General features: G+C 72.8%; 49 protein-coding genes. 27 read left to right on the top strand and 22 right to left on the bottom strand.

Annotation, left to right across the window (positions count from 1 at the left end):
• Nucleotides 1-153: 153 nt before the first annotated feature.
• On the bottom strand, nucleotides 154-1620 hold the full coding sequence (locus AB0I41_RS16595; RefSeq protein WP_357107672.1) for an NAD-dependent malic enzyme: 1467 nt from the start codon (nucleotides 1618-1620) through the stop codon (nucleotides 154-156).
• 177 nt (nucleotides 1621-1797) lie between these two features.
• Here AB0I41_RS16595 and hflX point away from each other — a divergent pair, with 177 nt between their 5' ends.
• Nucleotides 1798-3243 carry a GTPase HflX gene (gene hflX / locus AB0I41_RS16590; RefSeq protein WP_357107670.1) on the top strand — a complete coding sequence of 482 codons (1446 nt, stop codon included), beginning with the start codon at nucleotides 1798-1800 and terminating at the stop codon, nucleotides 3241-3243.
• Nucleotides 3244-3293: 50 nt separating this feature from the next.
• Nucleotides 3294-5036: a hypothetical protein gene (locus AB0I41_RS16585; RefSeq protein ID WP_357107667.1), complete on the top strand. Its 1743-nt coding sequence runs from the start codon at nucleotides 3294-3296 to the stop codon at nucleotides 5034-5036.
• A 107-nt stretch (nucleotides 5037-5143) separates the two neighbouring features.
• Here AB0I41_RS16585 and lexA read toward each other — a convergent pair whose 3' ends face one another.
• Complete coding sequence (gene lexA, locus AB0I41_RS16580; protein ID WP_357107664.1) at nucleotides 5144-5929, bottom strand: transcriptional repressor LexA; 786 nt, start codon at nucleotides 5927-5929, stop codon at nucleotides 5144-5146.
• Between the two features lie 583 nt (nucleotides 5930-6512).
• Here lexA and nrdR point away from each other — a divergent pair.
• From nrdR to AB0I41_RS16545, 7 genes are all read left to right on the top strand, one after another.
• Nucleotides 6513-7001, top strand: a complete 489-nt coding sequence (gene nrdR / locus AB0I41_RS16575) for a transcriptional regulator NrdR (protein ID WP_357107661.1) — start codon at nucleotides 6513-6515, stop codon at nucleotides 6999-7001.
• A 65-nt stretch (nucleotides 7002-7066) separates the two neighbouring features.
• Nucleotides 7067-9952 (top strand): vitamin B12-dependent ribonucleotide reductase, encoded by a 2886-nt coding sequence (locus AB0I41_RS16570; protein WP_357107697.1) that lies wholly within the window; start codon nucleotides 7067-7069, stop codon nucleotides 9950-9952.
• A gap of 158 nt (nucleotides 9953-10110) precedes the next feature.
• Nucleotides 10111-10380 (top strand): hypothetical protein, encoded by a 270-nt coding sequence (locus AB0I41_RS16565; RefSeq protein ID WP_357107659.1) that lies wholly within the window; start codon nucleotides 10111-10113, stop codon nucleotides 10378-10380.
• Entirely contained in the window at nucleotides 10377-10754 is a 378-nt protein-coding gene (locus tag AB0I41_RS16560; protein WP_357107657.1) for a hypothetical protein, read from the top strand. The genes AB0I41_RS16565 and AB0I41_RS16560 overlap by 4 nt, the downstream gene beginning before the upstream one ends.
• A 99-nt stretch (nucleotides 10755-10853) precedes the next feature.
• Nucleotides 10854-11126 (top strand): hypothetical protein, encoded by a 273-nt coding sequence (locus tag AB0I41_RS16555; protein ID WP_357107654.1) that lies wholly within the window; start codon nucleotides 10854-10856, stop codon nucleotides 11124-11126.
• Nucleotides 11116-11490 carry a hypothetical protein gene (locus AB0I41_RS16550; protein WP_357107651.1) on the top strand — a complete coding sequence of 125 codons (375 nt, stop codon included), beginning with the start codon at nucleotides 11116-11118 and terminating at the stop codon, nucleotides 11488-11490. The genes AB0I41_RS16555 and AB0I41_RS16550 overlap by 11 nt, the downstream gene beginning before the upstream one ends.
• Nucleotides 11491-11665: 175 nt before the next feature.
• Nucleotides 11666-11983, top strand: a complete 318-nt coding sequence (locus AB0I41_RS16545; RefSeq protein WP_357107650.1) for a barstar family protein — start codon at nucleotides 11666-11668, stop codon at nucleotides 11981-11983.
• 211 nt (nucleotides 11984-12194) lie between these two features.
• On the opposite strand, the gene AB0I41_RS16540 is transcribed toward AB0I41_RS16545, so the two are convergent.
• The gene (locus AB0I41_RS16540) at nucleotides 12195-12371 is read right to left on the bottom strand and encodes a DNA-binding protein (RefSeq protein ID WP_357107647.1); all 177 of its coding nucleotides are present in this window, start codon (nucleotides 12369-12371) and stop codon (nucleotides 12195-12197) included.
• A gap of 133 nt (nucleotides 12372-12504) precedes the next feature.
• On the opposite strand from AB0I41_RS16540, the gene AB0I41_RS16535 reads away from it, so the two are divergent.
• From AB0I41_RS16535 to AB0I41_RS16520, 4 genes are read left to right on the top strand one after another with little or no spacing between them, the layout of a single operon-like run.
• A complete protein-coding gene (locus tag AB0I41_RS16535; protein WP_357107644.1) occupies nucleotides 12505-12693 on the top strand; it encodes a hypothetical protein in 189 nt (62 codons plus the stop codon).
• Nucleotides 12690-12869 carry a hypothetical protein gene (locus tag AB0I41_RS16530; protein ID WP_357107642.1) on the top strand — a complete coding sequence of 60 codons (180 nt, stop codon included), beginning with the start codon at nucleotides 12690-12692 and terminating at the stop codon, nucleotides 12867-12869. The genes AB0I41_RS16535 and AB0I41_RS16530 overlap by 4 nt, the downstream gene beginning before the upstream one ends.
• On the top strand, nucleotides 12866-13084 hold the full coding sequence (locus AB0I41_RS16525; RefSeq protein WP_357107639.1) for a hypothetical protein: 219 nt from the start codon (nucleotides 12866-12868) through the stop codon (nucleotides 13082-13084). Before AB0I41_RS16530 ends, AB0I41_RS16525 begins: the two co-directional genes overlap by 4 nt.
• A 60-nt stretch (nucleotides 13085-13144) precedes the next feature.
• Nucleotides 13145-14086, top strand: a complete 942-nt coding sequence (locus tag AB0I41_RS16520; protein WP_357107636.1) for a DUF2332 domain-containing protein — start codon at nucleotides 13145-13147, stop codon at nucleotides 14084-14086.
• 1 nt (nucleotide 14087) lies between these two features.
• Here the strand turns inward: AB0I41_RS16520 and AB0I41_RS16515 are convergent, their stop codons facing one another.
• The 4 genes from AB0I41_RS16515 to AB0I41_RS16500 form a co-directional block, all read right to left on the bottom strand.
• Entirely contained in the window at nucleotides 14088-15173 is a 1086-nt protein-coding gene (locus tag AB0I41_RS16515) for a class I SAM-dependent methyltransferase (protein WP_357107634.1), read from the bottom strand.
• Between the two features lie 114 nt (nucleotides 15174-15287).
• Nucleotides 15288-15608: a TraR/DksA C4-type zinc finger protein gene (locus tag AB0I41_RS16510; RefSeq protein ID WP_357107632.1), complete on the bottom strand. Its 321-nt coding sequence runs from the start codon at nucleotides 15606-15608 to the stop codon at nucleotides 15288-15290.
• A 63-nt stretch (nucleotides 15609-15671) separates the two neighbouring features.
• Nucleotides 15672-15869 carry a hypothetical protein gene (locus AB0I41_RS16505; protein ID WP_357107630.1) on the bottom strand — a complete coding sequence of 66 codons (198 nt, stop codon included), beginning with the start codon at nucleotides 15867-15869 and terminating at the stop codon, nucleotides 15672-15674.
• A gap of 98 nt (nucleotides 15870-15967) precedes the next feature.
• Nucleotides 15968-16534, bottom strand: a complete 567-nt coding sequence (locus tag AB0I41_RS16500; protein WP_357107627.1) for a dihydrofolate reductase family protein — start codon at nucleotides 16532-16534, stop codon at nucleotides 15968-15970.
• A 231-nt stretch (nucleotides 16535-16765) separates the two neighbouring features.
• Here AB0I41_RS16500 and AB0I41_RS16495 point away from each other — a divergent pair, with 231 nt between their 5' ends.
• The 3 genes from AB0I41_RS16495 to AB0I41_RS16485 all read left to right on the top strand — a co-directional run bounded on the left by AB0I41_RS16495 (nucleotide 16766) and on the right by AB0I41_RS16485 (nucleotide 19139).
• Nucleotides 16766-17008, top strand: coding sequence for a DUF5522 domain-containing protein (locus tag AB0I41_RS16495; protein ID WP_357107624.1), 243 nt, complete (start codon nucleotides 16766-16768; stop codon nucleotides 17006-17008).
• A gap of 123 nt (nucleotides 17009-17131) precedes the next feature.
• Nucleotides 17132-18394, top strand: coding sequence for an MFS transporter (locus tag AB0I41_RS16490; protein ID WP_357107621.1), 1263 nt, complete (start codon nucleotides 17132-17134; stop codon nucleotides 18392-18394).
• 196 nt (nucleotides 18395-18590) lie between these two features.
• Nucleotides 18591-19139: a hypothetical protein gene (locus tag AB0I41_RS16485; RefSeq protein ID WP_357107619.1), complete on the top strand. Its 549-nt coding sequence runs from the start codon at nucleotides 18591-18593 to the stop codon at nucleotides 19137-19139.
• Nucleotides 19140-19152: 13 nt separating this feature from the next.
• On the opposite strand, the gene AB0I41_RS16480 is transcribed toward AB0I41_RS16485, so the two are convergent.
• Complete coding sequence (locus AB0I41_RS16480; protein WP_357107617.1) at nucleotides 19153-19839, bottom strand: metal-dependent transcriptional regulator; 687 nt, start codon at nucleotides 19837-19839, stop codon at nucleotides 19153-19155.
• Nucleotides 19840-19937: 98 nt separating this feature from the next.
• Here AB0I41_RS16480 and AB0I41_RS16475 point away from each other — a divergent pair, with 98 nt between their 5' ends.
• From AB0I41_RS16475 to AB0I41_RS16465, 3 genes are read left to right on the top strand one after another with little or no spacing between them, the layout of a single operon-like run.
• The gene (locus AB0I41_RS16475; protein ID WP_357107615.1) at nucleotides 19938-20795 is read left to right on the top strand and encodes a sulfurtransferase; all 858 of its coding nucleotides are present in this window, start codon (nucleotides 19938-19940) and stop codon (nucleotides 20793-20795) included.
• Between the two features lie 48 nt (nucleotides 20796-20843).
• Nucleotides 20844-22025, top strand: a complete 1182-nt coding sequence (locus AB0I41_RS16470) for an acetoin utilization protein AcuC (RefSeq protein WP_357107612.1) — start codon at nucleotides 20844-20846, stop codon at nucleotides 22023-22025.
• Nucleotides 22026-22053: 28 nt separating this feature from the next.
• Nucleotides 22054-24609: a GNAT family N-acetyltransferase gene (locus AB0I41_RS16465; RefSeq protein WP_357107609.1), complete on the top strand. Its 2556-nt coding sequence runs from the start codon at nucleotides 22054-22056 to the stop codon at nucleotides 24607-24609.
• A gap of 105 nt (nucleotides 24610-24714) precedes the next feature.
• Here AB0I41_RS16465 and sigB read toward each other — a convergent pair whose 3' ends face one another.
• Entirely contained in the window at nucleotides 24715-25719 is a 1005-nt protein-coding gene (gene sigB, locus AB0I41_RS16460; protein ID WP_357107694.1) for an RNA polymerase sigma factor SigB, read from the bottom strand.
• A gap of 234 nt (nucleotides 25720-25953) precedes the next feature.
• On the opposite strand from sigB, the gene AB0I41_RS16455 reads away from it, so the two are divergent.
• Nucleotides 25954-26742, top strand: a complete 789-nt coding sequence (locus AB0I41_RS16455) for a sporulation protein (RefSeq protein ID WP_357107606.1) — start codon at nucleotides 25954-25956, stop codon at nucleotides 26740-26742.
• Nucleotides 26743-26869: 127 nt separating this feature from the next.
• Here AB0I41_RS16455 and AB0I41_RS16450 read toward each other — a convergent pair whose 3' ends face one another.
• From AB0I41_RS16450 to AB0I41_RS16435, 4 genes are all read right to left on the bottom strand, one after another.
• Nucleotides 26870-27859, bottom strand: coding sequence for a helix-turn-helix domain-containing protein (locus AB0I41_RS16450; protein ID WP_357107603.1), 990 nt, complete (start codon nucleotides 27857-27859; stop codon nucleotides 26870-26872).
• A 137-nt stretch (nucleotides 27860-27996) separates the two neighbouring features.
• Complete coding sequence (locus tag AB0I41_RS16445) at nucleotides 27997-31719, bottom strand: S8 family serine peptidase (RefSeq protein ID WP_357107600.1); 3723 nt, start codon at nucleotides 31717-31719, stop codon at nucleotides 27997-27999.
• Between the two features lie 108 nt (nucleotides 31720-31827).
• Nucleotides 31828-32250, bottom strand: a complete 423-nt coding sequence (gene dtd, locus AB0I41_RS16440; protein WP_357107597.1) for a D-aminoacyl-tRNA deacylase — start codon at nucleotides 32248-32250, stop codon at nucleotides 31828-31830.
• Nucleotides 32250-33734, bottom strand: a complete 1485-nt coding sequence (locus tag AB0I41_RS16435) for a methyltransferase (protein WP_357107594.1) — start codon at nucleotides 33732-33734, stop codon at nucleotides 32250-32252. The genes dtd and AB0I41_RS16435 overlap by 1 nt, the downstream gene beginning before the upstream one ends.
• 187 nt (nucleotides 33735-33921) lie before the next feature.
• On the opposite strand from AB0I41_RS16435, the gene AB0I41_RS16430 reads away from it, so the two are divergent.
• Nucleotides 33922-35142 carry a S8 family peptidase gene (locus AB0I41_RS16430; protein ID WP_357107591.1) on the top strand — a complete coding sequence of 407 codons (1221 nt, stop codon included), beginning with the start codon at nucleotides 33922-33924 and terminating at the stop codon, nucleotides 35140-35142.
• Nucleotides 35143-35423: 281 nt separating this feature from the next.
• Here the strand turns inward: AB0I41_RS16430 and AB0I41_RS16425 are convergent, their stop codons facing one another.
• The 3 genes from AB0I41_RS16425 to AB0I41_RS16415 form a co-directional block, all read right to left on the bottom strand.
• Nucleotides 35424-36500 (bottom strand): ABC transporter ATP-binding protein, encoded by a 1077-nt coding sequence (locus AB0I41_RS16425; protein WP_357107588.1) that lies wholly within the window; start codon nucleotides 36498-36500, stop codon nucleotides 35424-35426.
• Nucleotides 36497-38029: an iron ABC transporter permease gene (locus AB0I41_RS16420; RefSeq protein WP_357107691.1), complete on the bottom strand. Its 1533-nt coding sequence runs from the start codon at nucleotides 38027-38029 to the stop codon at nucleotides 36497-36499. Before AB0I41_RS16420 ends, AB0I41_RS16425 begins: the two co-directional genes overlap by 4 nt.
• A gap of 71 nt (nucleotides 38030-38100) precedes the next feature.
• Entirely contained in the window at nucleotides 38101-39159 is a 1059-nt protein-coding gene (locus AB0I41_RS16415; protein ID WP_357107585.1) for an iron ABC transporter substrate-binding protein, read from the bottom strand.
• A gap of 143 nt (nucleotides 39160-39302) precedes the next feature.
• Between AB0I41_RS16415 and AB0I41_RS16410 the strand changes: the two genes are divergently transcribed.
• Nucleotides 39303-39878, top strand: coding sequence for an HhH-GPD-type base excision DNA repair protein (locus tag AB0I41_RS16410; protein WP_357107582.1), 576 nt, complete (start codon nucleotides 39303-39305; stop codon nucleotides 39876-39878).
• Nucleotides 39879-39911: 33 nt separating this feature from the next.
• On the opposite strand, the gene AB0I41_RS16405 is transcribed toward AB0I41_RS16410, so the two are convergent.
• Together AB0I41_RS16405 and AB0I41_RS16400 are read right to left on the bottom strand one after the other, a co-directional pair.
• Entirely contained in the window at nucleotides 39912-40223 is a 312-nt protein-coding gene (locus tag AB0I41_RS16405; protein ID WP_357107580.1) for a hypothetical protein, read from the bottom strand.
• Nucleotides 40213-40524, bottom strand: a complete 312-nt coding sequence (locus AB0I41_RS16400) for a hypothetical protein (RefSeq protein ID WP_357107577.1) — start codon at nucleotides 40522-40524, stop codon at nucleotides 40213-40215. The genes AB0I41_RS16405 and AB0I41_RS16400 overlap by 11 nt, the downstream gene beginning before the upstream one ends.
• A 106-nt stretch (nucleotides 40525-40630) precedes the next feature.
• Here AB0I41_RS16400 and AB0I41_RS16395 point away from each other — a divergent pair, with 106 nt between their 5' ends.
• Nucleotides 40631-40987, top strand: coding sequence for a DUF3099 domain-containing protein (locus AB0I41_RS16395; protein ID WP_357107574.1), 357 nt, complete (start codon nucleotides 40631-40633; stop codon nucleotides 40985-40987).
• Between the two features lie 40 nt (nucleotides 40988-41027).
• Here the strand turns inward: AB0I41_RS16395 and AB0I41_RS16390 are convergent, their stop codons facing one another.
• Together AB0I41_RS16390 and AB0I41_RS16385 are read right to left on the bottom strand one after the other, a co-directional pair.
• The gene (locus AB0I41_RS16390; RefSeq protein ID WP_357107571.1) at nucleotides 41028-41927 is read right to left on the bottom strand and encodes a PfkB family carbohydrate kinase; all 900 of its coding nucleotides are present in this window, start codon (nucleotides 41925-41927) and stop codon (nucleotides 41028-41030) included.
• Nucleotides 41924-42859, bottom strand: coding sequence for a pseudouridine-5'-phosphate glycosidase (locus tag AB0I41_RS16385; protein ID WP_357107568.1), 936 nt, complete (start codon nucleotides 42857-42859; stop codon nucleotides 41924-41926). Before AB0I41_RS16385 ends, AB0I41_RS16390 begins: the two co-directional genes overlap by 4 nt.
• An 89-nt stretch (nucleotides 42860-42948) precedes the next feature.
• Here AB0I41_RS16385 and AB0I41_RS16380 point away from each other — a divergent pair, with 89 nt between their 5' ends.
• From AB0I41_RS16380 to AB0I41_RS16370, 3 genes are all read left to right on the top strand, one after another.
• On the top strand, nucleotides 42949-43167 hold the full coding sequence (locus tag AB0I41_RS16380) for a DUF3039 domain-containing protein (RefSeq protein WP_357107566.1): 219 nt from the start codon (nucleotides 42949-42951) through the stop codon (nucleotides 43165-43167).
• 42 nt (nucleotides 43168-43209) lie between these two features.
• Entirely contained in the window at nucleotides 43210-43860 is a 651-nt protein-coding gene (locus AB0I41_RS16375; protein WP_357107563.1) for a TRIC cation channel family protein, read from the top strand.
• 333 nt (nucleotides 43861-44193) lie between these two features.
• The gene (locus tag AB0I41_RS16370) at nucleotides 44194-45927 is read left to right on the top strand and encodes a DEAD/DEAH box helicase (RefSeq protein ID WP_357107561.1); all 1734 of its coding nucleotides are present in this window, start codon (nucleotides 44194-44196) and stop codon (nucleotides 45925-45927) included.
• 275 nt (nucleotides 45928-46202) lie between these two features.
• Here the strand turns inward: AB0I41_RS16370 and AB0I41_RS16365 are convergent, their stop codons facing one another.
• Both AB0I41_RS16365 and AB0I41_RS16360 read right to left on the bottom strand, forming a co-directional pair.
• The gene (locus tag AB0I41_RS16365; protein ID WP_357107687.1) at nucleotides 46203-46436 is read right to left on the bottom strand and encodes a hypothetical protein; all 234 of its coding nucleotides are present in this window, start codon (nucleotides 46434-46436) and stop codon (nucleotides 46203-46205) included.
• A 247-nt stretch (nucleotides 46437-46683) separates the two neighbouring features.
• The gene (locus tag AB0I41_RS16360; RefSeq protein WP_357107558.1) at nucleotides 46684-48276 is read right to left on the bottom strand and encodes an RNA polymerase sigma factor; all 1593 of its coding nucleotides are present in this window, start codon (nucleotides 48274-48276) and stop codon (nucleotides 46684-46686) included.
• 287 nt (nucleotides 48277-48563) lie between these two features.
• Between AB0I41_RS16360 and AB0I41_RS16355 the strand changes: the two genes are divergently transcribed.
• Nucleotides 48564-49382, top strand: a complete 819-nt coding sequence (locus AB0I41_RS16355; protein ID WP_357107556.1) for an inositol monophosphatase family protein — start codon at nucleotides 48564-48566, stop codon at nucleotides 49380-49382.
• Nucleotides 49383-49475 lie beyond the last annotated feature (93 nt).

Below are 49475 nucleotides of genomic sequence, written 5' to 3'. Positions count from 1 at the left end.
CCCCGGGGGGCCCCCCCCTTTTTCTCTTGATGTCGGGGGGGTTCCGGGGGAACAACCCCCCCCAAAAAGTCCTTTAGCCCGGGGGGGGTGGGGGGGGGGGGGGGGGGGGTGCGTTCCGGTCGCGAGAGCGACCAGAACGCACCCGGAACGGGGTCAGGGGGTGGCGGAGGCGTTCGCGGCGATCTCGGGGAGGTCCGTCGGGCCGGGGTCGGCCGCCGGGGGCGGGGTGGGGGCGGTGGCGGCGGCGCGTACGGCGGCGGCGACCGCCGGGGCGACCCGGGAGTCGAAGACGCTCGGCACGATCACCGTCGGGTTGATCTTGTCCTCGCCGACCACGTCCGCGATCGCCCGGGCCGCGGCGATCGCCATCTCCTCGGTGAACTCCTCGGCGTGCGCGTCGAGCATGCCGCGGAACACACCCGGGAAGGCGAGCACGTTGTTGATCTGGTTCGGCTGGTCCGAACGGCCGGTGGCGACCACCGCGGCGTGCTTGCGCGCCTCCCGTGGGTCGACCTCCGGGTCCGGGTTGGCCAGCGCGAAGACGATCGCGCCCTTCGCCATGGTGGCGATGTCGTCGCCGGTGAGCAGGTTCGGCGCGCTCACCCCGATGAAGACGTCCGCGCCGCGTACCGCCCCGGGCAGGTCGCCGGAGTAGTTCTCCTTGTTGGTGTTCTCCGCCAGCCACTGCCAGGCCGGGTTGAGCCCGGTCAGGCCGCGGTGCAGGGCGCCCTGCCGGTCGTACGCGATGATGTCGCCCACACCCTGGCGCAGCAGCAGCTTCATGATCGCGGTGCCGGCCGCGCCGGCCCCGGAGACGACCACCCGGACGTCCGCGAGCTGCTTGCCCACGACCCGCAGCGCGTTGGTCAGCGCGGCCAGCACGCAGATCGCGGTGCCGTGCTGGTCGTCGTGGAAGACCGGGATGTCCAGCGCCTCGCGCAGCCGGGCCTCGATCTCGAAGCAGCGCGGCGCGGCGATGTCCTCCAGGTTGATCCCGCCGTACGCGGGCGCGATCGCCTTGACGATCGACACGATCTCGTCGGTGTCCTGGGTGTCCAGCACCACCGGCCAGGCGTCCACCCCGCCGAAGCGCTTGAACAGCGCCGCCTTGCCCTCCATCACCGGCAGCGACGCCGCCGGTCCGAGGTTGCCCAGGCCCAGCACGGCCGAGCCGTCACTGACCACCGCGACGGTGTTGCGCTTGATGGTCAGCCGGCGGGCGTCCGCCGGGTTCTCCGCGATCGCCATGCAGACCCGGGCCACGCCCGGGGTGTACGCCCGGGACAGCTCGTCGCGGGTGCGCAGCGCCACCTTCGAGCTGACCTCGATCTTGCCGCCGAGGTGCAGCAGGAAGGTGCGGTCGGAGACCTTGCGCACGTCCACGCCGTCGAGCGCGGTCAGCGCGTCGACCACCTGGTCGGCGTGGCTGGCGTCGGCGGTGTCACAGGTGAGGTCGACGATGACGCTGGTCGGGTCGGAGTCGACCACGTCGAGGGCGGTCACGATCGCGCCGGCCTCACCGACCGCGGTGGTCAGGCGCCCGATCGAGGAGGCGTCCGCAGGTACCGCGATCCGGATCGTGATCGAGAATCCGGCACTCGGTAGTCGGGTGATTGCCACGGGGTCCCTCCGTCGACGCTGAGCGGCTCGCCAGGCATTTCTACCCGCCCGCCGACGCCGCCCGGCATCCGCCCCCGGTTTTTGCGGCTTTTCCCGGCGGGCATATAGCAGGTGCGTTCGGCGTTGACACGTGTCAGGATTGCTCGGTACATGCACAGAACGGACAGGAGAGACAGCTTGCTAGACCAGGAGACCTTCGTACCCTTCTCAGACGATCAGCTCGACGCCACCACCGGCGAGTACGAGCTGTCGGAGCGGCAGGCGCTGCGGCGGGTCCCCGGCCTCTCCACCGAGCTCACCGACATCACCGAGGTCGAGTACCGCCAGCTGCGGCTGGAGCGGGTCGTCCTGGTGGGTGTCTGGACCGAGGGCACGCAGAGCGACGCCGAGAACTCGCTCACCGAACTGGCGGCGCTGGCCGAGACGGCCGGGTCGCAGGTCCTCGAAGGGCTGATCCAGCGGCGTACCCGCCCGGACCCGGCCACCTACGTCGGCCGGGGCAAGGTCGACGACCTCGGCGCGGTGGTCCTCTCCACCGGCGCCGACACCGTCATCTGCGACGGTGAGCTGTCGCCGTCCCAGCTGCGCAACCTGGAGCAGCGCACCAAGGTCAAGGTCGTCGACCGGACCGCGCTGATCCTCGACATCTTCGCCCAGCACGCCAAGAGCAAGGAAGGTAAGGCGCAGGTCGAGCTGGCCCAGCTCGAATACCTGCTGCCGCGCCTGCGTGGTTGGGGTGAGACGCTGTCCCGGCAGACCGGTGGTTCCGGTCGCGGCGGCGGCGCCGGCGGCGGCGTGGGTCTGCGCGGTCCCGGTGAGACCAAGCTGGAGACCGACCGGCGGCGGATTCGCCACCGGATCGCCCGGCTGCGCCGGGAGATCAAGGGCATGCGGACGGTACGCCAGACCAAGCGCGCCCGCCGTTCCCGCAACGCCGTTCCCGCGGTGGCGATCGCCGGCTACACCAACGCCGGCAAGTCCAGCCTGCTCAATCGGCTGACCGGCGCCGGGGTGCTGGTGGAGAACGCGCTCTTCGCGACCCTGGACCCGACCACCCGCAAGGCCACCACCTCCGACGGCCGGCTCTACACCCTCTCCGACACCGTCGGTTTCGTCCGGCACCTGCCGCACCAGATCGTCGAGGCGTTCCGCTCGACCCTCGAGGAGGTCGCCGAGGCCGACCTGGTGGTGCACGTCGTCGACGGCACCCACCCCGATCCGGAGGAGCAGGTCCGCGCGGTCCGCGAGGTGCTCGCCGAGGTCGGCGCCGACCGGCTGCCCGAGCTGCTGGTGGTCAACAAGACCGACGCGGCCGACGAGGACACGCTGCTGCGGCTCAAGCGGCTCTGGCCGGACGCGGTCTTCGTCTCCGCGCACAGCGGGCGCGGTATCGACGGGCTGCGACAGACCGTCGAGGAGCGGCTGCCCCGCCCGGCGGTGGAGGCCCGCGTGGTGCTGCCGTACGACCGGGGTGACCTGGTGGCCCGGGTGCACCGCCAGGGTGAGGTGCTGAGCACCTCCCACCTGCCGGAGGGCACCCTGCTGCACGTACGCGTCGGCGTGGCACTCGCCGCCGAGCTGGCGCCGTTCACCGCGGCGGAGGCGGTCGCCGGGGCGCGGTAGCGGCTCCCGGCGTGACACGCCCGTTCACCGCGGCATGCGACACTGGCGCAATGCGCCGCGCTGTTTCCTCGGTCACGGTTGCCCTCGGCCTGCTCGGGGCGATCGTGGCCTCCGCCGGTGCCGCTGCGGCGGCACCGGCGACCTCCGCTCCCGCCCCGAAGAAGCGCTGCACCGTCGAGGACCCGCGGCTTCGCGAGCTGTCCGGGCTGGTGGCGACGAAGACCGGCTACATCGTGGTCAACGACAGCTCGCTGAAGGACAGCCACAAGCGGGTCTTCTACCTCGACACGAAGTGCCGGATCGATCGGGAGGTCCGCTACACCGGCGACGGCCCCTTCGACACCGAGGACCTGGCCGTCTCGCCGGACGGCAAGACGCTCTGGATCGCCGACATCGGCGACAACCCGGGCAAGGACCGGCGCAGCCGGATCGCGGTGTGGACCATGCCGATCGGCGGCGGCAAGCAGCCGGTGCTGCGCCGGTTGTCGTACCCGGAGAAGAAGCCGCACGACGCCGAGGCGCTGCTCGTCGGCGCCGACAACCTGCCGCTGGTGATCACCAAGGTGCCCAGCGGCAAGGCGGAGATCTACACCCCGACGGGGAAGCTGCCCAGCGGCGACACCGAGCCGGTGCCGATGAAGAAGGTCGGCGAGATCGCGCTCCCGGAGACGACCACCGACAACCCGATGAACATCTTCGGCCGGGTGGCGATCACCGGGGCGGCCCGCTCGCCCGACGGCTCGAAGGTTGTGCTGCGCACCTACGCGGACGCCTTCGAGTACGACGTGACCGGCGACGACATCGTGGCGGCGCTGACCACGGTCAAGCCACGGGTGACCCCGCTGGCCGACCCGTTCGGCGAGGCGATCTCCTACAGCCCCGACGGGAAGACCTTCCTCACCGTCTCCGACGCCGGCACCCTCAACGCCGACGACCCGATCGACATCCTCGCGTACACCCCGTCGACCACCGGGGCGGAGGCGCTCGCCGGCGGCGCCGGCGCCAACAAGCCGGTGGCCGAGAAGTCCTGGTTCGACACGATCAGCCTGGACCAGATCACCTACCTGATCGCGGCGGTCGGCGTGCTCGGCCTGCTCCTCGTCGGCGCGGGCATCTTCGGCATCCTGCGGTCCCGGCGTCGGCCCGCCTCGGCCGACGACAGCCGGGACGGCCGTGACGGCGACGATCCGTTCTCCTCCGGAGCGATCGACCGGGGTCCGGGCGACGCCGGCGGGGACGCTCCCCGCGGTGGCGTCTACGGCGGTGCTCCCGCCGGTGTCGGCGTCTACGGCGGCCCGGCGGCAGCCGGTGGCGCCCCGGGTCGGGCACCCGCGGGCGGTGCCGTCTACGGCGGTGGGCGCCCCGGCTCGGCCCCCGGTGGTGGTCGTCCCGACGGACCCGGCGCGCCCGCGGGAGGGCGTCCCGCCGGTCCGGGTGGCGGTCGCCCCGGTGGCGGCGTCTACGGCGGTGGTCGGCCGGCGGGCGGCGGCGTCTACGGTGGCGGCCCGGCTGGCGCCCCCCAGGGCGGCGGCCCGCGTGGCGGCGGCCCGGGTGGCCCGCCCGGCGGCGGCGGCCCGCGCGGCGGCGGTCCGGGTGGCGCGCCGAGCGGCGGCGGCCCGCGTGGCGGTGGCGACCCGCGTGGTGGCGGCGCCTACGGCGGTGGCGGTCGGGCGGAACCCCCGCGGCACCCCCGCGATCCGCGCTCCGGTCCGCGCCACGACGACGGATACGACGACCGGCGCGGCGGCCAGTACGGGTACGGGCAGCCACCCGGCCGGGGCGAACGCTACTGAGACAGCGCCGCTTTCCGTGACGTGACCGGCTGGCCACGTCACCGCAGCGGCCCGACACGACGACGGGTGGCCGCCCCAGGGGGTGGCCACCCGTCGTGTGCGTGGGGTCAGATGCGGCGCAGCACCGCGACGACCCGGCCCATGATGGTGGCGTCGTCGCCGGGGATCGGGTCGAAGGCCGGGTTCTGCGGCATCAGCCAGACGTGCCCGTCCCGCCGCCGGTAGGTCTTGACGGTCGCCTCGCCGTCGAGCATGGCGGCCACGATCTCGCCGGAATCGGCGGTCGGCTGCTGCCGGACCACCACCCAGTCGCCGTCGCAGATCGCCGCGTCGAGCATCGAGTCGCCCTTGACCTGGAGCATGAAGACCTCGCCCTCGCCGACCAGCTCGCGGGGGAGAGGGAAGATGTCCTCCACCGCCTGCTCGGCCAGGATCGGCCCACCGGCGGCGATCCGGCCCAGCATCGGCACGTACGCCGGGGTGGGTCGCTGGGATCGGCTCAGCTCGTCGTCGACGACGTCGTTGGGGGCCCGGACATCCACCGCGCGCGGCCGGTTGGGGTCGCGGCGCAGGAAGCCCTTCTTCTCCAGCTCCTTGAGCTGGTAGGCGACGCTCGACGGGGAGACCAGGCCGACCGCCTCGCCGATCTCACGCACGCTCGGCGGGTAGCCCTGCCGCTCGACCCAGCTGCGGATGAACTCCAGGATCCGGCGCTGCCGGGCGGTGAGGTCGACCGTCGTCGGGTCGGGGAAGCTGCTGACGACCGGGGTGACCGGGCGCACAGCCGGCTGCCCCGTCCGGTTGCGGGCGGGGCGGGGGCGCCGAGTGGCCGGCGGACCCGCCTCGGCGATCTGCTGCGGGTTCTTCTGCCGGCTGGCCCGGTCCTCGGTCACGTCCGTCCTCCCTGGTCGGCGCTGGGTGCCTTGGCGGCTCGTGGTGCGTGCGTGGGTGTGGCGGGGTCGGGCCCGACGTCGTGCGACGCGCCCGGTCGTTCATGACCGTATAGGTGGGATCGGTCATTTTCAAACATCTGTACGACCTGCCATCGGCGTGTCGGCGCGGTGTTCCTGGAAATTCGAACGCCCGTTCTGGTAAATGGTACGTCGTGGTCGAACTCCTGTTCGACGCCGGCGGAGCTTTCGTGATGGCCGTCCGTTTCTCGCGTCTTGGCCGGACGGGCGGTAACCTCCCGCGGGCCGCGCCGTTGGGGATGTCGGCGGTCGGCGTCCAAGGGGGTTTTCCGGGTGACGCGCCGGACACGCCGGCCAACTTGACCGCGCTCGGTCGGCGGCATACGGTCGACCCCTAGATGTAGTAGTCACATGGGCGTAAGTCGCCTACAGGTTGGGTTCGACTACCGACCGCACTCCCGTACCGTCGACGACGGCGACGGCCACCGACGGTGGCCCCGCCGGGTCGACGCGTGCCCGGAGGGCGATCGGCGGGCAACCCACGGTCGATCAAGGAGGTCAGGCTATGCGGTGTCCGTACTGCCGACACGCCGACTCCCGGGTGGTCGACTCGCGGGAGGCCGACGATGGGCAGCTCATCCGTCGCCGCCGCTCCTGCCCGGAGTGCGGCAAGCGGTTCACCACGGTCGAGGAGGCCGTGCTCGCGGTGGTCAAGCGCAGCGGGGTGACCGAGCCGTTCAGCCGGACGAAGATCATCGGCGGGGTGCGCAAGGCGTGCCAGGGCCGGCCGGTCGACGAGGACTCGATCGCGCTGCTGGCGCAGAAGGTCGAGGAGACCGTGCGGGCGAAGGGGGCCGCCGAGCTTCCGAGTCACGAGGTGGGGTTGGCGATCCTGGGCCCGCTGCGGGACCTGGACGAGGTGGCCTACCTCCGCTTCGCCAGCGTCTACCGGTCCTTCGACTCGCTCGCCGACTTCGAGCGCGAGATCGAGACGCTGCGGGCCGCCGCGCGTGCCCGCGCCGGCGCGGTCGAGGCCGCCGGCCGGACCAGTTGATTTTTCGAGTTTCTGACAGATGACGACGCGCGGTGGGTGACCGCGCAGACGAGGGGGCGGATGAGATGGCGGGGGACGGCGTGACAACCAGTCGGTCGCGGACGAAGGCCGGCGCGGTGTCGGGGCTCAAGGTCCAGCGGGTCTGGACGACCGAGGGCGTGCACCCCTACGACGAGGTGGCGTGGGAGCGCCGCGACGTCGTGATGACGAACTGGCGGGACGGCTCGATCAACTTTGAGCAGCGCGGGGTGGAGTTCCCCGAGTCCTGGAGCGTCAACGCGGCCAACATCGTGACCACCAAGTACTTCCGGGGCGCGGTGGGGACCCCGGAGCGCGAGTGGTCGCTCAAGCAGCTGATCGACCGGGTGGTCACCACCTACCGCAAGGCCGGTGAGGAGCACGGCTACTTCGCCGCCCCCGCCGACGCCGAGATCTTCGCCCACGAACTGACCTGGATGCTGCTGCACCAGGTGTTCAGCTTCAACTCGCCGGTCTGGTTCAACGTGGGTACGCCGTCGCCCGCGCAGGTATCAGCGTGTTTCATCCTATCTGTGGATGATTCGATGGATTCCATCCTGGATTGGTACAAAGAGGAAGGGCTGATCTTCAAGGGCGGCTCCGGCTCCGGGGTCAACCTGTCCCGGATCCGCTCCTCCCGCGAGCTGCTCTCCTCCGGTGGCACCGCCTCCGGCCCGGTCAGCTTCATGCGCGGCGCCGACGCCTCCGCCGGGACCATAAAGTCCGGCGGCGCCACCCGGCGCGCGGCCAAGATGGTCATCCTCGACGTGGACCACCCGGACATCGAGGAGTTCGTGGTCACCAAGGCGCGCGAGGAGGACAAGATCCGCGCGCTGCGGGACGCCGGCTTCGACATGGACCTGGGCGGCGCCGACATCGTCAGCGTGCAGTACCAGAACGCCAACAACTCGGTCCGGGTCTCCGACGAGTTCATGACCGCGGTGGAGAACGGCGGCGGCTTCGACCTGCGCGGCCGGCTCGACGGGCAGACCATCGAGACGATCGATGCGAAGAAGCTGTTCCGGACCATCTCCCACGCCGCCTGGGAGTGCGCCGACCCGGGCCTGCAGTACGACGACACCATCAATGACTGGCACACCTGCCCGGAGACCGGGCGGATCACCGCGTCGAACCCGTGCTCGGAGTACCTGCACCTGGACAACTCCTCGTGCAACCTGGCCTCGCTGAACCTGATGAAGTTCCTCCGCACCGACGGCGGCTTCGAGGTGGAGAAGTTCGTCCGCTCGGTCGAGTTCGTCATCACCGCGATGGACATCTCGATCTGCTTCGCCGACTTCCCGACCGAGAAGATCGGGGAGACCACCCGCGCCTACCGGCAGCTCGGCATCGGCTACGCCAACCTGGGCGCACTGCTGATGGCGTCAGGTCTGCCGTACGACTCGGAGCAGGGGCGCTCGGTCGCTGCGGCGATCACCTCGCTGATGACCGGCACGGCGTACCGCCGCTCGGCTGAGCTGGCCGGCATCGTCGGCGCGTACGACGGCTACGCCCGCAACGCCGAGCCGCACAAGCGGGTCATGCGCAAGCACGCCGCCGCCAACGACGCGATCAAGCCGGCCGGCACGGTCGCCACCGCGATCCAGCGCGAGGCCACCAAGCAGTGGACCGAGGGCAACAAGGTCGGTGACAAGAACGGCTGGCGGAACTCGCAGGCCGCAGTACTCGCGCCGACCGGAACCATCGGTTTGATGATGGATTGTGACACTACGGGCGTTGAGCCCGATTTGGCGCTGGTCAAGTTCAAGAAGCTGGTCGGCGGCGGCTCGATGCAGATCGTCAACCAGACCGTGCCGCGCGCCCTGCGCAGCATCGGGTACCCCGAGGAGCAGGTCGAGGCGATCGTCGAGCACATCGCCGACCACGGCCACGTGGTGGACGCCCCCGGTCTCAAGCCGGAGCACTACCCGGTCTTCGACTGCGCGATGGGCGAGCGCTCCATCGCCCCGATGGGCCACGTGCGGATGATGGCGGCGGTCCAGCCGTTCATCTCCGGCGCCATCTCCAAGACGGTCAACATGCCGGAGCAGGCCACCGTCGAGGACGTCGAGAAGATCTACTTCGAGGGCTGGAAGCTCGGCCTCAAGGCCCTGGCCATCTACCGGGACAACTGCAAGGTCGGCCAGCCGCTGTCGGTCGCCAAGCCGAACAAGGCGGTGGCGGAGGCACCGGTGGCGGTCGAGAAGACCGTCGAGAGGGTCGTCGAGTACCGGCCGGTGCGCAAGCGGCTGCCGAAGAAGCGTCCGTCGGAGACGGTCTCCTTCTCGGTGGGCGGGGCCGAGGGCTACCTCACCGCGTCGTCCTACCCGGACGACGGCCTCGGTGAGGTCTTCCTCAAGATGTCGAAGCAGGGCTCGACCCTGGCCGGCGTGATGGACGCCTTCTCGGTGGCCATCTCGATCGGTCTCCAGTACGGCGTGCCGCTGGAGACGTTCGTCAGCAAGTTCACCAACATGCGCTTCGAGCCGGCCGGCATGACCGACGACCCGGACGTGCGGATGGCCGCCTCGGTGATGGACTACATCTTCCGTCGCCTGGCCCTGGACTTCCTGCCGTACGAGCGCCGCGCTGAGCTGGGCATCTTCACCGCCCAGGAGCGGGCCGCCCAGCTGCGGGCCGAGGCGGAGGCGGAGAGCGCGTCGGTCAGCGGCGCGGAACTCACCGCGATGGCGTCCTCGGCCCCGGTCGAGGCCCCGACGGAGCCGAAGTCGGCGGTGGCCCAGCCGGCGCAGGAGATGGCGGACGTCGCCGCCGCCAAGCCGGCGCCCTCGGTGGGATCCTCCACCGAGCTGCTGGAGGCCGTGATCGGCAAGGCCGCCGACGCGCCGCTCTGCTTCACCTGCGGCACCAAGATGCGGCCAGCCGGCAGCTGCTACGTCTGCGAGGGCTGCGGCTCCACCAGCGGCTGCAGCTGAACCGGGAAGTTCATGTATGTCTCCCGTGAGTAACTCCTAAGAGGAATCACTGGTTGACATCGTCCCTGGTGAAGCTCTACAACAGATGCCTCCCACCCGAGTTCGGGTGGGAGGCATCTTGTTGTTGGGCGTACGGGTGAGCCGGGGGAGGGGTAGACGTGTCGGTGAATGTCGTCCTGCCGCGTCCCGTCGATCACGAACTGCTCGAGCGGATGCTCGGCGCCGGGCCGCCCAGAACCCCGATGACCTCCGCGGCAAGGGCGTTACGCGAACTCAAGGCCGCCAGCCGTGAGCGCAATGCCGCACTCGCCTACGCCCGCGACCTGCACGAACGACTACGTCCGGAGTTCGAGGCGATCGCCCGCGAGAAGCAGGAGAAGGTCCGCCACCTCAGGCCTCTTCCCGATCCGGCGAAGGATGGCGAATGATCCACGCGGAGGATCCGTCGCAGTGGCAGACCGACAAGCTGACCGCTCTGCGTCTCGGCCGCCGGCTGGTTACCGAGGTGACTCCGTCCGGGCCGAGCAGAAGGTGCTTCGTCGACATTCGCCCTGTTTCCACTGATGCCGATCATGACGCTAGCCGGGAGGGCTGGGTCCGACCCGACCGTGATCGCAGTTTCAAGCTGGAGCATTGGGAGTACGACGCCAACCAGCTGGATGGCTTCGACTACGACATCGGCGCGGTACTCGTGCGCACCGCAACCGTCACAGGGGAGGTGGAACTCGCCGCCGTCCTCCGAACCTGGAACCTTCGACCCGAGCAGTTTCTCCACCCCTGGCAGACCGACGACCCGAAGTAGCCGGCCGCCTTATCGACGAACGAGTCGATCTACGGGTCCCGACAATGCGGGAAACCTGGCGGGAGGAGCGATCTCATCGCGATGCGGCACACTCAGGCCATGAACGAGCTCTCACTTTCGGTCCCACCGTACGATCCGGCGGTCGGCGTTGTCGCTCCCGCCGAAGGCGGCTCGGTCACCGTCGAGATCGTCGATGGCGCAGTCGAAATCTTCGGCGATGCTGCCGGTCTTCGTGATCTCGCCCGGATGTGCCTCGCGTTGTCGGACGCGCGGGCACCGAGGGGCGCCCACATCCATCTTGATGCCGGCATCAACCCACTGGACATCGGCTCGGCCTCGCTCATGCTGGCAAGGGATCCACGTGGCCGATGATGAGAAGAGCCCGCAGGACTTGCGATGGCGTTGGGACGAGCCCGTGCCGCTTCGCTGGCTGCTGGTCGATGAATACACCATGGGAGAACCGGACTCCGCGATCGCCGTGTGCGCCGATATCGAGGGGCTGTTCGTCGATTCGCCGCCTACAGTGCGCGGGACGACGCTCCTCGGCTGCCTGCCCCACCCGCCGCTGCGCCGTGCTTTGGACGCGCTGGCCAAGGGGGCGGGCAACCCCGGTGGTGCTCTACATCGCCGCTGGATCAACGCTTCCGTCTACAGCGTGGACCAGAACGGCGTGGTCAACCGCGTGATCGGTTCCCACCTTCGAGCATCAGTGACCGGCGTCCGCCCTGTCCGCTGACCTCCTCGATGTCACCCTCGACACCGCGATCGCCGAGTCGATGCCGAGCGGTGCACGGCGGATCTGGGATCTATGGCACGCGGGTGGCCCGCCCGAACCTGGCCTGTGGGCGAGCTACGGCCGGGAGCTTCGACATCACTGGTCCGGAGCCGCATTGGCTCACCATCGGGCCGATGTGCCCGACAAGCCGACCGGCAGCATCTACCACCTCGACGGACGCAACGTCACTGACATCGAAGGCTTTTACTGCGCCATCGGCGAGGCCATCAACGGTCCCGGCGGCTACTTCGGCTGGAACGGCGATGCGCTCCACGATTGTGTGACGGGAGGGTGGGGCACCGAGTGGCCGTTCCGTCTGGTCTGGCATGACGCCGGGGTGGCCCGTACCCACCTGACTGCAGCGGCCGGTTCCGGAAAGTCGGCCTCGCACACCGGCTTTGATCAGATTCTTCAATGGTTCGCCGAGGATCAGATCGAGGTCGAGTTGCGGTGATCGGCGGCCATAGCCGAGGAGCCTCTCCGGGGCTCCCCACCTTTGCGTATCTGTAAGTCGATTCAGAAATTGAATGAGAGAGCAACGTTTCGGTAGAACGATGCACGTTCGCCGAGATGCTCGACCCTGGGCTATTCCTAGTTCTTCAGGTTGTCAAGGCGCGGCCGTATCCCTCGTGCTGTTGACGATCATCGGGACGAATTAGGTCCGGTCAGCGATCTTCGTCGCCCTCGGTCGGCCGGGGTGGGCGGTTGTGGCGTGCCCACTCGTCCACCTCGTCGGCGTCCCAGACCGTCATCCCGATCAGGCGGGCGACGGGCTCGGGAAAGCCGGGCCTGCGGGTGATCTGTAGAACCCGCTGACGCGAAACGCCGAACAGAGCGGCCAACTCGCCGGGTCCGTATAAGCGCGGTCGCCTCACGGCCTGAAGGTAGGCGCGTCTCGTACTGTACAATCGTCACTTACAGATTGACAACCTATCCGAGGCGGCTTGTAGTGGACCGGATGGCTGGGAGGGCCGAGTGCGGAGGCGCGTGTCGTACGACGACTACCTGCTGGCGGTCGCGCTGACCCTCGCCCGTCGGCACCGTCCGGTGTGGTCGTGGCGGCGCTGGCGCCGGGTCTGCCGGTGCGGCTCGGACCTGCCGTGCCGCGCCCGGCACCGCATCCCGATCCGTCGCGGCCACTGGCCGGGGGAGGAGCACCGATGACCGAGCACCAGGTCGGGCAGATCCTGGCGGTGCACCTGCCCGGCGTCGACGGCCTGTGCGTCGGCTGCCGGTGGTGGTGGGCGCGGCTGGCTCCGTACCCCTGCTATCAGGCGGAATGGGCCGCCCGCTGGCATGCTCGCGTCGCTACCCGGCGCTTCCTGGACGGCCTGCCGTGACGACCCACGGCCCGGTCCTGCCGGTCTGGAGTTGCGGCGGTTGCGGTGGGCCCTGGCCCTGTGAGACCAGGCGCAGCGAGTTGCGCGCCGAGTTCGACGGCGCGTCGGTGTCGCTGGGGTTGTACATGGGGTCCTACCTGGTGTGGGCCGCCGAGGACCTGACCTGGGTGCCGGCCGGTCTGCTGCACCGGCGGTTCCTGGGGTGGATCCGGTGAGCCTGGTCCGGGTGGTGCGACCGGACGGCGGTGGGCGAGCGCGGCTGCCACCATCGGGGCATGACGATCGCTGAGACCTACACGGAGTTCGCCGTCCGCGAGGCGCGAGGCGTGTCGTCCACCTACGAGCGGCTGGCTCTCGCGGTCGCCCGCGACGACGAGGTGCGCGCGCTGCTCGGCACCCTCCCGCCGGCCAAGCGCCAACCGAACCTGCTGTTCGGCGTCGTACGGTGGCTCGGCGGCCCCGTCGACGACCCGGACGCGTTCCACGACTTCACGGTGGCGAACTGGCCGGCGGTGGCGGCGGAGATGGGCGCCCGTGCCACCCAGACGAACGAGGCCGGGCGGTGCGCCGTACTGCTGCCGGTGCTCGCCGCGCTGCCGCAGCCGCTCGCGTTGCTGGAGGTGGGCGCGTCCGCCGGGCTCTGCCTCTACCCCGACCGGTACGCCTACCGCTACGGCGACCACCTCGTCGGTGCCGGCGAACCGGTCCTGGAGTGCGAGGTCGGCGGGGTGGCGCCGCCGTCCCGCCGGCCCGAGGTGGTGTGGCGGGCCGGTCTGGACCTGAACCCGCTGGACGTGACCGACCCGGCCGACGTCGCCTGGCTGGACGCCCTCATCTGGCCCGAGCACGCGCATCGCCGTGCCCGGCTCCGGGCCGCCGCCGACATCGCGGCGGCCGACCCGCCGCTGCTCGTGCGGGGCGATCTGGTGGACGACCTGCCGGCGCTGGCCGCGCGGGCGCCGGCCGGCGCGACGCTGGTGGTGTTCCACACCTCCGTGCTGTACCAGGTGCCCGCGCCACGCCGGGAGGCGTTCGCCACGGTGGTGCGCGAGCTACCCGGACACTGGATCGCGAACGAGGCCGCGGACGTGCTGCCGTACGACGCGCTGCCGGAGCCGCCCGACGAGGTGCGGCACAACGTGCTCGCGCTCGACGGGAGGCCGCTCGCCTGGACCCGGTCGCACGGGCAGGCGATGGTCTGGTTCGCCGGCGCCTGACTCAGCCGTCCAGCCAGGCCGTGCTGCCGCTCCGGCCGTCGACGGCCGCCGCGCTCGACCCTTCCACCCGGAAGCCCAGCCGGCGCAGGTGCTCCGCCGCGCTGAGGTCGGTGCCGCCGGCTGCCTGGTAGTGGCTGACCAGCAGCCGGCCGCCCGGCGTCACCAGCTCCCGCGCGTGCCGGACCAGGTCGCCCCGGCGGGCCGGCGGCACCAGGTCGAGCAGCACGTGCACGTGGTCGAACCGGCGATCGTCGGCCGGCCGCCAGTCGACGGCGTTGCCCACCTCGATCCGGTCGGCCCAGTGCGGCAGCCGCCGCCGGGCCAGCGCGACCAGCCCGGGCGCCAGGTCCACCCCGTACGGATCCAGCCGGTGGCCGCGCTCGGCCGCCCAGGCGACCACGGACTCCATCAGCAGCCCGTTGGCGCAGCCCAGGTCGAGGAAGCTGCCGTCGCCGCGTACCCCGTCCACGATCATCTCGCGGACGGCCCGCCACTCGGCGGTGTCCCCACCGAAGCCCGACCCGGCCTGCGGGGTGTCGCCGCGCAGGTAGGCCGGCTCCAGTAGGCGGACCGCGTCGGCGTACCAGCTGGCATCGTCCTGGCCGCGCAGCGACCGGACGCCGTCCCGGACCGCGCGGGCCTGCCCGGGGCGACCGGCGGCGTCCAGCCGTTCGGCGAGGACATCGGCCGATGCGGTGAGCAGGGCGACCCGGGCATGCGGCTTGCGGCCCGCGTACCGGTCGCCGTCCAGCCAGGCGTACAGGTGGTCGCCGTCGACCGCGAACGGGTGCACCCGCTGGGCCTTGAATCCAGCCGTTTCGAGGGGGATCCGCCGGGCCGCGTCGAGCAGCCAGTGCTCGCCGGGCCGCACCGGACCGCCGGGCAGCCGGGGGTCACCCCGCCCGTCGGGTACGGCCGCGCAGGAGCCGTCGGGCAGGAACGGGACGAGGGTGAGCCGGCGTACGGCGTCCGGCGGGTCGGTCTCGCACAGTCGGTAGCCCATCCGGCCAGCCTCGCCGGCGGTCGCCGGGTAGGCGACCCGTTTCCCGCCGCCGACCGGTCGGGGTCGGCGGATGGCCAACCGCATCGGGCTGGCGGTCAGGGTCGCAGGACCCCGACCGCCAGCCCGTTTCGCTGTTTCTGGTCCCGGTCCGCCGGCGAGCAAGGCGTACGACCGGCCGGGCCGCCGGACCGGCGTACGTCAGCGGGGCTGCTTCTGCTGGCAGGGCACGCAGAAGCGGGCGTGCGGCAGCACCTCCAGGCGTTCCCGGGGGATCGGCGCGGCGCACCGCTCGCAGATCCCGTAGCGGCCCTCGGCGATGCGCCGCAGCGCCCCGGTGATGTGCTCCAGGCTCTGCCGGGTGGTGGCGATCAGCGCGCCCCGGGTGTGTGCCTCGCCCGGGTCGCCGGTGTCCGCGGTCAGTTGCGTCAGCCTGGCGGTCTGCATCTCGAAATCGGACGTCAGCGTCGATCGCAGCTTGTCGAGCCAGTCCTGCTCGCTCCGCTGAGTGTGCGTGGTCATGGCGTAGCTCCTCCGGAAAAAGAAAAAGGGCCGAAGCTGTGAAAGCTTCGCCCTGGTGGCCGTTCACGAGGTGTGTACGGGCCACGGAGGGCTACGTCCGGCGGGGCTCGGCAGTCCGGGGGCGACCGAGCCGGCGCGCGACGGCGCGGCGGCGACTCGCACCACCCGGGTCGCCACGGCCACCCGCAGGTCACGCCGGCGGACAGCAGCGGGTGCCGCCGTCGCGACGACGGCGTTCTCCTGCTGCCCGGCCAGATGCATGTGGCAACCATAGGCCGGGCCGTCCGGAAAGCCAACGTCCTTACGCCCGCCGCGAAACCACCTCCCGGCCGGGGCGGCCCGGTGTTGTCGGGCCGCCGTCAGTCCCGGGCGCGCTCGTGACGCAGCAGGACGACGCCGTTGCCGAAGGCCCGCGTCCCGGCCAGGCGCAGCGGATGCCGGTCGCCCGACGCGGGGAAGAGCGGACGGCCACCACCGAGGACGACCGGGTGGACATAGGTGCGGTACTCGTCGATCAGGTCGTGCCGCAGGAACGTGGCGATGAGGTCCGCCCCACCGAGCGCCAGGTCCCCGCCCGGCTCGGCCTTGAGTCGCCGGACCTCGTCGGGCACGACGTCCCGGACGACGGTGGCGTTCCAGTCGGCCCGCTCCAGGGTCCGCGAGTAGACGATCTTCGGCATGTCCCGCCAGATGCCGGCGAACTCCACCATCGGCGGCGTGCCGGACGGGTCCCGGTCGGCGGTCGGCCAGAAGTCGGCCATCAGCTCGTAGGCGCGCCGCCCGTTGAGGAACGCGCCCATGGTGCGCAGCTCGGCGTTGAAGTGCCGGTGCAGCTCGTCGTCGACCAGATGCCAACCGAGGTCGCCGCCCGGGCCCTCGAAGAACCCGTCCAGCGACACGCTCATATGCACGACGATCTTCCTCATCCTCGTCCTCCGACGGCCGGTTCCTGTCGGCGTCCAGCATCCCGGAGACCTGTGACACGACCGGTCAGGCCGGCGGGCATGTCCCTTGTTGCTCTTTCAACGGCCGGCCCGTTCACCGACCTGCTCACCCAGGGTGTTCACCGAGACCCCGTCCCCGCGCGTCTGACCCGTCCCGGACGTCGGACGGTGACGGGCGGCCGGAGGTGACGGAGGGCTCCGTAGACTGCGCCGGTGGGTGGAGAACGGCGACCGTTGGCGGACCGGCCGTTGACCGAGCCGCACCTGTCGCGGCTGCCGCCGGAGCATCCCGACCGGGAGCGGATCCTCGCCGCCCACGCCGCCGCGCTCGCCGCCGGTGAGGCCGGCTACCTCGACCCGGCCAGCGGGCTCTTCGTGCTCAGCGCCGGCTTCCTGGCCCGCCGTGGCACCTGCTGTGGCCGTGGCTGCCGGCACTGCCCGTACGTCGACGACTGACCGTCGACGCTGCCCGCGTTAATCGGGTGCCCCGACCGGTGGCGCCGCCTAGGTTGGGGCGGCCGAGCCGCCGGCCCGGTGGCGGCCGAGTCGGCCCGTCCTTCCGTGCGACAGGTGTGATCCGTGACCCAGCAACTGGAGGCCGTCGATCGGCCCGGCTCCCGGCCGCTCTGGCGCAGCCGCGACTTCGCCCTGCTCTGGGGTGGTCAGACGGTCAGCGAGGTGGGCACCCGGATCTCCGGGGTGGCCGTACCGCTGCTCGCCGCCGAGACCCTCGACGCCAGCGTCTTCCAGGTCTCGCTGCTGACCTTCCTGGCCTGGCTGCCGTACCTGCTCTTCTCGCTCCCCGCCGGCCTGCTCGCCGACCGGGTCGACCAGCGGCGGCTGATGGTCGCCTGCGACCTCGGCCGCGCCGCGCTGCTGCTGTCGGTGCCGGTGGTCGCCCTGGTCGGGCGCCTCACCCTGCCCTTCCTGTACGTCGTCGTCGGACTCGCCGGCGTGCTGACGGTGTTCTTCACCGTGGCCTACAAGAGCATCCTGCCCCGGCTGGTGCCGGCGGACCGGCTCGTCGAGGGCAACGCCCGGCTCACCGTCAGCCAGGACACCGCCCAGCTGGTCGGGCCGACCGTCGGCGGGACGCTGACCGGGCTCGTCGGCGCGGCGTGGACCTTCCTCGGCACCGCGCTCGCCTTCGTGGCCAGCGCGGTGACGCTGCTGCTGATCCGGCCGCCGGCCGCCGCCCGGCCCGCCACCGGCCCTCGGGTGCCGGTGCGGGCCGCCCTCACCGAGGGGCTGGGATTCATCCGCCGGCAGCCCATCCTGCTCTCCATCCTGGCCTGCGTCACCACGTCCAACTTCTTCGCCATCGCGACCAGCTCGCTGGAGGTCACCTACCTGGTGCGGGAGCTGCACGCCGCCCCGGCGGTGGTCGGCGTGGTCTTCTCCCTCGGCGCGGTCGGTGGGCTGGTCACCGGCGCGTTGGCCGATCGGCTATCCCGGTGGATCGGCTCGGCGCGAGTGATCTGGGTCGCGATGGCCGCCCCCGGGCCGCTCTACCTGCTCGTGCCGCTGGCCCGGCCCGGCTGGGGGCTGGTGCTGTACGTCGTCGGCCTCGCCGCGTTCTCCGCCAACGCCGTGCTGTTCAACGTCGCCATCCTGTCCTACCGGCAGCGCGTCACCCCGCCGGAGCTCCTCGGCCGGGTCACCGCCTCGTTCCTGTGGATCTGCTTCGGGGTGGTCCCGCTCGGCGCGCTCTTCGGCGGGACGCTCGGCAGCCAGTGGGGGCTGCGGCCGGCGCTGGTGGTCTGCGCGCTGGGCACGTGGAGCGCGGCGCTCTTCGTCGTCTTCTCGCCACTGCGGCGGATGCGCGACCTGCCGGCGGACTGATCTCCACTTCGGGACCCGCGGACGCCCCGTTGACCCGGCAGTCGCGGAGTGCGACCGCCACCGCGGGAAGCGGCCGCGTCGGCGAGGGACCCGCCCCGGCGGGCGCGCCGGTGGACTTCCGTGCCGGCACGGGTTGCCCGTACGGTGTCCGACGGACATCCGGCGGGCACGCCGCCGACGACCGCGGAGGTTCCCCGTGCAAACCCGGATCTGGCTCGTCGCCTCGGCCGTACTGCTGACCGCCGGCTGCGGCGGCGAGCCCGAGCCGGTGGCCGTGCCCCCGGTGGAGCCGCCGACGGTCGAGGTGGCCGCCGCCTCCTCGGGCGGCGCCTGCCGGCTGCTGGACTTCGCGGTCATCGAGGAGCACGCCGGCGTCCGCTTCGACGTGGCCGCCGCCAGCGACAAGGGCGACACCCACACCTGCGTGGTACGCGCCGCCGGCGCCACGCTGCCCGAGCTGACCCTGACGGTCACCGACACCTCGATCGACGTGTCGACCTTCACCGCCGACGTGCTGCCGAAGGGGGCGACCAAGGTGTCGAAGCTGGGCCAGGTCGCCTACCGCCGCACGCTCGCGAAGACGGCGAAGCACGGGCCGGTCGCCGAGGTCGGCTGGCTCGCCACCGAGGACCGGCTGGCCACCCTGCACTGGACCTGCAAGCCGGGCGCGGCGAAGGCCGAGGCCGAGGAGGTGGCGGGCAAGCTGGTCGCCCTGGCCAAGAAGATCGAAACCCGGGCCATGTGAGGCCCGGGGCGGGTCAGCGGGCGGCGACGAAGACCCGCGAAGCCACCTCGCGGGGCAGCCGGATCCGCTCGCCCGAGCGGTCGATGAACACCCCGTCCCGTTCCTGGGCGACGGTGACCGTGGCGCCCGGGTCGACCCCGGCGGCGTGCAGTTGGCGCAGCACGTCGGCGTCGGTCTGCACGCTCTCGCAGATCCGCCGCACCACGACCGGCCCGGAGAGGCCGGGGAAGGCGAGGTTCCGCTCACCCTCGGCGCTGTCGGCGGCCTCGGGCTCCGGTGAGCCCAGCGCCTCCAGCCCCGGAATCGGGTTGCCGTACGGCGAGCGGGTGGGCCGGTTGAGCAGGTCGTAGACCCGCTTCTCGACGGCGTCGCTCATCACGTGCTCCCACCGGCAGGCCTCCTCGTGGGCCTCCTCGTAGGGCATCCCGATGACGTTGACCAGCAGCAACTCGGCGAGGCGGTGCTTGCGCATCACGGAGACGGCGGTGCCGCGACCCAGCGAGGTCAGCGTCAGCTGCCGGTCGCCCTCGACGGTGAGCAGGCCGTCACGTTCCATCCGGGCGACGGTCTGGCTGACCGTGGGCCCGCTCTGCCGCAGCCGCTCGGCGATCCGGGCGCGCAGCGGCGGCACCCCCTCCTCTTCGAGCTCGAGGATGGTGCGAAGGTACATCTCGGTCGTATCGACCAGGTCATGCTTCACGTCTGCGGCCTCCCGGTGGTCGATGCTACCCCGGCGGCCCGACCATCGACCGGCGGCGAACCGCGAGGTGACTGCCCCGATGGTGTTGACTGGTCGTCATGTCCGGAACAGAGGCGCCGCTGATCGAGACCGCGCAGCTCGCCGCCGCGCTCGCCGAGCCCGACCCGCCCACCCTGCTCGACGTGCGCTGGCGCCTGGTCGGCCCGCCCGGCCGGGACGACTACGCCGCAGGTCACCTGCCCGGCGCGGTCTTCGTCGACCTGGACACCGCGCTCTGCGGCCCGCCCGGCGCGGCCGGCCGGCACCCGCTGCCCGACCCGGCCGCGCTCCAGGCCGCGCTGAGGGCCGCCGGCGTCCGCGCCGGTCACCCCGTCGTGGTGTACGACGGCGGCGACGGCATGGCCGCCGCCCGCGCCTGGTGGACCCTGCGCTGGGCCGGGCACCGGCCGGTACGGCTGCTGCACGGCGGCTGGCCGGCCTGGCTCGCCGCCGGCCTGCCCACCTCCACCGAGGTGCCCACCCCGCCCCCGGGTGACGTGACCGTCCGCCCCGGCGCCCTGCCGGTGCTGGACACCGCCGCCGCGGCGCAGCTCGCCGCCGCCGACGAGGGGGTCCTGCTCGACGTCCGGGCCGCGCCCCGCTACCGGGGCGAGACCGAGCCGGTCGACCCCGTCGCCGGGCACGTGCCGGGCGCGGTGAACCTGCCCGCCCCGGAGTACGTCACCGAGGGGCGCTTCCCGGCCGCCGAGGCGCTGCGCGAGCGGTTCGCCGCCGCCGGCGTGACCGGGGGCGCGCCGGTCGGGGCGTACTGCGGATCGGGGGTGACCGCCGCGCAGGCGGTGCTCGCCCTGCACCTGGCGGGGCGGCCGGACGCCGCCCTCTACGTCGGCTCGTGGAGCAACTGGGTGGCCGACCCGGACCGGCCGGTCGCCACCGGGGAGACACCACGCCCCTGAGCAGCGCGTGCGGTGGGCGGCCGCCGGCGCTCGTGCGACGATGACCCCATGTCGGACGACACGGTGGTGGTGTGGGACGAGGCGCTGCTCGCCTACGACATGGGCGAGCACCCGCTGGACCCGGTGCGGGTCGAGCTGACCGTCGCGTTGGCCCGTGAGCTGGGTGTCCTGGACCGGCCGGGGGTGCGGCTGGTCAAGCCGGCGCCGGCCGACGAGGCGCTGCTGACCCGGGTGCACCAGCCGGACTACCTGGCCGCGGTCCGGGCCGCGCCCCGCGACCCGCTCTTCGCCGGGTACGGGCTGGGCACCTCGGACAACCCCGTCTTCGAGGGGATGCACGAGTCCAGTGCGCTGATCGCCGGGGCCAGCGTCGCCGCCGCCGAGGCGGTCTGGCGGGGCGAGGCCCGCCGGGCGGTGAACGTGGCGGGTGGGCTGCACCATGCCATGCCGGACCGGGCCGCCGGCTTCTGCGTCTACAACGACCCCGCGGTGGCCATCGCCCGCCTGCTCGACCTCGGCGCCGAGCGGGTCGCGTACGTGGACGTGGACGTGCACCACGGCGACGGCGTGCAGGAGATGTTCTACCGCGACCCGCGGGTGCTGACGGTCAGCCTGCACGAGACCCCGCTGGCGCTCTTTCCCGGCACCGGCTTCCCCGACGAGACCGGCGGCCCGGGCGCCGAGGGCAGCGCGGTCAACGTGCCGCTGCCGCCCGGCATCGACGACGCCGGCTGGCAGCGCGCGTTCCACGCGATCGTGCCGTCGGTGCTGCGCGCGTTCCGGCCGCAGATCTTGGTCACCCAGTGCGGCGCGGACGGGCACCGGGTCGACCCGCTGGCCGACCTGCACCTCACCGTCGACGGGCAGCGCGCCACCTACCTGGCCCTGCGGGCGCTCGCCGACGAGCTCTGCGAGGGCCGCTGGGTGGCCACCGGCGGCGGCGGGTACGCGCTGGTCGAGGTGGTGCCCCGGGCGTGGACGCACCTGTTGGCCATCGCCGGCGGCGATCCGATCGCGCCGGCCACGCTGACCCCGCCGGCCTGGCGGGAGCTGGCCGCGAAGCGGTTGCCCGGCCGGGACATCCCGCTGCGGATGACCGACGACGTCGACCCGGCGTACGAGCCGTGGCAGCCGACCGGCGAGCCCACCTCCGTGGACCGGGCGATCGCCGCCACCCGCAAGGCGGTCTTCCCGCTGTTCGGGCTCGACCCGTACGATCCGCGCGACTGAGCCGGTGCCCTGGGGAGGAGACCGACCGGTGACCACTGTCGAGCAACCGGTGGACGTGCTGCTCAGTGACGGCAGCACCGTCCAGCTGCGTCCGATCCGCCCGCAGGACGCGCCGGAGATCGTGGCGATGCACTCGCGCTTCTCCGAGCGCACCCGCTACCTGCGTTACTTCTCCCCGTACCCGCGCATCCCCGAGCGGGACCTGCAACGCTTCGTCAACGTCGACCACGGCGACCGGGAGGCGTTCGTGGTGCTCGCCGGCGGCCGGCTCGTCGCCGTCGGCCGGTACGAGCGGCTGGGTCCGGAGGCCCCGGAGGCCGAGGTGGCGTTCGTGGTCGAGGACGCGTACCAGGGCCGGGGGATCGGCTCGGTGCTGATGGAGCACCTGGCCGACGCGGCCCGGCGTGCCGGCATCGTGCACTTCGTCGCCGAGGTGCTCCCCGCCAACGGCGCGATGCTGCGGGTCTTCTCCGACTTCGGCTACCAGGTCCAGCGCCAGTACGCCGACGGCGTGGTGCACCTGAGTTTCCCGATCGCCCCCACCGAGTCGACCCTGGAGGTGCAGCGCGGCCGGGAGCACCGCACCGAGGCCCGCTCGATCGCCCGGCTGCTCGCCCCGCGCGGCATCGCCGTCTACGGCGCCAGCGCCACCGGCCAGGGCGTCGGCGCGGCCGTGCTCGGGCACCTGCGCGACGGCGGCTACCCCGGCGCGATCGTGCCGGTGCACCCCAGCGCGGCCACCGTGGCCGGGCTGCCCGCGTACCCGTCGGCGGCCGACGCCGGTCTCGACGTCGACCTGGCGGTCGTGGCGGTGGCCACCGACGCGGCGCCGCTGGTGGTCGCGGACGCCGCCGCCGCCGGCGCGCACGGCCTGGTGGTCATCTCCGCCGGCTTCGCCGAGGCCGGGCCGGGCGGCGCGGCGGCGCAGCGCGCGCTGGTCCGCGCCGCGCACGCCGCCGGCATGCGCGTGGTCGGCCCGAACTGCCTGGGCGTGGCCAACACCGACGAGAAGGTACGCCTCAACGCCACCCTCGCCCCCGTCCTGCCGGCACCCGGCCGGGTCGGCCTGTTCAGCCAGTCCGGCGTGTTCGGGGTGGCGCTGCTCGCCGAGGCCCGGCGGCGCGGCCTCGGCCTGTCCAGCTTCGTGTCGGCCGGCAACCGGGCCGACGTCTCCGGCAACGACCTGCTCCAGTACTGGCAGGACGACCCGGGCACCGACGTGATCCTGCTCTACCTGGAGACCTTCGGTAACCCGCGCAAGTTCGCCCGGCTGGCCCGGCGGATCGGCCGGGACAAGCCGGTGGTGGCGCTCGCCTCGCTGGCCCGACCGGCCGGCCTCGGCACGGGGCCGGCGCTGGACGCCGCCGCGGTCAGCGCGCTGTTCGCCCAGTCCGGGGTGATCCGGGTGGACACCGTCGCCGAGCTGCTCGACGTCGGCGTGCTGCTGGCCCACCAGCCGCTGCCCGCCGGCCCCCGCGTCGGCGTGGTCGGCAACTCCTCGGCGTTGACCGGGCTCGCCGCCACCGCCTGCGCCGCCCAGGGGCTCACCGTCGCCGACGGGTATCCGCGTGACGTCGGCCCGCACGCCGGCGCGGCCGAGTTCACCACCGCGCTGGCCGAGGCCACCGCCGACGGGTGCGTGGACGCCCTGGTCGCCGTCTTCGCCCCGCCGCTGCCCGGCCAGCTCACCATGGAGGAGGCGGACTTCACCGCCGCCCTGCCGACCGCGCTCGCCGCCGGCAAGCCCACTGTGGCGACCTTCCTGGCCGGGCGGGTGCCGGCCGGGGTACCGGCGTACCCGAGCGTGGAGGAGGCGGTGCGGGCGCTGGCCCGGGTCACCAGGTACGCCGCCTGGCTGCGCCGGGACCCGGGCACGCTGCCCGACCTGCCCCGGGTGGACCCCGCCGCCGGGCAGGCCGCGCTGCGCACCGACGCCGCCGAGCCGGCCGGGCTGCTCGCCGCGTACGGGATCGACGTGGTCGGGTCGACGTCGGCGGCCTCCGCCGACGAGGCGGTCGCCGCCGCCGAACGGCTCGGCTGGCCGGTGGCGCTCAAGGCCGCCGCCCCCGGCCTGCGGCACCGGCTCGACCTCGGCGCCGTACGCCTCGACCTGGCCGACCCGGTCGCGCTGCGCCGCGCCTACGCCGAGATGGCGCCGGACTTCGGCGCGGACGTGTTGGTCCAGCCGATGGTCCCGCCGGGGGTGGCGTGCGTGGTGGAGCTGATGGAAGACCCGGCGTTCGGGCCGGTGGTCGGCTTCGGGCTCGGCGGCGTCGCCACCGAGCTGCTCGGCGACCGGGCCTGGCGGGCGGTGCCGCTGACCGACCGGGACGCCGCCGAGCTGGTCGACGAGCCGCGGGCCGCGCCGCTGCTGCACGGGCACCGGGGCGCCGCGCCGGTGGACCGGGCCGCCCTGATCGACCTGCTGCTGCGGGTCGGGCGGCTCGCCGACGAGCAGCCCCGGATCCGGTCGCTGACGTTGAACCCGGTGCTGGCCCGGCCGGACGGCATCTCGGTGCTGCACGCCGGCGTGCGGATCGGCTCGGCGGGCGCCCGGCCGGACACCGGCCCCCGCCGGCTCTGAGCCCCCGGCTCAGCCCCGGCCGGAGATCTGCGATCCGTACCTCATGGGGAAGCCGGCACGTGGGAAGGCCCCGGCGAACCGCCGGGGCCTTCCCGTCGGGGTGGGTCAGCAGGCGTACGCCTCCAGGCGCTGCGCCCGCTCCGGGGCGCGCAGCTTCAGCAGCGTCACCTTCTCGATCTGCCGGATCCGCTCCCGGGACAGGCCGAACTCCTTGCCCACCTCGTCCAGGGTGCGCTGCCGGCCGTCGTCCAGGCCGAACCGCAGCCGGATCACCGCCTGCTCCCGCTGGGAGAGGGTGGCCAGCACGATGCGCACCTCGTTGCGCAGCTCGCCGTTGGCGGCGGCGTCACCCGGCTCCTCCCGCGGGTCCACCGCGGCGACGAAGTCACCCAGCGCGCTCTCGCCGTCCTCACCGACGGCCTGGTCCAGGCTGACCGGCTCCCGGTCGTACGAGATCAGCTCGATCACCTGGAACTCGGGGATCTCCAGGGCGACGGCCACCTCGGCCACGGTGGGCTCCCGGCCCAGCGAGACGGACAGCTCGCGGCGGACCCGGACCATCCGGTTGACCTGCTCGACCATGTGCACCGGGATGCGGATGGTGCGGGCCTGGTCGGCCATGGCCCGGGTGATCGCCTGCCGGATCCACCAGGTGGCGTAGGTGGAGAACTTGTAGCCCTTGGCGTAGTCGAACTTCTCCACCGCGCGGATCAGACCCAGGTTGCCCTCCTGGATCAGGTCCAGGAACGCCATCCCGCGCCCGGTGTAGCGCTTGGCGATGCTCACCACCAGCCGCAGGTTCGCCTCCAGCAGGTGGTCCTTGGCGGCGCGGCCCTGCGCCACGACCAGCTCCAGGTCGCTCTTCAGCTCGGCGGAGACCGGGGTACAGGCGGAGAGCTTCTCCTCGGCGAACAGCCCCGCCTCGATCCGCTTCGCCAGCTCGACCTCCTGCGCGGCGGTCAGCAGCTTCGTCCGGCCGATCCCGTTGAGGTAGGCCCGGACGAGGTCGGTGGAGATGCCGCGCTCGTCGGTGGCGTCCAGGTCGGTCAGGTTCTCCGTGCCGTGCTCGGCGTCGGTGGTGGCGGCCGGGCGCGTCTGGTTCTCGATCATCTGCAGGGCCATCTCAGTCTCTCCCCGTGTCCGCTTCTGTGCCGCGTACCGGCCCCAGTGGTGCCGGTGACAGACAGCTTTCCAACCGGGGCGTGAAACGGGAGTGAGGCAATCGGGGACCCGACAGCAATCCGGTCGGCTGCCGGGTGTCGTCGCCGGGTCCGCTTGCCGGATCCGGTTACCGTGCCAGCGGTCGGCCACCGGGGCCGGCCGGGACAGGCAACGGAGGACGTCGTGGTCTTCAAGCGGCTCATGCAGGCGATGGGTGTCGGTGGTCCGTCGGTGGAAACCGTGCTGACCGATCCCCGCTGCCGTCCGGGCGGTCAGCTGGAGGGACGGATCCAGGTGGCCGGCGGGGACCACCAGGTCGACGTCTCCTACGTGGCCCTCGGCCTGGTCACCCGGGTGGAGGTGGAGAGCGGCGAGTCCGCGTACGACACCACGCAGGAGTTCGGCCGCCGCCAGGTCACCGGCGCGTTCCGGCTGGAGCCCGGGCAGCGGTACGACATCCCGTTCCGCTTCGACGTGCCCTGGGAGACCCCGCTGACCGACCTGTACGGGCAGCACCTGCACGGAATGACGATGGGTCTGCGTACCGAGCTGGAGGTGGCGCGGGCCGTCGACTCCGGTGACCTGGACCCGGTGGCGGTGCATCCGCTGCCGGCGCAGGAGCGGCTGCTGGAGGCGCTGCTGCGGCTGGGCTTCCGGTTCGCCCGGGCCGACGTCGAGCGGGGGCACATCTACGGCGTACGCCAGAGCCTGCCGTTCTACCAGGAGATCGAGTTCTACCCGGCGCCGCAGTACGCCCGCGCGATCAACCAGCTGGAGCTGACCTTCATCAGCGAGCCGCAGCAGACCCAGGTGGTGCTGGAGATCGACAAGCGGGGTGGCATCTTCACCGAGGGCCGCGACGCCTTCGGCCGCTTCACCGTCGACCACGCCACCCTGGACCGCACCGACTGGGTCGCCCAGCTGGACGCCTGGCTCCGCCAGTCCATCCAACGGCGCGGCCTCTTCTCCTGACGCTTCCGTTCTCGCCGATCATGAGGTTGGCGGCAGAGTCGATCATTGTCGACGCGCCGTCAACCTCATGATCGACGTGGCGCGGCACCCGGCGATGCCCGGGTGCGCTGTTCGTGCTCCCGGCCCCTCACCTCCAGTCATGCTGCGCGGCGTACCAGCCCAGCTCCATCCGTGTCCTGACACCGGCAAGGTCCATCAGATGGCGCAAACGACGCTGCAGGGTCCGCAAGGAGATGTCGAGCTGGTTGGCGACGACCTGATCGGTGAGCCCGGCCAGCAGCAGTGCCAGGATCTTCCGGTCCAGCTCCGTCGGGGCGCCCGCGTCCACTGCGGTGGCATCGTCATCGGTCAGCCCGGCCAGTGCCGACACGTCGAGCGGGTGGGCGTGGCGCCACACGATCTCGAACAGCGCGTCCATGGCGGACAGCAGGCCGCTGCGGTGCAGCAGCACGGCGCCGGGCTCGCCGCCCGATTCGACGGTCAGCGGCACCAGACCCAGTTCGGCGTCGGCCAGAACGAGCTTGATCGGTAGCGACTCGACCACCCGTACCTGGACGCCTTTGCGCAGTGATGCGACGGTCTCGGCGATCATGCCGGGCTCGGCGAGCGCCGCCCGTTCCAACACGACCCGGTACTCCACCCCGCGGTCCATCATCACTGTTTCCAGCGTGTTGGTGGTGCCTGGGGGCACGGCGACGAACGGCGCGGTGACGAAGTTTCGTACCTGAGTTCGGGCGGCGTGCTGCACCTGCGCGAACCGGTGTCGGATGCCGTCGACTCCGGTGACCACCTCGATCAGTTCGCTGATGCTCCGGCCTGCCGTCGCGACGCGGTGTTCCTCGGCGAGGGTGACGAGTGCAAGCTCGGCGGTGTGCAGGCCGTCCCGCCGTTCGCTGATCAGCGCGCCGAGCGCGACCGCGGGCGGCGCGGCCGAGAATTCGCCGTCGGTCGTGCGCTTCACCAGCCCGTCTGCCATCAGTTGCGACAGCGCCGCTCGGACCGTCGCTTCGGGCAGTCGCGTGGTATCCGCGAGGTGGGCCGAGCTGGCCGCTGTGCGTCCGACCAGCCGACGGTAGACAGACTCCTCATCGGTGCTCAGTCCCAACGCACCCAGCATCGGCGGACGCCTCCCCTCGACCCGTCGCTGCGGTATGAGTATGCGCCTCCGTGATGGATCTTGAACAGCTTCCGGCGGTGGGTGGTGGGACGGGGCGGGCCCCGAGACGTTGCCGTCTCGGGGCCCTTCAAACGGTCTCACCGCAGGCCGTACGCCCGGATGATCTCCTGCTTGATGCTGAAACCGGCGTCGGTCGTACCGGTGGCTCGCACCGACACGAAGCCGCCCGGCTGCTTCGCCAGCTTGAGTGCGCCGTTCCACCAGTCGCCGGCGCCCTTGCTCAGGGTCACCTGCTGCCAGGTGGCGCCGTCGTCGTACGACACCTCCAGGGTCACCGAGGTGACGTTGCCGGTGCTGGGGCCGCCGCCCGCCTGGGGAATCGGCTTGAGGCGGATCTCCTCGGTGCTGCCCGCCTTCACGTCACCGTGCAGGTCGGCGTCGAGGCGGTACTCCATCTGCAGCAGCGCGAACGGTTGGAAGTTGTCCGAGTCGTTGGAGCTGGAGATGAAGTCCCATTCGGTGTGCGTGCGGGTCGACAGCCGCCACTGTTCGGCGGGGCGGGACGCATCCAGCACCAGGTGGTAGGGCAGCGTCCCGGCCGGCACCGACTTCCACTGCAGGTCGGCTCCGCGCTTGTTCTCGTACAGCAGCCGGTCGCCCTGGTAGAGCTTCATGTTGACCGGCACCGAACCCCAGTCCAGGTATCCGCCGTGCTCCAGCACGTCGGCCGACGGGCTCCAGGTCTGGACGTTGATGGTCATGAAGTCGCGGTAGCGGCTGTTCTGCACCGCGAACGCCCGGTTGAACGCCGGACGGATCGCCGGGGCGAACCAGTCCAGCCGGGTGGTGCTGCCCTTGGCGTACGTGTTGCGGTTGGCCACATCCGTCCAGGTGCCCTGAACGTGCGCCTCGGCCCAGACCTGGTCCGGGGTGACCCATTCGGTGCGGGTGCCGGGATGCCACTCCCGCTCCGGGAAGCCGAGCGTCGGGATGAAGGTCAGGTCATTCCGGAGTCCGGAACCCTCCCTCGCCTGCGTGATGTTGTGGTAGCGAGCGTCGATCCGGGCGAGATTCTGCTGGCTCGGGTGGTAGGTGAGTGCCTTGTCCGGCACCTGCCCGGAGTAGTTGCGGGTCAGGTCGTAGAGGTAGCTCGCGTACGGCACCTGGTTGGTGATCAGCTGCAACGTGCCGCCCTTGGCCAGCCCGATCAGCCGCGCCCCGGCGTCGCGGTGCACGGTGGCGACCGGGATCGGCGACTGGCCGACGTACTGGTTGAGGATGCCGACGCCGTCGTTGACGACCAGCAGCAGCTTCGCCCCGGCGGCCACGGCGGCGGCGGTACGGTCCGCGGCACTGACCGCGTCGCTGCGGGTCACCACCACGGCCTTGCCCTTCGCGTCGAGCGTGGCGTACTCGCTCGCCGCACCGGTGCCGGCGTAGACCGCGGGCAGGGTGTCTATGCCGGCGGTGAGCGTGCTACCCGGCTGGACCGTGACGTCCACGGGCGGCAGGCCCGGGACGTCCACGCTCAGCTGCGGCTCGCCCTTGCGCCACCGGGTGACCATCGCGAACGACCCCTCGGTGACCTGGTCGGTCGGCGTGACGTAGAGGTCGTCGTACTTGATCGGCACCATGAACCCGTCACGGAAGCTGTCGCCGTTGGCGTACGTGACGGTGTAGTCGAGCTTGCGCTGCCGGTCCTGGCTGCGCTGCGGCGCGGCGGTGTCCAGCAGGCGTGCCTTGCTCGCGTCCAGCACCACCTCAGCTCCGGAACCGTTGAGCACCGTCTCCGGGTCCACCAACACGGCGATGCCGAGCGAGTCGGCCCGCTCACCCGGAACGTCCAGCGACGACTCGACCGTGTAGGTGCCCGGCGGCATCCGCAGCGTCATCTCACCGTCGATGGTGTACATCCACGGGTAGTATTCGCCGGCCTTCTTGAGCACGACCGTCGAGCTGGCGGGCTTGCCGTCCCGGCCGATCAGCTTGACCTTCAGGTCGTAACGCTCGTCCTCCTTGAGCAGACCGAGGGAGGTACGCGTGACCGCGGTGCCCGTGGCGGCGTCGGTGCCGACGAGGTAGCCGGTGAACTGGCCGGTGCCGGACTTGGTCGGGTCACCGGTGACGGGAACGGCCACGCTCCCGCCCGCGGGCACCGTCACCGAGGAGGCGCCCAACGAGAACCCCGAACCGGTGGTGGCGAGGTTCAGGGTCACGCCGGTGCTGCCCGAGTTGGTGAATGTCACCGGCTTGGTAACCGGGGCGTCGGTGGGCTCGTGCGGCCAGTCGAAGTTGCCGAAGAAGACCGAGCCGGTCGCCCGGACGCCCGTGCGTACGGCGGCGGCGACGTCGAGCCGGCCGGTGCCCACCTGGTACGGCGTGTACCCCGCGGCCAGGCCCTTCGCGCTGCTCATCAGCGCTTCCTTGAGCTGCGCGCCGGACCAGTCCGGGTGGCGCTGGGCCAGAATCGCCGCAGCGCCCGACACGTGTGGAGTCGCCATCGAGGTGCCACTGATGGACCGGTACGGGCCGGTGCCGGTGGTCATCTGCTGCGAGCGGGCGGCGGTGATGTTGACCCCGGGGGCGGTGATGTCCGGCTTGAGCGCGCCGCTGCGCACCAACGGACCGGTGCTGGAGAAGCCTGCCAGGCGGTCCTGCTTGTCGACCGCGCCGACCGTCAGCGCGCTGGCGGCCGAGCTGGGCGTGCCGATGCTCTGCTGCCCGTTGTTGCCGGAGGCGATGACGAACAGCGTGCCGTACTGCGCGGACAGCGTGTCGACCGCGACCGCCATCGGGTCGGTCCCGTCGGAGAGCGTCGGGTCGCTCAGGCTCATGCTGACGACATCCGCCCCGGACTCGGCCGCCCACTGCATGCCGGCGAGCACCCAGGAGTCCTGGCCGAAACCGGCGTTGCCGAGCACCTTGCCGACGATGAGGTCCGCGGCGGGCGCGACACCCTTGTACGCGCCGCCGGAGGCCGCGCCGGTACCCACGATCGTCGAGGCGACGTGGGTGCCGTGCCCGTTGACGTCGGAGGTGTCCTCGTCCGGCACGAAGCTGACCTTGCCGTCGATCTGGTCGACCAGGTCGGGGTGACTGGCGTCGATCCCGGTGTCCAGCACCGCGACCTTCACCCCGCTGCCGTCGTAACCGGCGGCCCACGCCTCGGGCGCGCCGATCTGCGGCACGCTCTCCTTCAGGTTGACCGTCACCCGGCCGTCCAGCCAGAGCTTCGCCATCCCGGCGCCGAGTCTGGGGCTGGACCCGGAGACGGCCGGCGCGACGGTGTTCCAGAAGGTGCGGGCCTGCTTCTTCTCCGCCGCCAGTGCGGCGGCACCGACGGTGGACAGGTTGCGAACCAGCTTCGTGCCCTGCGGCACGGCCGGCTTGGCCGTGCGGGTCTTCGTCGACGGGTACGTGGCGATCAGTGGCACGCTCGCGGTCTTCGCGTCGTCGTACCCCATCTCGATGAGGTCGGTGACGTTGAACAGCCGCCGGTCCAGTTTGTCGGCGGTCAGCAACGGCATCGCCTCGTCGGGCAGGACGAACAGATCGCCGCCGCTCTCCTGGATGTGCACGCCGCCGGTCGCGCTGTCCGGTCTGTCGACGTCGACCGTCTCCTCGCCGCTACCGGAGTTGGTGACGGTAACCACGTCGCCGGTGATCAAGGTGACGGTCTGCTCGTAGGTGGCTGCCGCCTTGGCGGCCGTGGGCGGGCTGGTGGCCGTGGGCGGGCTGGCGGCCGTCGCTGGCGTCTGGGCCGCGGTGAATCCGGCCGCGATCAGTCCGGCCGCCGATGCGGCGGCGACCAGCCGTCGTCTCGTACGGCCGGCCGCGATGGGCACTGTGGGGGATGACATGCGTTGGTTCTACCGTCGCGGTCCGGCCTGATGAACAGCTGAAGACGACGGAGTTCCGCCAAGGCGTCACTCCGCCACCGGGGTGTCGTTCGCCGGGCGAGGTGTCGGTCAGAGTTCGAGCAGCACCGTGCGGGGGCCGACGTTGATGCTCTCCACGAGCATGTGGGCCCGGAACCGGCCGGTCTCCACCTTTGCCCCCCGGGCCCGCAGAGCCTCGACCACCTCGGTCACCAGCGGCTCGGCCACCGGAGCCGGGGCGGCGGCGGTCCAGCTCGGCCGCCGCCCCTTGCGCGCGTCCCCGTAGAGCGTGAACTGGCTGACCACGAGGATCGGTGCGCCGGTGTCGGCGGCCGATCGCTCGTCGTCCAGGATCCGCAGCTCGTGCACCTTGCGGGCCATCGTCTGCGCGGTCTGCACCGTGTCGTCGTGGGTGACGCCGACCAGCACCAGCAGGCCGTCGTCGATCGCGCCCACCACCTCGCCGTCCACCGTCACGCTGGCCCGGCTCACGGTCTGCACCACCGCCCGCATCAGCCCTCCACCGGCTCGATGATGCCGCGCTCGACCAGGTGCGCCACGATCGGGCCGGCGGCCTCGGTCAGCTCCTGCGGGGTGACGTCGTGCGCGGCGGCTAGCAGGGCGAGCTGGTCGCGCAGCGCCAGCCGGCCGTCGCACCCGCCCACCAGCGCCAGCACCAGCGGGTCGATCTCCTCGGTCCAGCGCAGCCCGTGCGGCATCGCGAGGACCTGCCGGTCCACCGCCCAACCCTCCTCGCCCATGGTGGCCTCCTGCCGCAGCTGGAGCCCTCGGGCGGCCCGGTAGCGCTCGGCGAGCAGCGCGTCGGTGTCGCGTACCCGGAGGAAGTCCTGCCGGTCGAACCAGGTGGCGATCCGGTCGCCCATCGGCGGTTCCACCCGCTGGCGCAGGTCCTCCACCCGGACCACCGGGTCGGCGTGCCCGCCGCGGCGCAGCGAGACGATGCCGAACCCGATCGCCTCCACCTTGTGCGCGTCGAACCAGTCCAGCCAGCCCGCCATCCGCTGCGGGTCGGCCGCCTCGCCGACGTCGGTGAGCCAGAGGTTGACGTACGCCATCGGGTCGGCCACCTCGCGCTGGATCACCCAGGCGTCCAGGCCGGTGCCGGCGAACCAGCCGGTCACCCGTTCGTGCCACTCCTCGCCGGCCACGTGCACCCAGTTCGCCAGGTACTGCATGGTGCCGCCCTCGGTGAGCAGGCCCGGCGCGGCGGCGGCCAGCTCGGCGCCGATCGCGTCGCCGACCCGCCCGGAGTCCCGGTACACGTGGGTGGTGGTGCCGGGACCGACCACGAACGGCGGGTTGCTCACCACCAGGTCGAAGCGGCGTCCGGCGACGGGAGCGACCAGGTCGCCGTGCAGCAGCTCCCAGTCCTGGCCGTTGAGGGCGGCGGTGGTGGCGGCGAAGCGCAGCGCCCGCTCGGAGACGTCGGTGGCGGTGACCCGGCGGGCGTGGGTGGCCAGGTGCAGCGCCTGTACGCCGGAGCCGGTGCCCAGGTCCAGCGCGGTCTCCACCGGCCGGCGGACGGTGGCGCCGATCAGCGTCTGGGTGGCTCCGCCGATGCCGAGCACATGCTCGCTGTGCAGCGGCCGGCCGGGGCGGGCGCTGGCCGGCACGTCGGCGAGGACCCACCAGTCGTCCCCGTACGGCTCCAGGTCGACCCCGGCGCGCAGGCCGTCGCCGTGCCGCTCGACCAGGCCCCCGGCGAGCGCCTCGGCGATGTCCAGCGGGGCCAGCGCGGCGGCCACCGTCGCCTCGGACTCGGTCTGGTCGCAGATGAAGACCCGGATCAGCGTGGCGAGCGGGTCGCGGTCCTCGGTGGCGCGCAGGGCCGCGCGGAAGTCGTTGCGGGCCGCCCCGCCGGTGCCCTGCGGGCCGAGCCGGTCGGCGATGCCGTTCGAGGTGAAGCCCGCCCGGCCGAGGGCGGTCCGCAGCGCCTCGACGCCGGCGGGGGAGAGCAGCATGTCGTGTCGTTCCACGTCGTCATCCTGCCTCCCGGCGATCGCCGATCGGCCGGCACCCGCGACATCCGTACCGCGAGCAGAATAGATTTGCCGTTATCTCTTTCATGAATATCGATGTATGGCTAGCATCTGCCCCAACATCCGTCGATGGGCGTCCCGGCGGCCACCAGCCTGCCCGGGCGCACCGGTAGGGAGTCACACGATGTCAACTCTGCCCGTCCCCCGGCGCCGCGCGATCCGCGCCCTCGCCGTCGCTGCCGCCGCGGCGGCCCTGTCCGCCGCCGCCTCCACCCCCGCCCTCGCCGCCCCCACCGGGGAGATCCGCGGCGCGTCCGCCCCTGGCGCGATCAGCGGCAGCTACCTGGTCGTGCTGCGGACCGACGCGGTCGGCGCCGCGAACACCCTCGCCGCCCGCACCGCCGTGCCGGACCGCGCCGCCACCCTCACCAAGCGGTACGGCGGCAGCGTCGCCGACGTCTACAGCGCCGCCCTCACCGGCTTCAGCGCGAAGATGACGGCCGGCCAGGCCCGCCGACTCGCCGCCGACCCGGCCGTCGCGTACGTCGAGCAGGACCGGGTGGTCACCGTCCAGGGCACCCAGTCCAACCCGCCGTGGGGCCTGGACCGGATCGACCAGCGCAACCTGCCGCTGAGCGGTAGCTACACCTACCCGAACACCGCCTCCAACGTCCGGGCGTACATCATCGACACCGGGATCCGGACCACCCACACCGACTTCGGCGGCCGGGCCAGCTGGGGTACCAACACCGTCGACACCAACAACACCGACTGCAACGGCCACGGCACCCACGTCGCCGGTACGGTCGGCGGCAACGCCTACGGCGTGGCCAAGCAGGTACGCCTGGTCGCGGTGAAGGTGCTCAACTGCTCCGGCAGCGGCAGCACCACCGGCGTGGTGAGCGGCATCAACTGGGTGACCGCCAACGCGGTCAAGCCGGCGGTGGCCAACATGAGCCTCGGTGGCGGCGCCAGCACCACCCTCGACAACGCGGTGACCAACTCGATCAACTCGGGCGTCACGTACGCGGTGGCGGCCGGCAACTCCAACGCCAACGCCTGCAACTACTCCCCGGCCCGGGCCGCCGCCGCGATCACCGTCGGCGCCACCACCAGCACCGACGCCCGCGCGTCCTACTCCAACTACGGCTCCTGCGTGGACATCTTCGCGCCAGGGTCGAGCATCCTGTCCGCCTGGAACAGCAGCGACACCGCCACCAACACGATCAGCGGCACCTCGATGGCCTCACCGCACGTGGCCGGCGCGGCGGCGCTGGTGCTCTCGGCCAACCCGTCGTACACCCCGGCGCAGGTGGCCAGCTACCTGACCACCAACGCCACCACCGGCGTGGTGACCAGCCCGGGCACGGGCTCGCCGAACCGGCTGCTCTTCGTCGTCAACTGACGGCACCGTCCGGGCGCGGCCCGGTGGACACCACCCCTGTCCACCGGGCCGCGTCCCGTCGGCACGACAGGTCCGGTCAGGCGGATGAGCCCGGCGGTGACGTCCCGGACCAGGTCCTCCGGCGTGCGGTACTCGACGCGCGGCCTCTCCAGACTCGGCACGGCACACCTCGTCTCCGACGACGCCCCGAGACTAACGGGTTCGGGCCGGGACATGGGCCAGGCGCGGGGCCAGGCTTTCGGTCCGGTCGCCACGGTGGCGTCCACCGGTGACGAGCTTCGTCAGCAGACCGGCAGCGCCGGCTCGTCCACCGGGGCGGGGCTGGCCTCGGCCGGCCAGGCCCGGGCCGGGCCCTCGACGTGGACTGCCACCTCGGCGCCGACCGGCACGGCGTCGGACTTGTCCCAGACCCGGGCGGTGACCCGGGTGCCGTCGGCCAGCCGGAGGGCGACCAGCGCGTCGTGGCCGTGGAAGTCGTGCCGCAGCACCGTCGCGGTCACCGCCTCTTCACCTGACGCCGGGGCGAGCCGCAGCTGCTCGGGCCGGACCAGGACGGTCACCGGGCCGTCGGGTACGTCGCCGGTGACCGGCAGTGTGCCGAGGGACGAGCGCGCGGCACCGCCCGACGCGACCGCAGGCAGCAGCACCGCGTCGCCGACGAACCCGGCTACCCACTGGTCGGCCGGCTCCCGGTAGAGCGTGGTCGGCGCGGCGGACTGCACCACCCGCCCGGACCGCAGCACCACCACCCGGTCCGCCACCGACAGGGCCTCACCCTGGTCGTGGGTGACCAGCACGCCGGTCGCCCCGTCGGCCCGCAGCGCCTCCCGGACGTCGTGCCGCAGCCCGGCGCGCAGCCCGGCGTCGAGCGCGCTGAACGGCTCGTCCAGCAGCACCAGCGACGGTCGCGGGGCCAGCGCCCGGGCCACCGCCACGCGCTGCTGCTGGCCGCCGGAGAGCTGGTGCGGCATCCGGTCGCCGTACCCGGCGAGCCCGACCAGGGCCAGCACCTCGTCCACCCGGTCCCCCCGCCGGTCGGCGCGGTCCAACCCGTACGCGATGTTCGCCGCCACGGTGAGGTGCGGGAAGAGGGCGCCCTCCTGCGGCACCACGGCGATCCGGCGGCGGTGCGCCGGCAGGTGCCGACCCGGGCCGGCGACCTCGCGCCCGTCCACCCGGATCTGTCCGGCGTCGAGGCGTTCGAAGCCGGCCAGGCAGCGCAGCAGGGTGGTCTTGCCGCAGCCGGACGGGCCGAGGACGGCGGTCAGCGCGCCCGCCGGGACGGTCAGGTCCACCCCGTCCAGTGCGGTCACCGGGCCGTACCGCTTGACGACCCCGGTCAGCACGACCTCGCTCATCGGTCCTCCTTGTCGAGCAGGCCGCCCCGGGCGACCAGCCACCAGGTGGGCAGCGCCGAGATGACCACCAGCAGCGCCGCGTAGGGGGCGGCGGCCGCGTACGCCCCGACGGAGGTGGCCGTCCACAGCTCGGTGGCCAGGGTGTCGGTGCCGGTGGGGCGTAGCAGCAGGGTGGCCGGGAGTTCCTTCATGCCGGTGAGGAAGACCAGCGCCGCCCCCGCCCCGATCCCCGGCAGGGTCAGGGGCAGGGTGACCGTGCGCAGCACGGCCAGCGGCCCGCGGCCCAGCGAGCGGGCCACCTCCTCCAGGCCGGGCGGGGCCTGGGCGGCGGCGCCGGCCACCGCGCCGACGGCCAGCGGCAGGAAGAGCGTCGCGTAGGCGAGGGCCAGCAGCCACGGCGTCTGGTACAGCGGGTACGCCACGCTGATGCCGAAGAAGATCAGCGACAGCCCGATCACGACGCCGGGCAGGGCGTGGGCCAGGTAGGCGAGCCGGTCCAGCACGGTGGCCAGCGGGCCGGGGGCGCGCGCGGTGAGCAGCCCCAGCGGCAGGGCCAGCAGCATGGTCAGCGCGGCGCCGGCCAGCGACAGCCAGAGCGAGTTGCCGGCGGCGGCGGCCACCTCGCCGAGCGCGCCGGGGCGGGACACCCCGCTGACCAGCCGGCGGGCCAGGCTCACCGCCGGCACGCCGAGCGCCAGCGCGGCCACCGCCAGCAGCGCGGCCAGCGCCGGCCAGCGGGCCGGGCCGAGGCGCAGCCGGGCGGCGGGGCGGCGGGCGCCGCCGAGCCGGGCGTACCGGGCGCCGCGGCGGCGGGTGGCGGTCTCCCCGGCCAGCAGCAGCACGGTCAGCGCCACCAGCACGCTGGAGAGCACCAGCGCCCCGGTGCGGTCGAAGCCCAGGTCGAAGGCGACGAAGATGGCCCGGGTGAAGGTGTCGGCGCGCAGGATCGACACCGCGCCGAAGTCGGCCAGCACGTAGAGCGCGACGAGCAGCGCCCCGGCGGCGGTCGCCGGCCGGATCTGGCGCAGCGTGACGTCGGTGAAGGTGCGCCAGCCGCCCCGGCCCAGCGAGCGGGAGACCTCCTCCTGGGCCGGGTCCGCGCCGCGCAGCGCGGCCGCGACCGGCAGGAAGACGTACGGGTACGAGCAGAGGGTCAGCACCAGCGCGGCCGGCCAGAACCCCTCCAGCCGGTCGAACAGCGAGACCCAGGCGAACGCGGCGATGTAGGTGGGCACGGCCAGCGGCAGCGCGGCGAGCACGGCGAAGGCCCGTCGGCCGGGCAGGTCGGTCCGGGTCACCAGCCAGGCGGCGCCGACGCCGAGCAGCACGCAGGCGGTGGTGACCACGGCGGCCAGCCCGAGGCTGCGTACCGCGAGCAGTCCGACCCGCTCGGTCCACAGCTCCGCGACGACCCGGTCGGCTCCCGCCTCGGCGGTGCGTACCGCGAGATAGACCAGCGGGATCAGGGCCACGGCGACCGCGGTGGTCGAGGCCGCGAGCAGCGCCGGGCGCGGCGCCAGCCGGCGCAGCGACCCGGGTACGCCGGAGCGGGCCGGCCCGGAACGGGCCGGCCCTGCGCCTGCAGTGGTGGTCGGGGCGGTCAGGGTACGAGCCCCGAGTCCTTGATCAGGCTGATCGTGGCGTCCAGCGTGTCCAGGTCGTTGAGGTCGATGTCCGGGGTGTCCAGGTCGGCCAGCGGCGGCACGCCGGCCGGGGCGGCGACTCCGTTGACCACCGGGTACTCGAAGGTCTGCTCGGCGAAGTACCGCTGCGACTCCGGGTCGAGGAGGAAGTCCACGAAGGCCTTGGTGTCCGGGTCCTCGGCGGAGCGCTTGAGCACGCCCACGCCGGCGACGTTGACCAGCGCTCCGGTATCGCCGCCGGGGAAGAAGTGCAGCTTGGCCTTCAGCGCGTCCGGCGTGCTGCCCTTCTCCTTGGCCACCTCGCCGAGGTAGTAGTGATTGACCAGGCCGACCGGGACGGCGCCCCGGTCGACGTCCTCCACGATCTTGACGTTGCTGTCCCGGATCTGCGGCTCGTTGGCCTTGAGGCCGGCCAGGAAGTCCTTCGCCTTCTGGTCGCCGTGCTGGACCCGGATCGCGGTGACGAACGCCTGGAACGAGGCGTTGGTCGGGGCGATGCCGATCTTGCCCTTCCACTTCGGGTCGGTCAGCTCGAAGACCGACTTCGGCAGCTCGGCGGCGGGGACGGCGTCGGCGTTGTAGGCGAGCACCCGGGAGCGGGCGCTGACGCCGACCCACTGGCCGTTGCGGGCCCGGTAGGACTGCGGCACCTTCTCCAGGTCGGCGGCGGGCAGCGGGGCGAACATGTCCCGCTTGGCGACCGCGCCGAGGGCGCCGGCGTCCTGGGCGAAGAAGGCGTCGGCCGGGGACCTGCCGCCCTCCTCGACCAGCTGGGCGGCGAGCTGGGCGGTGGTGGCGTACCGGGTCTTCACGGTGATGCCGGTCTGCGCGGTGAACCGGTCCAGCAGCGGCTTGACCAGCTGCTCGTTGCGACCGCTGTAGACGGTGATGGTCTTGTCGCCGGGCTTGCCGGAGTCGGCGGCGTCCTTCTGGCCGGAACCGCAGGCGACCAGGCCGAACGAGAGCAGGCCGGCGGCGACGGTGGCCGCGCGGAACCTGCGGGCGGGGACGGGCACGGGGCACTCCTTCGGCTCCGGCCGGCGGGCTCTCCGCCGACGGGAGAGAAGTTAGCAGAGCCTAACCTCAGTCTTCCTGTGGGCCCGGCGCCCGCCCGGGGAGTCGCCGCCGCACCCGCCGCGCGGACCGGCAGGATGGGCACATGACGCTCTCGCTGCCCATCGACCCCGAGGCCAACCGGCTGCTGGAGCGCAGCCCGCTGGCCCTGCTCACCGGCATGGTGCTCGACCAGCAGATCCCCCTCGAGAAGGCGTTCACCTCGCCGTACGTGCTGGCCCAGCGGCTCGGGCACGAGCCGGACGCCCGGGAGTTGGCCGGGTACGACCCCGAGGCGCTGGTCGAGGTCTTCGCCCGGCCACCCGCGCTGCACCGCTTCCCGAAGGCGATGGCGGCCCGGGTGCAGCAGGTGTGCCAGGTGCTGGTCGACCGGTACGACGGCGACGCCGCCCGGCTCTGGTCGGACGCCCCCGACGGGCGGGAGCTGCTGCGCCGGATCGGTGAGCTGCCCGGCTTCGGCAAGCAGAAGGCGCAGATCTTCGTCGCCCTGCTCGGCAAGCGGTACGACGTGCGCCCGGAGGGCTGGCGGGAGGCCGCCGGCGGGTACGGCGAGCCGGACGCGTACCGGTCGGTGGCCGACATCACCGATCCGGAGTCGCTGCGCCGGGTGCGCGAGTTCAAGCAGGCGGCGAAGGCGGCGGCCAGGGCGGCGAAGGGCTGACCCGACCGGCCCGCGCGCCGACTCGTTGCCGGCTCAGGCGGCGGTGGGGCGGGAGAGCGAGGCCAGCGCCCGGCGCACGTCGGCGAGGGAGACGGTGGCGGAGTCGTCCAGGTCGGCCAGCCCGGCCTCGATCCACTGCCGCATCAGCGTGGTGACGCCGATGCCCCGGGCCTCGGCGGCCGTCCGGACCCGCTCGTACGTCTCCAGCGGCAGGCGTACCGAGCGGCTGACCATGGGCACGTCGCTGTCGGGGGTGGGCAGCTCCACCGGCTGACTCTCGTCGATCAGCTCGGCGAACGCGTCGTCGCCGCCGTGGAACCGCTTGGTCGCCTCGTCACGGTTCATCGTGACCGCCTCCTCGTCGGCGATCCCTCCGCACGGCCTCGTCGTAGCGCTTGGCCTCGACGTCGCTCAGTTCGCGGGCGGAGAGGATGTCCCAGTCGTTGTCGGTGCCGTCGGCCTCGGCCAGCAGCACGGCCAGCCGCCTGCCGCGGCGACCCGCCGCGTAGACGACCATCACGTCGTCGCCCAGGTGCCGGATCACCCGGCGGGTGCTGTGCAGGGCCTCCCAGACTTCCCCGGGCGTGACGTCGTAGACCCGCAGGTTGGCCAACGCCTCGTCGGTGAAGCTGAACCGGCTGCCCACGGGCGGAGCGTACCACGAACGTAACACGTGATCGGATGGTTCGATTTTCGCTGATCACGGCCGGGGAGTGACAGGATGGGTCGTAATCCCCTCGAGGAGGTCCGTGGTGAAGCGTCAGGCGTACCAGCCGATCCTGATCACCGACGCCTCGCGCAGCCAGGACGACCAGCTCACCAGCCGGCAGAAGCGCTACGTGCTGATGATGGGCATCCGGGTGGCCTGCGTGATCGTCGGCGCGATCCTGGTCGGCGTGAAGGCCCCTCTGCTCTGGCTCTGGCTGCCGCTGTGCGCCGTCGGGATGGTGCTCATCCCGTGGCTGGCCGTGCTGCTGGCCAACGACCGCCCGCCGAAGGAGCAGCACCGGCTGGCGGGGAAGTTCCAGCCTAGGATGCGCGACGAGACCCCGCCGATGAGCCTGACCGCCGAGGAACGGCCGCACAAGATCATCGACGTCGAACCCTGACCCGGTGTGGCCGGGAGCCGCCCGGCCCCCGGACCACAGGTCAGCCCGCCGGCCGGGCGCCCACCGTCGAGACGGCCAGCGCGCCGAGGTCGCCGGCCCGGCCCAGCGCCGCCCGGGGCTCCGCGCCGCCGAGCCAGGCGGTCAGCAGGCCCGCCGCGAAGGCGTCGCCCGCGCCGGTGACGTCGACCACCGCGACCCGCCGGGCGGGTGCCACGCTCACCGTCGCGCTCCGGTCGACCCAGACCGCGCCGGCCTCGCCCCGCTTCACCACCACCCGCCGGGCCGACACCGACAGCGCCCGCGCCTGCGCCCCCGGGTCCAGTCCGCCGGCCAGCACGCCCGCCTCGTCCGCGTTGACCAGCAGCAGGTCGACGTCGCGTACCCAGGACAGGAAGGCCGCCGCGCCGACCCGCCGCAACGGCGCCGCGGAGGCCGCGTCGACGCTGGTGGTGAGCCCCCGCTCGCGGGCGGCGGCCAGCGCCGCCAGGCCGGCCGGCCGCGACGCGGCGTCCAGCAGGGGGTACCCGGACAGGTGCAGGTGCCCGGCGTCGGGTGCCGCGGCCAGCGCCCGCTCGACGTGCCCGACGGTCAGCCGCAGGTTGGCGCCCCGCTCGGTGACCATGGTGCGCTCCTCGCCGGTGGCCAGCACGATCACCGTGCCGGTGGCGCAGCCGGGCTGCACCTCGACCGCGCACTCCACGCCGACCCGCTCCAGCTCGGCCACCCGGTCCCGCCCGGCGCTGTCGTCGCCGACCGCGCCCACCAGCGTCACGGGCACGCCCTGCGCGGCGATCCACGCCGCGGTGTTGGCGGCCTGGCCACCGCCGCTGACCTGGATGGTCGCCGGGGTGTCCGAGCCGGTGGCCAGCGGCCCGGCCAGCACCGCCACCACGTCGGTGATCAGGTCACCGACCACGACCACCCGGGACGGGCGGGTCATGCCGGGGAACTGGTACGGCGGGTGGCCGCGGCGACGGCGATCCGGGCGGCCAGGTCGGCGTTGCGCAGGATGATCCGCACGTTCACCGACAGGCTGGCGCCCTCGGTGGCCGAGTGGAAGTGGGCCAGCAGGAACGGGGTCACCGCCTTGCCGGTCACCCCCTCACGGCCGAGCCGGGCGAGGCCCTCGGCGAGGGTCCGGTCGTGCAGCGCCGGGTCGAGCTGCTCGGCCGCCGGAAGCGGGTTGGCCACGATCAGCCCGCCGCGGTGCACGCCCTGCTGCTCCCGGGCGGCCAGCACGTCCGCCACCTGCTCCGGGGAGTCCACCGACCAGTCCAGGTCGAAGCCGGCGTCGGTGAGGTAGAAGCCGGGGAAGCGCCGGGTGCGGTAGCCGACGACCCCGACGCCGAGGGTCTCCAGCCGCTCCAGCGTCGCGCCCACGTCGAGGATCGACTTGACCCCGGCGCAGACCACCGCGATCGGCGTCCGGGCCAGGGTGACCAGGTCGGCGGACTCGTCGAAGGTCTGCGCCGCCTCCCGGTGCACCCCGCCCAGCCCGCCGGTGGCGAAGACCCCGATCCCGGCCGCCGCGGCGACCGCGCTGGTGGCGGCCACCGTGGTGGCGCCGTCCGCGCCGGTGGCGGCGGCCACCGCGAGATCGCGTACGGAGAGTTTGCTCACCCCGTCGACGGTGGCGAGCCGGGTCAGTTGCGCGTCGTCGAGCCCCGCCACGAGTTCGCCGCCGACCATGCCGACGGTGGCCGGGACCGCCCCGGCCTCCCGTACGGCCCGCTCGATCTGGCGGGCCACCCGCAGGTTGTCCGGTCGGGGCAGACCGTGCGAGACGATGGTGCTCTCCAGGGCGACGACGGGTCGGCCGTCGCGCAGGGCGTCGGCGACCTCGGCGCCGAGACGGATGTGAAAGTTGGTCACCTCCGTTACCGTACGGGCCGCCCTCGGGGTGGGCTGCGGTGGACCGGCCCGCACCGACCTGCCAAACTGGAAAGTTGGAGGTGTCATCAGTGAGCACACAGGTTCTCGAACGCCCGGAACTGAAGGACGCGGACACCGGTCCCGAGATGTTCCACTACGTCCGCAAGGAAAAGATCGCCGAGAGTGCCGTCATGGGCACCTTCGTCGTGGCGCTCTGCGGTGAGACGTTTCCGGTGACCAAGGCGGCCAAGCCCGGCTCGCCGGTCTGCCCGAAGTGCAAGGAGATCTACGACTCGTACGGCGAGTGATCCCGGGCGGCCGGCCCGACCGCCCACGTACCCTTCCGCGGTGTGACCACCTCCCCCGCCCTGCTCGTCGCCGATCTGACCGGGGTGGCCGTCTTCGCCGCCTCCGGGGCGTCCGCGGCGGTGGCCAAACGGCTCGACCTCTTCGGCGTCGTCTTCGTCGGGTTCGTGGCGGCCCTCGGTGGCGGGATCTTCCGGGACCTGGTCATCGACGAGGTGCCGCCGCTGGCCTTCGCCGACTGGCGGTACGCCACCACCGCCGCGGTCACCGCCGCCGCCGTCTTCTGGCTGCACCCGCAGCTCGCCCGGCTGCGCACCACCGTGCTGGTGCTGGACGCGGCGGGCCTGGCGCTGTTCACCGTCACCGGCACGCTCAAGGCGCTCGACGCTCAGGTGCCGCCGGTCGGCGCCTGCCTCATCGGCATGCTCACCGCGATCGGCGGCGGGCTGGGCCGGGACCTGCTCACCGCCGAGATCCCGGTGGTGCTGCGCCGGGAGATCTACGCGCTGGCCGCGCTGGCCGGCGCGGTCGCGGTGGCCCTGCTCGACGCGGCCGGACGCGCCGGCACGGTGCCGCTGACCGCGGCGGCGGTGCTGGTCTTCGCCCTGCGGCTGCTGGCGCTGCGGCGGCGCTGGTCGGCCCCGGTGGCCACGCTGCGCCCCCCGAAGACCGGGGTCCGCGGCCCCCGGGCCTGACCGCCCGCCACGCCCTCGCCGCCCGCTTTGCGGGTGTTGCGGTGTCATCTCGGCCGGATACCGCGACGCGCCGCAAAGCGCCTGCCGCACCTGGCCGCACGCCGTGCGGTGGGTCGCGGTGTGACACCGCGACCCACCGCAGAGCGGGGTCGAGCGGGGGCGGGCGGGGGTGGCGGATGTGACCAGCGTGGCGTCGAGTGGGGCGAGCGGCTCCCGCTGGTTATGCTGAGTCGGCCTTCGCGGCATCTTCTGCGCGGAGGCGTTTTCATGGGCGGCGGTACCCGTGGCCCTCGGCCGGGGTCCGCCGTCGTGCGGTCGGAGAGGAGTCTTCGCGTGGCAGCCCGGTTGCCGGCGCTCGAGACGTTCCCGCCCTTGCGTGCCTGGCAACGCAAGGCGATGGTGGAGTACCTGCGCCGCCGCACCGAGGACTTCACCGCGGTCGCCACCCCCGGCGCCGGCAAGACCACCTTCGCCCTGCGGATCGCCGCCGAGCTGCTCGTGGACGGCACCGTCGAGGCGGTCACCGTGGTCGCCCCGACCGAGCACCTGAAGACGCAGTGGGCGACCGCTGCGGCCCGGGTCGGCATCCAGCTCGACGCCGCGTTCCGCAACGCCGACCTGCACTCCTCCGCCGACTTCCACGGCGCGGTCGTCACCTACGCCCAGGTCGGGATGGCCCCGCAGGTGCACCGGCGGCGTACCATGATCCGGCGCACGCTGGTCATCCTCGACGAGATCCACCACGCCGGCGACTCCCGGTCCTGGGGCGACGGCGTCAAGGCGGCCTTCGAGCCCGCGGTACGCCGGCTGATGCTCACCGGTACGCCGTTCCGCTCCGACGACAACCCCATCCCGTTCGTCAGCTACGAGCGCGGCGGCGACGGGCTGCTGCGCTCCCGCGCCGACTCGGTCTACGGCTACTCCGACGCGCTGCGCGACGGCGTGGTCCGGCCGGTGCTCTTCCTGGCGTACTCGGGGGAGACCCGGTGGCGCACCAACGCCGGTGACGAGCTGGCGGCGCGGCTGGGCGAGCCGATGACGCAGGACCTGGTCGCGCAGGCCTGGCGTACCGCCCTGGACCCGGCCGGGGACTGGATGCCGCAGGTGCTCCGGGCCGCGGACGCCCGGCTGACCGTGCTGCGCAACGCCGGCATGCCGGACGCCGGCGGGCTCATCATCGCCAGCGACCAGCAGAACGCCCGCTCGTACGCGAAGCTGATCGAGCGGCTGACCGGCGAGAAGGCCGTCGTGGTGCTCTCCGACGACCTGGGGGCCTCCGCGCGGATCGCGACGTTCGGGGCGTCCGAGCAGCGCTGGCTGGTCGCGGTGCGGATGGTGTCCGAGGGCGTCGACATCCCCCGCCTGGCGGTCGGCGTCTACGCCACCAGCGCCAGCACCCCGCTCTACTTCGCCCAGGCCATCGGGCGTTTCGTGCGGGCCCGCCGGCAGGGCGAGACCGCCTCGGTCTTCCTGCCCAGCGTGCCGCACCTGCTCGGGCTGGCCAGCGAGATGGAGGCCGAACGGGACCACGTGCTCGGCAAGCCCAAGGACCGCGAGGGCTTCGACGACGACCTGCTGGAGCGCGCCCAGCGCGACGACCAGGCCAGCGGGGAGCTGGAGAAGCGTTTCACCGCGCTCTCGGCGACCGCCGAGCTGGACCAGGTCATCTTCGACGGCGCGTCCTTCGGCACCGCCGCCCAGGCCGGCACCCCCGAGGAGGAGGAGTACCTCGGCCTGCCCGGCCTGCTCACCGCCGACCAGGTCTCCATGCTGCTCACCAAGCGACAGGCCGACCAGCTCGCCGCGCAGCGCCGGCGAACGGCCGCGCGGGCCGCTGAGCCGGCCGCTGAGGCCCCGGCGGTGCCGGCGGCACCGATGAGTGCCGCCCAGCGTCGGGTGGCGCTGCGCCGCCAGCTGAACGCCCTGGTGGCCGCCCGGCACCATCGCACCGGCCAGCCGCACGGCAAGATCCACGCCGAGCTGCGCCGGCTCTGCGGCGGCCCGCCCAGCGCGCAGGCGACGATCGAGCAGCTCGAAGAGCGCATCGCCACCGCCCAGACCCTCTGACCCACCCCACCCACCCACCCACCCCACCCACCCCACCCCCACCGCCCCTGGCGTGCCGCCGAGATCCCTGCACTTTCACGGAAAGCGTGGCTATTCGGCGTGTCGAGGCCACTCCTTCCGTGAAAGTGCGCGGATCTTGGGCGCGGGGTTCGGGGTTCGGGGTTCGGGGTTCGGGGCGCGGGGCGCGGGGCGCGGCGGGGGAGGGAGCGCACAGAAGCCGGCCGGGAGCCCTTGGGGCTCCCGGCCGGCTATGTCGTCGTTATGTGGTTGCGGACTCAGTTCGCCATCAGATCGGCGCCACGCCAGCTGAACTCCGGGTCCGTCGCGTACCGCACGGTGATCTTCACGAGATCCTCCGCGTACTTGTTCGCGTGGTGCCCACAGAACACCAGCTCGCTCCCACCCGCCAGAGTGATCCGGAGCTTGCCGGCAGCATTGCAGCGGTCGCACCGTTCATCGGCGGCTGGGGGAGCCACCGTCTCGGGCGGCGGCGTGAGGGTCGCGGTCATCGCCTTCCTCCTCTGGTCGTCACCGATGAACACTCTCTTCGGTCGTTGCTCACCCATCGTGCAACACCCTCGTCGGGCCCTGCCTTCCCCGTGTGCCCGCGGGCGACCGAGGTCACACATGACAGGGAGACAGTGTGCCGTGAGCCAAGGGTGCCACGTCAACGATCACAAACAGGCAACCGACGGATCACCTTTGAGTGTTCTACGGCTGGTGGTCAAACCGACACGGCTGGTTGACGTGAAGGGGTCAGTCCAGGTAGTCGCGGAGCACCTGGGAACGGGACGGGTGCCGCAGTTTGGACATGGTCTTGGACTCGATCTGCCGGATCCGCTCCCGGGTCACGCCGTACACCTGGCCGATCTCGTCCAGGGTGCGCGGCTGACCGTCGGTCAGGCCGAAGCGCAGGCGTACCACGCCCGCCTCACGCTCGGAGAGCGTCTGCAGCACCTGCTGGAGCTGGTCCTGCAGCAGCGAGAAGGAGACGGCGTCGACCGCGACGACGGCCTCCGAGTCCTCGATGAAGTCACCGAGCTGGCTGTCACCCTCGTCACCGATGGTCTGGTCCAGCGAGATGGGCTCCCGGGCGTACTGCTGGATCTCCAGCACCTTCTCGGGTGTGATGTCCATCTCCTTGGCCAGTTCCTCCGGGGTGGGCTCGCGGCCCAGGTCCTGGAGCAGCTCGCGCTGGATCCGGCCGAGCTTGTTGATCACCTCGACCATGTGCACGGGGATGCGGATGGTGCGGGCCTGGTCGGCCATGGCCCGGGTGATCGCCTGCCGGATCCACCAGGTGGCGTAGGTGGAGAACTTGTAGCCCTTGGTGTAGTCGAACTTCTCGACTGCGCGGATCAGACCGAGGTTGCCCTCCTGGATCAGGTCCAGGAAGGCCATGCCGCGGCCGGTGTAGCGCTTGGCCAGCGAGACGACCAGCCGGAGGTTGGCCTCCAGGAGGTGGTTCTTGGCGCGCTCGCCGTCGCGGGAGATCCAGCCCAGGTCCCGCTGCATGTCGCGGGTGAGCTTCTCCTCGCCCTCGTCGGCCGCGCGCAGCCGCTCGGCGGCGTAGAGCCCGGCCTCGATCCGCTTGGCGAGCTCCACCTCCTGCTCCGCGTTGAGCAGCGGGACCTTGCCGATCTGCTTGAGGTACGCCCGGACGGAGTCGGCCGAGGCGGTCAGCTCGGCGTCGCGGCGCGCCTGCTTGAGCGCCTCGGACTCCTCGTCGTCCCACTCGAAGTCGTTGTCCGTCGCGGAGCTTGCCGCGTCCGCCTCGGCGGCCCGGGTCAGCTCGGCCGGCTCCTCGACCACCACGTCCTCGACCTCGGCCGCGAGTTCCTCGGGGTCGATCTCGCCCTCGCCCTTGGCCTTGCCGGCGGCGGCCTTGCCGGCCGCGGCCACCGTCGCCTTGGTGGCGCGGGTGGACTTCGTCGCCTTGGTGGCCGGCGCGGCGGCCTTGGCGGCCACCTCCGCGGTGGTGGCGGCCTTGCGCGGCGCCGCCTTGCGCGGGGCGGGCGCCGGAGCCTCCTCGGCGGCGGGTGCCTGCTTGGGAGCGGGCGCGGCGGCCTTCTTGGTGGTCTTGGCGGTGGTGGCCCGGGAGGCCGGGGTGGCGGACCGGGCGGCGGCGACCCGGCGACGGGTGCTGGCCGAGCCGTCCACGACCACGGTCACTCCCGCCTCGGAGAGCGCGCGCAGGATCTTCTTGGCCTGGGCCGGGGTCACCTCAGCGGACTCGACGGTGCGCGCGAGCTGGGCCGACGTCAACTGGCCGCCGGCGCTCTGCGCGTGGGCGATCAGGGTGTCGGTGAGCGAGCGAACGTCGGCGCCGGTCTGGCGGGGTTCTGTCACGAATGACCTTCCGGAGGCGAAGAGCGAGCACGGCCGGGTCGTCCGGCGCAGCGTGGCGCACCGTGCCGGGCGATGTCGTTGAGAGGCCCCCGTGCCGCGGGCCGGCCGTCCGGCGGCGGTCCGTGGCGCGTGGGCAGGGTGAATTGTAACGCCGTCTGCGGCGATCATCCTGCGGCGCACGGCGCACCGGTGGCGGGGACCGCCGATTCGGCGCAGATGTGGACTTTGTAAGGATGATACCCGCGCGCGCGGCGGACGTCGGAGATCGTGCGGGAAGGGGACGAACCATGACTCGTTCGGCGCCGGCACCGGCCGAACTGCTCACGATCGCGATCGAGGTCGCCCGGCAGGCCGCGGCCACCGCGCACCGGATGCGCGCCGAGGGCGTCTCGGTCGCCGCCACCAAGAGCACCGTCACCGACGTGGTCACCGCCGCGGACCGCGCCGTCGAGCGGCAGGTCCTCGACGCGCTGCACCGGGTACGCCCCGACGACGCGGTCCTCGGCGAGGAGTACGGCGCCGGGAAGGGCGTCGGGGCGGCCAGCGGGGTGCGCTGGATCGTCGACCCGATCGACGGCACGGTGAACTACCTGTACGGGCTGCCGTACTGCGCGGTGTCGCTGGCGGCCGAGGTCGACGGCGAGGTGGTCGCCGGGGTGGTGCGCAACGTGGTCACCGGCGAGGAGTGGACCGCCACCGCGGGCGGCGGCGCCTGGCGTGACGGCCGGCGGCTGCGCTGCTCCACCGAGGGCGACCTGGGGCAGGCGCTGGTCGCCACCGGCTTCGGCTACGACCCGGCGCGCCGCTCGCACCAGGCCCGGGTGGTCGCCGAACTGATCCCGCACGTCCGCGACATCCGCCGGCTCGGCGCCGCCGCGCTGGACCTCTGCCTGGCCGCCGAGGGGCGGGTGGACGCGTACTACGAGAAGGGGCTGGCCGCCTGGGACCAGGCCGCCGGCGGCCTGGTGGCCGCCGAGGCGGGACTGCGGGTCGCCGGGCTGCGCGGCCGGCCGGCCGGCCCGGACCTGGTGATCGCCGCGCCGCCGGCGCTCTTCGCGCCGCTGCACGACCGGCTCGCCGACCTGGACGCCTCCGGCGGGCCCTGACCGACCCCGGACGGCGAGACCGCGGTGTCCCCCCGCCGGGCACCCCCCCAACCGGACGTCCAGCCCAAACGCCCCCCCCCCCCCCCCCCCCGC

Origin of the sequence: Micromonospora sp. NPDC050200, from assembly GCF_040656135.1 — a bacterium.
Lineage (GTDB): Bacteria > Actinomycetota > Actinomycetes > Mycobacteriales > Micromonosporaceae > Micromonospora.
The sequence above is the reverse complement of the archived record's forward strand: the minus strand, read 5'-3'. Positions and strand labels throughout refer to the sequence as shown.

Bases quoted from the DNA above. Each gene is read 5' to 3' on its own strand.
- AB0I41_RS16555 (WP_357107654.1), top strand. From the start codon at position 10,854: ATGAACGAGCTCTCACTTTCGGTCCCACCGTACGATCCGGCGGTCGGC.
- AB0I41_RS16520 (WP_357107636.1), top strand. From the start codon at position 13,145: ATGACGATCGCTGAGACCTACACGGAGTTCGCCGTCCGCGAGGCGCGA.
- AB0I41_RS16510 (WP_357107632.1), bottom strand. From the start codon at position 15,608: ATGACCACGCACACTCAGCGGAGCGAGCAGGACTGGCTCGACAAGCTG.
- AB0I41_RS16500 (WP_357107627.1), bottom strand. From the start codon at position 16,534: ATGAGGAAGATCGTCGTGCATATGAGCGTGTCGCTGGACGGGTTCTTC.
- dtd (WP_357107597.1), bottom strand. From the start codon at position 32,250: ATGCGGGCGGTGGTGCAGACCGTGAGCCGGGCCAGCGTGACGGTGGAC.
- AB0I41_RS16475 (WP_357107615.1), top strand. From the start codon at position 19,938: ATGTCCGGAACAGAGGCGCCGCTGATCGAGACCGCGCAGCTCGCCGCC.
- AB0I41_RS16410 (WP_357107582.1), top strand. From the start codon at position 39,303: ATGACGCTCTCGCTGCCCATCGACCCCGAGGCCAACCGGCTGCTGGAG.
- AB0I41_RS16355 (WP_357107556.1), top strand. From the start codon at position 48,564: ATGACTCGTTCGGCGCCGGCACCGGCCGAACTGCTCACGATCGCGATC.
- AB0I41_RS16570 (WP_357107697.1), top strand. From the start codon at position 7,067: ATGGCGGGGGACGGCGTGACAACCAGTCGGTCGCGGACGAAGGCCGGC.
- AB0I41_RS16390 (WP_357107571.1), bottom strand. From the start codon at position 41,927: ATGACCCGCCCGTCCCGGGTGGTCGTGGTCGGTGACCTGATCACCGAC.
- AB0I41_RS16530 (WP_357107642.1), top strand. From the start codon at position 12,690: ATGACCGAGCACCAGGTCGGGCAGATCCTGGCGGTGCACCTGCCCGGC.
- AB0I41_RS16505 (WP_357107630.1), bottom strand. From the start codon at position 15,869: ATGCATCTGGCCGGGCAGCAGGAGAACGCCGTCGTCGCGACGGCGGCA.
- AB0I41_RS16470 (WP_357107612.1), top strand. From the start codon at position 20,844: ATGTCGGACGACACGGTGGTGGTGTGGGACGAGGCGCTGCTCGCCTAC.
- AB0I41_RS16450 (WP_357107603.1), bottom strand. From the start codon at position 27,859: ATGCTGGGTGCGTTGGGACTGAGCACCGATGAGGAGTCTGTCTACCGT.
- AB0I41_RS16515 (WP_357107634.1), bottom strand. From the start codon at position 15,173: ATGCGGTTGGCCATCCGCCGACCCCGACCGGTCGGCGGCGGGAAACGG.
- AB0I41_RS16585 (WP_357107667.1), top strand. From the start codon at position 3,294: ATGCGCCGCGCTGTTTCCTCGGTCACGGTTGCCCTCGGCCTGCTCGGG.
- AB0I41_RS16445 (WP_357107600.1), bottom strand. From the start codon at position 31,719: ATGTCATCCCCCACAGTGCCCATCGCGGCCGGCCGTACGAGACGACGG.
- AB0I41_RS16365 (WP_357107687.1), bottom strand. From the start codon at position 46,436: ATGACCGCGACCCTCACGCCGCCGCCCGAGACGGTGGCTCCCCCAGCC.
- sigB (WP_357107694.1), bottom strand. From the start codon at position 25,719: ATGATCGAGAACCAGACGCGCCCGGCCGCCACCACCGACGCCGAGCAC.
- AB0I41_RS16405 (WP_357107580.1), bottom strand. From the start codon at position 40,223: ATGAACCGTGACGAGGCGACCAAGCGGTTCCACGGCGGCGACGACGCG.
- nrdR (WP_357107661.1), top strand. From the start codon at position 6,513: ATGCGGTGTCCGTACTGCCGACACGCCGACTCCCGGGTGGTCGACTCG.
- AB0I41_RS16560 (WP_357107657.1), top strand. From the start codon at position 10,377: ATGATCCACGCGGAGGATCCGTCGCAGTGGCAGACCGACAAGCTGACC.
- AB0I41_RS16425 (WP_357107588.1), bottom strand. From the start codon at position 36,500: ATGAGCGAGGTCGTGCTGACCGGGGTCGTCAAGCGGTACGGCCCGGTG.
- AB0I41_RS16430 (WP_357107591.1), top strand. From the start codon at position 33,922: ATGTCAACTCTGCCCGTCCCCCGGCGCCGCGCGATCCGCGCCCTCGCC.